Raw genomic sequence first — 57671 nt, forward strand, 5'->3', positions numbered from 1 at the left:
CCTGCGTTTGGCTCGCGGGGGGGCCAGGCGCTAGGGTTGTGTGGTGGGGGGTGGTGGGGGCGAGAGGGGGGCGCGCGATGCGACGAGGAGCGAGTATGGCGCGGAAGACGACCACGGCCGAGCGAAGCTGGATTCTCTACGATGTGGGCAATTCGGCGGTCGTGCTGCTTTCCACGGCGCTCATCCCCGTGTACTTCTGGGCGATCGCCACCGGCAGCGTGATGGCTGTCTCTTATACACAGCTAGAGGTGTATAAGAGAGCGGGCGACAAGCTCGCGGCCGATGAGCGGCAGGAGCATGCCGCAACAGAATTCTTCCCAGGTGCAGGGGGCGAGGGCTTCCAGGCGAGCGGCGAGGAAGGCGGCCGTGTCGGCAGGGGCGAGGCTGGGCAGGAAGTCGATCGCGAGCTCGTCGCCCGGGCGCGCGATCCGCGATAGGTTGAAGGCCGCGATGCCGCTCACCCCGTAGGCGCGGAAGGTGACCTCTCCTTCTTCGCGAAAGCTTCCGCAAGACAGGGCGCATTTGGCCCGCAGCTTATCCCATTGGCGCGGAGCCTTGGCGCAAGCCAGAGGACCAAGCACGGGAGAAGCCGGCACCGTGGGCACGCGGGAGGGCACGAGGCCCGAAGGCAGGCCACCACCCACGCAGATCGCGACCGCCCGGGCCACAAGAGCCGGACCGTGGGCACATTCCACCCGCCAGGCGTTCTGCTGAGGCGTAAGGCGCACCGCACGATGGTCGCACAGGAAACGGACTCCGGCGCGGCGGGCGGCCCAGAGCAGGGCGTCGACGACCGAGGCGGCCTTATTGGCCTGGGGATAGAGCCGGCCCTGGCCTTCCTCGCGCATGACGATGCCCGTGCTGCGAAGGAAATCGAGCGATTGGCCAGGCGGGCAAGCCTCGAAGGCCCGGGCCACGAAAGCGGCGTTGCGGTAGACAGACGCATCGGTACGGGCGTTGGCGATGTTGCAACGGCCGTCGCCCGTCACGCGTATCGTGCGGCCCGGTTCACGGCCCGCTTCGAGCACGACCACCTGCCTGTCGGCGCGGGCAGCCGCGATTGCGCAGGCCAGGCCCGAGGCGCCGGCGCCGATCACGACGACGTCACAGCGGTTGGATGTTGCGTGTCCCTTGGTCATGGCCCCACTATACCCCCGTGCGCGCACGCCGACGGGCGGGGCGGGCGCGCACGCAGAAAGCCCACGGGCGCACTGCGGCGTCCCCGCTCGGAATGCGCGCCTACCGCAGCTTCGCCCTCGCCCCGGCAAGATACCGGCCCCGCACGAAAGCGGGCCGCCCCGAGGGACGGCCCGCATACGGCATGCACTGCGCCGTGCGCTAGATTTCGGCCTTCCACAGACCGTGCTTGTTGCAGTACTCGTAGGCGGCAACTGGCTTGTCGCCTTCGGCAACCGCGAAGGTGGCTTCGGGCTTCTGGCCCGGAGCGAGCGGAGCCGTCTGGTAGCCCTTTTCGGTTTCCAGAACGATGAAGGTGATGTAGTGGTCCTCGGCCATGGGATGCTCGACCTCGCCGACAGCAACCTTCACCGTCGCGCCGTCCACGGTGACGACCGGGACGTGCTTTTCGGTGGCCGCATCGACCGTGTTGGGCTCGAGCAGGGCCATCTTCTCGCCGCAGCAGACCAGGGGCACGCCGCTGTCGAAGGGCTTTACCGCGATGTTGCCGCAATGCGCGCACTTGTAGAATTCCAGAGCCATGGGTCCTCCTTTTACCGGATGGCTAATGCTAGGAACACTGTAGCATTTTGGGGACGGCGCGCGACCGGCAAGTCGGCGTGCGCGAAAAAATTTTCGAACCCGTGCGCAGGCGCGGCGAAGGCGGGCTACTTCTTTGCGGAAGGGCCGGCGCCATCGCCGTCATCGGCGCCATCGGCCGACCCGCCCTCGCGCGCGCGTGAGTCAGAGAGGTGTGACCCCGTTGACTCATCCGGCGGCAGGGGGCTGCCCGTCTGCGGGAGCTTGGTTTTTGCCATCCACGCAAGCACGCAGGCACCCACCACGATAAGCGGCACCGAAAGCACCTGGCCCATCGTGACCCAATCGGTGCCGAAGAGGTAGCCGAGCTGCACATCGGGCTGGCGCACGAACTCGATGAGAAAGCGGAAAGCCCCGTACATCACGAGGAAGATGCCCAAGAAGGTGCCGCGCGGGCGAGGCGGGTACTTCCGCGACAGGGTAAAGAGCACGACGAAGATGACGACGCCCTCGAGCAGGGCTTCGAAGAGTTGGGAAGGCTGGCGGGGCATCGTGCCCGCCGCCCCACCGAAGACCACGCCCCAGGGCGCGTCGGTCACCGCACCCCACAGCTCGCCGTTGATGAAATTGGCGCAGCGGCCGAAGAAGAGGCCGATTGGGGCGGCGATGCAGCCCATGTCGGCCAGAGTCCCGTAGGGAATGCCCGTAATGCGAGCCGCCACCAGGCCCGACAGGAGGGCGCCGACCAAGCCGCCGTGAAAGCTCATGCCGCCCTGTTGCAGGGCAAGGATGTCGGCGGGATGGGCCAGGTAGTAGCCGTCGCCGTAGAAGAGGCAGTAGCCCAGGCGGGCGCCGACGATCACGCCGACGATCACACAGAGCAAGATGGTCATGAGGTCGTCATCGGTCACGCGAATCTTCCAGCGCTTGGAGACGCCCACGATGACGATAGCGGCGAAGATGAAGCCGAGGATGTAGGCGATGCCGTACCAGCGCACGGTGAGGGGGCCCAGGGTGAAGGCCACCGGGTCGAGGGAATGGTAGATTTCGTTGAGCATAGGGTCCTTCTGCGCCCGACGGGCGCGGTTATTCGGAATCGGACGTCCGCTTGCCGCCCATGCCGGCGCCCAGTTCGCGGGCTGCCACTTCTACGTCGGGGCGCAGGGCGGCGGGAATCGCGCACACGCTCGACACCTGCGCTCCGCACAGGGGGCACGTGAGCGTGAACAGGGCCAAATCGCGGCCGAGCACCATCATCGAATCGAAAGCGGCGAGTTCGAAATCGGTCGACCCGCACGCGGGGCACGTCACGATAGCCATAGCGAACCGACCTTCTTCCGTTGCGTTTCGGTTGCGGTTATCGGCTCAGATTGTAGCAGACGGCTGGACTGGGTGCGCCTAGCGAGCGGCGATCTTACCGTCGAAGTCGAGCGGGGCAAGCGCGGCGGCAACGGACCGGTCGAACCCCGGCGCGCACACGGCGCTCCACAGGCCGGGCAAGGCCTCTTGCGCCCGGTTGTAGAGGTTGGCAAACGACGCCGTGGACACCGTGCCCGTCCAGGGGTTGCGCCAAGGTGCGCGCGCTGCGTTGTCGAAGGCGCTGTGCGCGCTCGCGCGCACCCGGTGGGCGTGGGATTGGGCAACCGAATACGTTTCGCCCGTAGCATGCTCGAGCGCGGCGATCAAACCGACGCGAGCGCCCGCAGGGTCCCACAGGACGCGAGCAGTCAGGCGGAACATGCGCACGGCGCGGGCGTAGAGCTCGTTGGACGTGTCGATGCCGTAGACCTGGCGGATAGCCCAAGCCATTAGACGGCCCACCGAAGCCAAGGTCTCGTCTTCGCAGGCGAGCGCTTCGCGGTCGGGCCGGTAATCGACGATCGTGCAGCCGAGCTTCGAGAAGAGAACCGCCTCGTCGAGGTCGTGTTCGATTTCCCCGTGTACTTCGCTACCCGACGAGCGGGTAAGGCCCGGCACTCCGGCATCGCAGAGGGCGAATTCGGTCGCGTAGATGAAGGGGTGAGCCGTGGAATCGAGCGCGTAGTGGGCAAGGAAGCCCCTCAACCAGGCGCGCAGGATGCGGCCTTCCATGCCCTCAACGCCTTCGGCCCCCGCGCGCAGGGCAGCGATCAGATCGGCCGTGCGGTCCTGGTGCAGGATTGACCCCAAGCGCTTGATATCGGCTGGAGTGCCGGGACGCAGGGCCAAGTAGAAATAGGGGTCGGGACCCTGGCTCCCCAGGCAGAAGGCCCGCTCGCAGGCAGGATGCTCTCCGATCGCATCGCGGTGGGCGGCGTAGGCTTCCCGGGCGAACAGATGGTGGGTGATGATTGCAGGCATGGCGACCCCTCTCCTTGCGTATCCTCGTCAAGCGTAACGCGCCATCGGCAAAAACGGGAGCGCGGATACCGAAGTTTTGCCCTCTTTTTGCCCCGCGCGGATCCAGGCGCGACGCTCGTTCGCTAGGGTGTTGGGTGTGCGCGCAGAGGGCGCGCGATGCGACGAGGAGCGAGTATGGCGCGGAAGACGACCACGGCCGAGCGAAGCTGGATTCTCTACGATGTGGGCAATTCGGCGTTCGTGCTGCTTTCCACGGCGCTCATCCCCGTCTACTTCTCGTCGATCGCCACCGGCAGCGTGATGGTCGCCTGGGGCTACGCCGAAACGGTGGCCGCTCTGATCGTCGCCTTGCTCATGCCCTTTCTGGGCAGCCTGGCTGACATGCCGGGCATGAAGAAGAAGTTCCTCGCAGGCTGCGCGGGAACGGGCGCCTGCGCAGCCTGCGCCTTGGGCCTGCCCACCGACGCGACCGCCTTTTTGATCGTCTACGTGATCGCGGCCGTCCTGCTCAACGCCTCCACCGTGTTCTACGACGCCTTCCTCGTCGACGTGACCACGCCCGACCGCTTCGACGAAGTATCGAGCGCCGGCTACGCCTGGGGCTACGTGGGCAGCTGCGTCCCCTTCATCGCCTGCCTGGGCATCGCGCTCGGGCACGACGCGATTGGGCTGTCGATGCAGACCGCTATGCAAACGGTGTTCGCAATAACGGCCGCCTGGTGGTTTGCCTTCACGATTCCCGTCCTGCGCAACGCCCGACAGGTGCACAGCAAGCCGAGGCCCGCACGCATCGTGCGCGATTCGCTCGCCGGGCTTGCCGTCACCTGCAAGCGTCTATGGCAGTCGCCGCCCCTTCGCTCCTTCATGCTCGCCTACTTCTTCTACATCGACGGCGTCCACACCATCATCAAACTGTCGACCAGCTACGGCACCGACCTGGGCATCGACGGGACGCAACTGGTATTGGCCCTGCTCGCGACCCAGTTCGTGGCTTTCCCCGCCGCCATCGCCTACGGCAAGCTGGGCCGACGGTTCGGCACCAAGCAGATGCTGCTCGTGGGCGTGGTGGGCTACACCTGCATCGTGGCGTTCGCCGCCTTCTTCCTGCGCAGCGCAGCCGAGTTCTGGATGCTCGCGATTATGGTGGGCTTGTTCCAGGGCGGTATCCAAGCGTTATCGCGGTCGGAGTTCGGCAAGCTCGTGCCCAGCGACCACGCCAACGAGTACTTCGGGTTCTTCGATATCTTCGGAAAGTACGCCGCCGTCATGGGAACGTTTTTGGTCAGTGCGCTCACGCAAGCCACGGGCAATGGGAGCATCGGCGTCCTGTCGATCGCTATCTTGTTCGTCGTGGGCTTCTTCCTGCTGCGCACGGTCCCCGACCGCCCAACGGAAGGCTAGCGACTCGCGGCGGAGGCGGCAGAGCAGCGCCTCGCCCCGCCGCTGTCTCTTATACACCTCTAGATGTGTATAAGAGACAGCGCCTGAGCATATAGCCGGCCATGGCTACGGCGACCACCGCGAGTGACAGTCTGTCCCGACACGGCGATCTGCAGATGTGGCACGGAAGAGCGTTGAACGCGGAGGCGAGCAGGGCCTCGACGTCGGCCCTGTCTCTGATACACAGCTAGATGTGTAGAAGAGACAGGTGTAGGGGCGCGCCTAGTCAGACCTGTCGGTCGTGCGGCCGGGGCATGAGGTGACGCCCGCCCCGACCCGCACGAAGCGCCCCAAAGCGCGCTTCGACGCGGGGTTAGCGCGAGCCGGCACCCCCGCGCCCGCCCGCCCCGGCGTCCCGCCCTTCTTATGGTATGATGCGCGTGACAATTCACGAAAGAAGGAGTCACCATGGTCAACAAAGAAGATGTAGCCGCCGTGCTCGAACTCATCCGTCCCAGCCTGCAGGCCGACGGCGGCGACGTCACGCTCGTCGACGTCAAGGAAGACGGCGAAGTCGTCGTTCAGCTCACGGGCGCTTGCAACGGCTGCCCGCTCTCGTCGATGACGCTGGCAAACGGCATCGAGCGCATCCTGAAGGACCGCATCCCCGGCGTGACGCACGTCGTTCCGGCGTAACCATCCCACATCACACGACAAAACGGCGCTCGCTTCCATCGGGAGCGAGCGCCGTTTTTTATGCATTCAACCGTTTACACCCCAAGACGGACGCGCCCCAGGATGCGCTACACCCCGGGGAGTGGCACATCCTGGGACGCCCGTCTCCCCTCGAAAGCGGGCGCTTCTTGCGGAAGCCAAAACGCGAGGCAATCCCCTTCGTCCCACTAGGACGTCTTGCTCACCCAGTCCTTGCCTACGATGACGAGCAAGTCGGTGTTGAAGGAATAGTAGGCGCTCGCACCCGTGGCGCGGCCCTGCCCCATCGCCTGGACCGCCGCTTCCGCCGCCTGTTTGGTGTCGGAATTCTTGTACACGACGAGCGTTTCGGTATAGACCTGCTGCTGGGTGTTATCGGGCGTTGCCGGAATCTGAAAGCCCTTTGCGGAAAGCAGCTGGGCCGCCGCCGCTGCCGCGCCCGTCACGCCGCCGCCGTTCTTCACCGTAACCGTGTAACCGCTCGCATCGACGCTGTCGATAAGTTCCTGCTGGGCCTGTGCGGGGTCCTGCCCCTGGTCGATAAGCGACATGACCTGCTGAATCCCCGACTTCGACGTCGAGAAGACCCGTACGCCATCGCTGTCGGTATAGGACCCGGGCAGAGCCGCCGTGCGCACGTCGACACCGTCGTCGCCCGCAAACGGAGCAAGAAGGTTGTTCACGTCGCCGTAGGAAAGATCGGTCTGGAAATCGCCCGCAATCGAATCGAAGGTGGCGATACCCGACAGCCCGCCCTTGTCTTCGATACTCGACACAAGGCTCTGAAGGATTTGGGATTGCACCTGCGCTTGAACCGTCAGCGGGTCGCTGTAGTTCGATGCCATTGCCGCCGTGGCCGCCTGCGCACCGTCGAGCGTCTGCTCGCCCGCATCGAGGTAGATTGTGCCGGCGTTAGGGTCATCCACCGATTCGGGCAGGTTGACGCTTACGCCGCCGATCGCGTCGACGAAGGAAGCAAGCGACGTATTCTGGAACTTCACGAAATGGGCAATCGATACCCCGGTAAGGTCGGCCACCGTGCTGATAAGCTCGGCGTCACCGCCTTCCACCTGAGCCTGAGAAAGCGGGTGATTGGCGCCGTCGGAAAGGGTGACTTCGGTGTTCCACGGCACGGTGATGTAGGTGACCTGCCTGTTTTGAGGATCGACGCGCACCAAGACGAGCATCCGCGGACCCTGGGAGCGCTTGCCCTCTTCCGTGCTCTCGCCGGAAACGAGCACGTAATAGGGGTCGGTCGACGACGAGGGCGCCGAAAGCGCGCTCGTCACCGCAGCATCGTTGATCTTGACCTTGTTGTCGACCGACGACGAGAAGACGAACGAAGACACGAGCCATACCACGAGCACGGCGATGAGGACGACCCCAACGGTGAGGACGCGACGACGGCGGCGGCGCTTGCGGATATCGGCGACCACGTAGTCGGGCGTGCGGCGGCGGCGCGCGTAGTTGGCCTGCGATTCACGCGAGCGCGTCTGAGGCGTGACATGGGTCACCACGCCGCGATTCGCCTTGCTCTGGCGCCGCTGGTTGCCGAAATTCACATGGGTGTTCGAAGCGCGTTCGGAATTGCGCACGATGTGCGTACCGAGCTGCGATTCGTTCAGTTGGCGGGAAAGCTCTTCGGAAGCCCGCTTGTCGTTGCGCTTCATGACCACCTGTTAGATCGCATCTACCACGGTACGCTCGACCCGGGCGCCGATGCTCGCAAGCTTGCCCACGTAGTCTTCGTAGCCGCGGTCGATATGGTTGATCTTGCGCACGATGGTCTCGCCTTCGGCGGCAAGACCCGCCAGCACCAGGGCGCCGCCCGCACGCAGGTCGGTGGACACCACCGGCGCGCCCGACAGCTTGTCGACGCCGCGCACCACCGCATGATGGTCGTCGATCGTGATGTCGGCGCCCATGCGCGACAGTTCGGCGGCGAACATGAAGCGGTTCTCGAACACGTTTTCGGTGATGACGGAATTGCCTTCGGCCAGGGCGCAAAGGAGCATGAACTGGGCCTGGAGGTCGGTCGGGAAGCCGGGATGAGGCAGGGTCTGGATGTCGACGGCGCGAAGGGGGCGCGTGCGCTCGACGCTCACCCAATCGTTACCGGTCTCGACGTCGGCGCCCATAGCGCGCAGCTTGAGAATGGCCATGCGCAGGTGGGCGGGATTCACGCCCGTCACCGTGAGCGGCCCGCCGAGGAGGGCGCCGCCCGCCAGGAAGGTCCCCGCCTCGATGCGGTCGCCCACCGTGGTGTGGTCGCAGGGCTTCAGATCGTCGAGCGAAACGCCGTGCACGTGGACCACCGACGTGCCCGCGCCTTCAATCTGGGCGCCCATCTCGTTGAGCATGAGGGCCAAGTCGTGGATTTCGGGTTCGCATGCGGCGTTTTCGATCGTCGTGGACCCTTTGGCCGTCACGGCCGCCATCATCGTGTTTTCGGTGGCGCCCACGCTGGGGAATTCGAGGATGACGTCGCCGCCGTGCAAGCCGTTGGGGGTGGTCGCGATCAGGAAGCCGTGGTCGATCTGGAATTCCACGCCGAGCTGCTCGAGGCCCACCAGGTGCATGTCGATCTTGCGCGCGCCGATTTGGCAACCGCCGGGCATGGCCACGTGGGCGCGACCGAAGCGGCCGATCAAGGGGCCGAGGACCGAAATGCTCGCGCGCATCTTGCTCACGAGCTCGTAGGGGGTTTCCCACTTGTCAACGTTGGTAGTGTCGACCGTCAGCACATGGCCGTCGCGGGTCACCGTGCCGCCCAGGCGCTCGATGACCTTGCTCATCACCGTGATGTCGGAGATAAGGGGCACGTTGCGAATCACGCTCGGCCCGTGGCCCAGAATGGCAGCGGCGAGCAGTTTCAACGCCGAATTCTTGGCCCCCGACGCCTTGACCGTTCCGGTGAGATTGGGGGTCTGACGAGCGATGATAACTTCTTCTGACATGGGCCGCTCCTTGGATTTTCGTGCGTTTGTGGGACCATTGCCCGCGCAACGTGCGGGCGCATCTGCGTATCGCAGACGATTATACGCAAAGCGGCCCACCGCTTCCTGCTCTTGCAAAGAAAAGCAGAATGGTGGGCCGCTTGGGGTGCGCGCGCCCGAGGACGCGCGCCAGAGAACGAATTAGTCGCCCAGGGCGATGCGGGCGTAGTCGACGATCTTGATGTCGTCGCCGATTTCCTTGGCAACGCTCTTGATGTATTCGGCCACGGTGACGTCGCCATTCTTCACGAAGGCCTGGTCAACAAGGCAGTTCTCCTTGAAGAACTTCTTCATGCGGCCTTCGGCGATCTTGGTCTGGATGGCTTCGGGCTTGCCGGATTCGGCAGCCTGGGCCTTGTAGATGCCCATTTCATGCTCGATAACGTCGGCCGGGACCTTGGTCTCGTCGAGGGCAACGGGCGGAATGGCGGCAATCTGCATGGCGACGTCCTTGCCCATGGCCAGGAAACGCTCGTCAGTCGCGGTTTCGGGCTTGCCGAAGGTGAAGGCGGCGAGCACGCCGATCTTGCCGTTCATGTGGATGTAGGGAACGATGGCGCCGGTGCCTTCGATGGAAAGGCGCTGGAACTTGCCGATCTGCATGTTCTCGCCAATCACATGGATGGCTTCGGTGAGCTGATCCTGCACGGAAGAGCCGTTGAACTCGGAGGCGAGCAGGGCCTCGACGTCGGCCGGGTCGTTTTCGACGACGGCTTCGGTGAAGGAGTTCACGTAGCCTTCGAACTTGTCGGTAAGGGCCACGAAGTCGGTTTCGCACTTCACCTGGCACACGGCAGCGACGTCGCCCTTGACAACGGCGCCCACGCGGCCTTCGTTGGTGGCACGGCCGGCCTTCTTGGCGGCGGCGGCGAGACCGCGCTTGCGCAGAACGTCGACGGCACCGTCCATATCGCCGTCAGCTTCGGTCAGAGCCTTCTTGCATTCCATCATGCCCGCACCGGTCATCTCGCGGAGCTGCTTGACCATTGCGGCGGTAATCTGAGCCATGAGGGTCCTTTCGTTGGTCGGTAGTGAAAAAGCGGCATCGCGCTTGCGGTGCCGCTTCATTCCAAAATACGGTGGGCTGGCGCCTATTCGGCAGCCGGAGCGGCAGCTTCAGCTGCGGGAGCAGCTTCGGCGGCAGGGGCAGCTTCGCCTTCGGCGGCCATTTCCTCAGCGGTCACCGGGGCACCGAGTCCGTCGATGACGGCGGCGGCGATGAAGTTGGCGAAGAGCTTCACCGAGCGGATGGCGTCATCGTTGGCAGGGATGCCGAAATCGACGTCGTCCGGATCGCAGTTGGTGTCGATCGTGCCCACGACGGGGATGTGCAGGCGATGGGCCTCGTGAATCGAGATGATCTCACGGTTGGTGTCGATGACGAAGATTGCGTCGGGGAGCTTCTTCATGTTGCGGATGCCGTTGAGGTTGGTCTGCAGCTTGGTGAGCTCCTTGTGCAGCAGAATCTGCTCCTTCTTGGGGAGCTTTTCCATGCGGCCGTCGGTGTCCATGGCCTCGAGCTCTTCCATGCGCTGCACGCGGGAGCGGATGGTCACGAAGTTGGTGAGCATACCGCCGAGCCAGCGGGCGTTCACGTAGGGCATGCCGCAGCTGTTGGCAGCTTCGGCAACGGCTTCCTGGGCCTGCTTTTTGGTGCCCACGAAGAGAACCGTGCCGCCGTTGGCAGCCAGGTTGCGGACGAAGGTGTAGGCCTGATCGAGACCGACGAGGGTCTTCTTGAGGTCGATGATGTAGATGTCACCGCGATGGCCGAAGATATAGGGCTTCATCTTCGGGTTCCAGCGGCGGGTCTGGTGGCCGAAGTGCGCACCAGCGTCGAGCAGGGTCTGGATAGAGACCTTTTCCATGGTTACAGCTCCATTCGTTAATCCTCTGCACGCCTTCGCCCTCGAGTCCGCAACCCCGCGGGGCCACTGGCAGACGCGAGTCCAGCGCGCATGTGTAATAAGAAACTTGGTCATTCTAGCAGCGCGTGCGACCACCCGCAAGCGATTATGAACGCGCTGCACAAAGCCGCGCGAGCCGGCCGAGCGGGGCGGCGGCCCTCATTCAACCGAGGGCCGCGCCGCCGCAACCGTAGAGTTTCCTTCACAGCGCCCCGCGCCCGCCCGCATACCGCGTCCATCTCGTGTAGGGTGGGAGCATTCCCGCACAACTATATATCTCTTCGGAAAGGAGGCCCCGCGTGAGCCTTGGTCAACGCGCGAAACGCTACCTCGTCATGTTCGCCGGCATCTACTGCATCTCACTCGGCGTGGCCCTGCTCACCAAATCGAACCTGGGCACCTCGGCCATTTCGGTCATCCCCTACACGCTTTCGGTCCCGCTCTCCCAGCTCTCCTACGGCACCTGGGTCGCCCTCTTCAACGCAGCCCTCGTCGTGGCCCAAATCTTCATGGTGCGCGAGCGCAACTGGTTCGACCTGATCCAGCAGTTCGTGCTCTGCCTTTTCTTCGGCACCTTCGTCGACTTGGCCATGCTCACCCTTGCCGCCTGGGCGCCCCAGTCCTACGCCCTGCGCTTGGTCACCCTGATCGTAGGCGTCTGCGTGCTCGCCTTCGGCGCCTACCTCACGCTTATCAGCCATGTGGGCGTGATGGCCGGCGACGGGTTCACGCGCGCCCTTTCCGGCGTGCTCCACCGCGAATTCGGCACGGCCCGCGTGATGAGCGACTGCACGATGACGGCCACGGCCGTCCTGCTGAACGTCCTTCTGTTCGGCCAGCTCGTAACCGTGCGCGAAGGCACCGTGGTGAGCGCCGTGTGCACGGGGCTCGTGGTGGGGTTCTACAACAAGCACCTCAAGGCCTTCGAATACGCCCTGCTCCCCGGCAACCGTACTGAGGCCGAAGCGCGCAATGCCGCCGAAGCCGCTGTGCCCGCAGGCACCTTTGTCGTAACGATTGCGCGCGAATACGGCAGCGGTGGGCGCGAGATCGGGCAAGCCATCGCCGAGCGACTCGGCGTGCCCTTCTACGACGGCGAGATCATCGCCCGTATGACCGCCAAGGGCTTTTCGGGCGACGAAGTGGCCGCTTACGAAGAGCGCCTCCGCACGGGAAGCGCCCTCGAGGCCTTCTACCGCGCCTACGCCGGCGGCGAAGCAGTGCCCGAAGAGGACCTTCCGGAAGCCGAGCGTCTCTTCCACGCCCAAGAGCGCGTGATCCGCGAAATCGCCGCCGAAGGCGATTGCGTGATCGTGGGTCGCTTGGCCAACTGGATTCTGCACGACGAAGCCAACACGCTGAGCATCTTCGTACGCGGCGCCATCGACGACGAGGTGGCCCACGTAATCGCGCGCGACGGGATTCCGCGCGAGGCGGCACGGGCCATGATCGAAAAGGTGAACCGCGAGCGGGCCGAGCATTGCCGCTTCTGCACGGGAACCGCCTGGGACGACAGCCGCAACTACGACATCACGGTCAACAGCTCACGCTATGGAATCGAGCGCACCGGAGAGATTCTCGCAACGCTTGCGGAAGCGGCGCGCGCGTAGGGGGGGGCGGCTGCGATGGCCACAGATGCCGATCTTCCGCAGCGCACGCAAGCCGGGGGTGCAGGGGCGCGGTTGCGGACCCAGCTCTGCAACCGCGCCCCTGCGGCTAGGCCATATGGGATTCGAGCACGTCCATGAGCTGCTGCTTGGAATGCACGCCGAGCTTGGCATAGGCGTTCTTGGCATGGGTGCGCACGGTGTTTTCCGACACGAAGAGCTTTTTGGCGATGACGGCCTTGCTGCGCCCCGTGGCGATGAGGAGGGCCACCTCGATTTCCCGCTGGGTAAGATTGCGCTCGTCGGCCATCCAGGCGACGAGGCGCTCGCGCGGGGTGCGGGGTGCGGCGGCGGCCGATGCGACAGGCGCCGCTGCGGGAGCGGGCTCGCTTTGCACGCGGGGCGAAGACTTCCCTTCCGCATGATCTGCCGATGCAAGGACGGGAGCGGCGGCGAGCTCTTCTGCCTGCGGCGCTTCGCCTTTTTCGAGCGGCCTTTGGGATGCGGAAGCCTCCGCGGGAGCGTTCATTGCAGAAGCGGGCCCTTCGACAGGCGAGCCCCCTGCTTCCGCTTGCCGCCGTTCAGATGTCGGCGCGCCCTCTGCGATGCGTGCCGGCGAGGGCGGTTTCCCAGCTTGCGAAGTTCCTTCCGCAACGCCAAGCCTATCGTCGCTAAAGAAAGCGCGCGTGCGGGGAATGCCGTTCGAAAGGAGCAGGGCCACGCTCAGCGAAATGAGCAGGACCAACACGCCGATCGCGGTGTTGGTTGTCTGCGAGGAAGTGCCTACGATGCCGATCACGAACCGGCCCGCGTCGCGCGCCAGCACGCGGGCGGCCCAGGCGAACCCGAACACGGCGAAGGGATGGTAGCTCGAATGGCGCGAGGCATCTTGGGCCGTCACCCACAGGACGCCCAGCATGAGCGTGTCGGCGATGTTGATCACCGCTACCGCCAGCTCGTCGAGGTCGCCGGGGAACATCGTAAGAATGACCACGCCCACCGCGACGAGGCAGATTTCTATGCGCCAAAGCAGGGAAAAGCTGACTTGGCGGCGTTTGAAGGCCGACCACCAGATAAGGGCAAGCGACACCGCCACGACGCCCCACTGGTGCAGGGTGCGCAAAAGGGCGTCCATGACGACGGGCTGACCGGCCGGAAATCCGCGCGAGATGCCGAGCGCGAAGCTGAACACCACGAGGCCGCCGAACACATATATATAGGTAGTCGCAGGTTCGCGATCGTAGCAGGGAGTGCAGTGGGCGACGTCGGCAGGGACGGCAACAGCGCGCTGCCAGCAGAGGAAGGCGAGAGCCGGCATCGCAACGCTCACGAGCGCTCCGACTTCGTGCGGCCCGAAGGAAAGCGCCCAGCCTGCGACCGAGCCCAAGGAAAGCGAGGCGAACCCGTAGGGAACCGCCAGCCGCGTGTCGATGCGCACGTAGGCCACCGTCCACATGGCGCCGCCCAAGGCGCCGGCGATGCCCGCGGCCGCATCGAGGGGCAGCCGGCCCGCCACGCCCGGAGGCATCATGAAACCAGCGGCCGCACAGAGGGTCATAAGAACGACAGCGGCGAAGGCGATGACGCGCTCGGTCTGGGGGCTCGGGCGTTTGACGAAAGCGCAAAGGGCACCCACCAGGAAGGTGAACCCGTAGGAGAGCTGGTTGACTATCGTATCGAAGCCCAGGTCGCTCTGTACGTAGAGCCCGAAGAGATTGCACTGCAACCACACGCGGGTGGCCGCAAGGCCCAGGAAGCAGGCGAAGGCAGCGCCGCCGAAGGCGCGCTCGAGCGCCGACTCTGTGCGATTGTCCCTGAGCACCGTGCACCTCCCCCACTGACGCATCGGGCCTATTATACGCAAGCGAGCGCCCGGCCCAGACGCGGCCTGGGCAAGAGGCGCGAGCGAAGCGGACCGCCCCCCGCCGCGCACGCGGCAGGGGCGCCAGCAAAGCACCTCGCCGCGCAGGTAGAACGGCCCGGCACCAGGGGCTCCGGCGAAGCGCACGCGCTTCGCCGCCGGGCGGGCTCGCCGGCACGGAAGCGGGCGAGTTTTGACGTAAAAGCGCCTATTTCGCGGTATGCCGGCGCGCGCACGCCGAGCGGTCGCGGAGTACGTGCACAGATTCTCAACATCCGTCCATTAACAAGCCCTGGAAGCCGTCGCCGGCCCCCGCGGCGCCCTCCCGACCCGCGAATTAGGGACATTCGCGTCATTTCCCCGCCCCGAGCGTAGGGGGGCGTTCGGGTTTCGGCGGGAAGGGCCCGCGCGCGGAACGCTCGGCGCCCGCCCGTGGCTTCCCGATCAAGTTTTCGAACCAAAGCGCCTCCGAAACGCGGCGGAACGGCATGTTATTGGACGTTATTTTCGGTTACGTTGATTATTATTCTCGCTTTTTCGAGAAAGGGCTCGAAAACTTGATCGGCATGCCATAGGGACGCCGTTTTCGTTTCGCCGCGCAACCGCAGGGAAGGCAGCCCGCGCCAGGGGCGCAAGCCTGTCTCCTATACACCTCTGGGCCGAAAGCCACACCTGGGGGGCCGCCCAGCCGATGAAGAAGGGCGATACCTGCATGATCATGGTCCCGAAATCAGGCACTTTGAAGATCTGGCCGACGCGTCGATAGGCGAATTTTCAAGGATCCGGCGACCACCAGAATCAACACGCTTCCCCTCCACGCGGCCCTTCGCATCGCAAAAATCAGAAAGACGATCTGGTAGGGGCGGATGCCCTTCTTGCCGAACAGGTACATGACCTGTCTCTTATACACATACAGCTGTGTATACGAGACAGGGGATGCAGGCCGAAATCGGGTGAGACGCCCCGGTCAGGCCCCTCCTCACCCGCCCCACAGGCTAGAGTGAAGCCACATTCACGCCCGAGCGCCCACCGTTCGGGCCGAAAGGGAGGGACAACATGACCGCACAACACAAAGGATTCACCCGCAGGCAATTCACCGAGCTGATCGGCGGCGGTGCGCTCGCGCTCTTCGCCGGCGCCGCCATGGGATGCGCGCCGAAAGACAACGCCGCGCGCAACAGCAACGACAAGGTGTCTAAGACCGTCGATTGCGACGTGCTCGTCGTCGGCGGCGGCGGAGCGGGCGTCACGGCCGCCGGCAAGGCTGCCGAAGCAGGCGCCAACACCGTCCTCATCGAAAAGATGCCTTACCTGGCGGGCTCGAGCTCGCTCGCCCTGGGCACCTTCTACGGAGCCGGCACCCAGCTGCAGAAGGCTGCCGGCATCGACGATTCGCCCGAAAGCCTGCTCGCCTATTTCCTGAGCCGCAACGGCGACAAGCTCGATTACGACATGCAGAAGTTCTGCGCCGAGCACTTCGGCGAAACCATCGACTGGCTCACCGGCGAGCTCGGCGTGCCTTTCAAGGACAAAGTCTCCATCAAGGGCAAGGACACCGTGCCGCGCGGCCACAACTGCGCCACGAGCGCCTTCGACGCGCTGAACGCCGTAACCAAGTTCGCCCATGAGAAAGGCGTGACGTTCCACTTCAACATGGGCGCTCAGGAGCTCGTGATGAACGGCGACGAAGTAGCCGGCGTCATCGCCAAAGACGCGCAGGGCACGCTCGTGCAGTACAACGCCAAGCAGACCATCATGGCCAGCGGCGGCTTCTGCCGCAACCCCGACATGATCGACCAGTACATGCCCGACTATTCCGGCGTCTACACCGAAGTGGGCATGGGTCTTACCGGCGAGGGCCTGCGCATGGGCCTCGACAAGGGCGCCGCGTACGTGGGCCACGGTGGCACCAACGGTATCCTGGCCTGCCCGATCGACGCCGGCCAGTCAAAGCTCATCAGCGCCAAGGTGCTCTGGGTTGATTCGAACGGCCAGCGTTTCAACAACGAAGGCGGCCAGACCCACGAAATCTACTACCAGGTCGCCCATTTCCCCGACCAGAAGTTCTTCGCGATCTACGACCAGTCCCAGGTCGACGCCCTGCCCGACAAGCTGAAGGCCAGCCTCACCCGCGGCATCAGTCAGGGCTTTGCCGCCAAGGCCGACACGGTCGAAGACGCCTGCACGGCAATGGGCGTGAACGGCGACGCAGCCGCGGCCACGCTTGCCGCCTACAACGCCATGGCGGCAGCCGGCGTCGATACCCAGTTCAAGAAGAAGGCCGACAATCTCATTCCTCTCACCCAGGCGCCCTTCTACGTCATCCAAATGGGCGTGTGCACGCACGGCAGCTTCGGCGGCTACCATGTGAATACCGATTTCCAGGTGCTCGACAACGACGGCAAGGCGATTCCGCGCTTCTATTCCGCCGGCGAAGTGTGCTGCGGCACCTTCATCTACGACGACTACCCCGCAGGCGGGTGCGGCCTCAACTGGTCGTACACGTCAGGCCGTTTCGCAGGCGCCAACGCGGCAGCTGCGGCTCTGGCATAGAACCCCTCCCTGGGCGCTTCGGCGCCCGCACGGCAAGGCCCTCGCTCGCGCATCTGCAGCATGCGAGCGAGGGCCTTCCGCGTGCGCGGGCGCCGCAGACCGCCTTGCGGGTCCGCGGCGCCCAGCAGCTTTCAGCAAAAGGGGCCGATCGCGCACAGCGACCGGCCCCTTCGAGCATCTCGACCTCTTCGCGGGCCTAAGCGTAGAGCTCGCGTTCGATGAGCTCGTTGTCCATATCGATACCGTACCAGATCTTCTCGCCGGCGGCCGCCTGCTCGATCATCATGCCCAGGCCCGGAACCGTCGTGCATCCCTTGGCTTTGGCGTCGTTGATGAGCTGGGTCTCGCGCGGGAAGTAGATGGTGTCGGCTACCACCATGCCCTCCTTGATGAAATCGGCCGGCACGGGGGTTGCGGTCGAACCCTCGCCCATGCCCACCGGCGTCGAGTTGATGAGGATGTCGGACGCGGCGATGCAGTCTTTCAGCGCGTCCTTGTCAGCGCTGTCGTGCACGTTGATAGTGCAGCCGGTCTTTTCTGCCACGCGGGCGGCCAGGTCGCGGGTGCGCTCCCAGTTGGCGCCGCCCTTCATTTCGAATACGTCGATCGACGCGAAGCCGTCGAGGGCGCCCTGGGTGAGCACGGCCGAACCGGCGCCGCCGCACCCAACGAGCGTCACCTTGGCGCCCTTGTCGGCCACGCCGTGCTTGCGCAGGTTCTGCATGAAGCCCATGCCATCGGTGTTGTAGCCCTTGGTCTTGCCGTCCTTGCAATCGACCACGTTAACGGCGCCGATCAGGGCAGCCGCGTCGTCGAGCTCGTCGAGCAGGGGGACGATCGCCTGTTTGCAGGGCATCGTGACGTTCGAGCCGTCCCAGGTGTCCATGGCCTTCATGGCGCCGATGATGCCGGGCAGGTCTTCCTTCTGCACGTCGAACGTGAGGTAGACGGTGTCGATACCCGCGTTTTCAAACGAAAGGTTGTGGGTGGCCGGCGACAGCGAATGGTGCGTCGGGTTGCCCAGAAGGCTGATCAAGTGCGTGTGTCCGCTGATGCGTTGCGATTCTCCCATGGGTTCTCCTTTTTTGAACAGACCCTCCCCGGGTCGGGAACACGAAAAAACGAAGCCGCTTACGAAAGCACCTTGTGCAAGTCGGCCATGATGCGCTTGGCCTGGGGCACGGCCACCTGGCCGGGCGCCGAAGCGTCTTTCAAAGCGCAGAAGGTGAGCGCGCTGCCGAACTGCTCGCCCGCCAAGCGCGTGATTGACCCGTCGCGGCCCATGGCCATCGTGAGCAGCGGGCCCGCATCGTGGACGCGAGCCGCTTCGTCGGTGGCGGCGAGCAGGGCGAGGGCGTCGCGCGGGCAGGTGGCCATCACGGCGATCTTGGGGATGTCGGCGCCCAGGTCGCGCATATGGGTGAGCAAGGCCACCATCCAATCGACCGAAGGGGTACCTTTGAAGTTGTGATAGGAAACGACCGCGGCAACGCCGTGGGCATGGGCGCAGGCGACGAGCTCGCGCACCGCTTCGTCGCCGATCCAGGTCTCTACGTCGACCAGGTCGATGGCCCCGGCTTCGATAACGGCGCGGTTGAGCGCCACGTAGTCGGCCACGGGAAGCGTGCACTGGCCGCCCTGCGACGTCGAGCGAAAGGTGAACAACAGCGGATGATCGGGCAACTGGTCGGCGACCACGTGCGATTCGGCCGCCATCGTCGCGGGATCGCGCAGGGCGCGGCAGAAGTCGGCGCGCCATTCGAAGCAATCGACACCGGCGACTTTGCCCGCCTCGATCTGGGGCAGCACGGCGGCCGCGTCCGTGCCCATAAGCGAGACGATCGTCTTAGGGACGCCCGCTCCGATTTCCGTGCCCTTGATGGTAAGAGATGCCATGAGCATCACCCTTTCGAACGCACTGCGCGTGCCTCGCGCCGTGCGAGTGGCCGACCGCGATGCCTTCATTGTAGCCACTTTGCCGCCCCCGCAAAGGTGCGCGCGGTCGGCACGAAAAAGGCGGCGGAGAACGAAATGGTTCCCACGCCGCCGTACCAGCGATTTCTATAGGTTTGCCCTTGACGAGAGCGCCCGCCGATTCACTACCCTTCGATCTTATGGTATTGGCCCGGTTGGAGCTGGGGAATCGGCGTTTCGTCTAGCTCATCGAGGTTCTTGTCGTAGACATAGTGCTTGGTGCCGCCCGCGACCACACCGCCCAGCGCGATAACCGCGATGCAGTTGGGCACCGCCATGAGGGCGTTGGTGATGTCGGAGACGTTCCACACGAGCTCGCCACCCCCGATGCAGCCCCAGAAGACGAAAATCAGAAAGACGATCTGGTAGGGGCGGATGCCCTTCTTGCCGAACAGGTACATGACCGCTCGGTTGCCGTAGGTCGACCAACCGAGCATGGTCGAATAGGTGAAGAGCACCATGCCCACGGCCAACACGAGCGGGCCGAGCACGGGAATCGAGGCGAAGGCCCTGGTGGTAAGCTGAGCGGCCGCCGTGATGTCGCCGGAGAGGATGCCGGCCTGGATCGACGGGTCGGAAAGCATCGTCGACACGAGCATGACGCCGGTGATCGCGCAGATGATCACGGTATCCCAGAAGGTGCCGGTCATCGACACGAGCGCCTGGCGGGCCGGGTTCTTGGTGGTAGCGTTGGCGGCCACGAGCGGGGCGGAACCCAAGCCGGATTCGTTGGAGAACAGACCGCGTTTGAAGCCGTATTGCAGGGCGAGCGCGATGCCGCTGCCCACCGCGCCGCCAAAGGCAGCCTGGCCGGTGAAGGCGCAGGTGACGATCAGGGAGAGGGCTTCGCCCACGTACTGCCAGTTGAGCGCGATGATCACGATACAGCCCGCAGCGTAGAGGATGGCCATGACGGGCACGAGCTTTTCGGCCACGCGGGTGACCGACTTGATGCCGCCGATGATCACGATGCCCACAAGGATGACCAGAAAGACGCCGATCATCGCGTTGGCCGCCATCATCGTGGGCGTGCCCGTCTCGAGGTCGGGAATGTAGGAGGTGATAACGCCGGCGAGCGCGTTCGACTGCACCGAGGCGCCGATACCGAAGCTGGCGATGAAGGCGAAGGCGGCGAAGCAGATGGCGAGAACGCGACCGAACGTCTTGTGCTTCAACCCGCGCTGCAGGGCGTACATGGCGCCGCCGAGCATTTCGCCGTTCTGGTCCTTCACGCGGTACTTCACCGAAATATAGGTTTCGGCGTATTTGGTGGCCATACCGAAGACGCCCGTGACCCACATCCAGAAGATCGCGCCGGGGCCGCCGGCGAAGAGGCCCGTGGCCACGCCGACAATGTTGCCGGTGCCGATGGTGGCGGCAAGAGCGGTGGTCAGCGCACCGAACTGCGAAACGTCACCTTCGGCATCGCCGTCGGCGCGCGAGACGGACAGCTTGATGGCCGTGCCTACCTTGCGCTGGATGAAATGGGTGCGCACCGTGGAGTAGATGTGGGTGCCCAACAGGAGGGCGATCATCGCCCAGCCCCACACGAATGAGTCTATCTGCCCTACGACATCGGTAATGACTTCAACAATGTCCATAGCGCCTCCTCTCGCTCGGGAATGTGATGACCCATTCTAGGCATGGACGCGTTTCCAGCCCGTTAACGACCCGCTTGTGGTCTGCGAACGGTCGAACCGCAACGCGGGGAGCGAGATGCAAAGCGGTGCGGTGCGAGGGGGCGACTGGGGCTGCGGCATGTGCCCGACCCCCGGAATCGGGCACACCGGGGGGGTTGCACACCTGTGGCACACCCCCATCGGCGCTACTCCTTGGGCGCGGGGTCGCCTTCCACCAAGTCGATCAGCTCCTGATGCGAATGTACGCCGAGCTTGGAGTAAATATGCTTGATGTGGCTCTTCACCGTGTTGCGCGAGAGGGTGAAATGCTCCTGAATATAGGCCCCGTTGCGGCCGCGGGCGAGCATCACGAAAATCTCCTGCTCGCGTTTGGTGAGCCCCCATTCGCGGGCAAGCTGGGCGCAACGCTCCTCAAGTCCCACCGTTTCCAACGGGCCCTGCTGGGGCAGCTCAAGATGCTCCACCCCGAAAATCGTGTCGGTGAAGCTGAAATCCCGAAAATTCGTCCACAAGAAGGCGAACACGAAGAAGGCCACCGCCAGGGTGATCGCCTGAGCGACAGAGGGGTCGGCAAGCATCAGGTCGTTGGAACCATGGCCGATGATCGCCCCGATCGTGGTTCCCAGGGACTTCATGCAGAAGGACAGGCCGAAGACGGGCAAGAAGGCGAAGAAGTTGCGCTTGCCCACGCCCACAATAACCAGCCACACGAGAACGTTGAAGCAGTCGCTCGCCAAATGGATGAGCACATTGGGAGCAAGAAGGGCTTGGCCAAGCGAAATGACAAAGGAGGCCATAAGGAGGCCCGCCATAAAAAGGAGTACCGAAAACGAGAACAGGGTGTCTTCCTGGCGACGGTCGCGCACAAGCAACAGGTAAAAGATGAGGACGACGATAAGAAAGCCCTCGATACTTAAGGGTGCAGGAGCATGGTTGACCTCGTTGAAGGTGAGCGCATACCCGTTGCCCACGCTGAAGAGCAGGATGCAGTAGAACAGCGCATGGGAACTGCGAATAAAGGAACGCGGATTTTCGGCAGCCAACTGGCTGGCCGGAGCAGCGTTCCCCAATTCGGCAAGGGAACCGCGCGCTTTGAAATAGCCCCAAGCCGTTACGGCGGCGCTCGTGAGGGCCATGACGCACACGGCGCCCGCAAGGTCTAAGGAACTTCGCATCAGCGGCGCCAGCAGGTTGTCTATGAGCATGCCGAAGACCACCACGCCTGCCACCGAAACGGTATCGGGCAGCTTGAGCAGACAATAGGCGACGAACAGGATGGTGACGGCGCGCGTAACGGAACGAAGCACCAAACCCACCGTGAACAAGACCGGACTCGCAAGAAAGGAGCCCGCAAGCAAGAGGGGCACCATGCCCGCCAAGCAGACGAACGCAACCGCGAGCAGGACGCGGGCATCGAGCAAGCGCGGACGGAACTGGGCGGCGAGCGCAATCGCCAGGAAGGCCAAGCCGGTGATCAGCGTGGAAAGCTCGCGCGCGTACCCCCACATCGTGGCCACCGTGGCGTAGAGAAACGCGTTGGTGAGCGTACCTGACAGTTCGGAAACGGCCAATGCCAGTATGCAGCCCAGAGCCAGCGGCGTGGCAAGCGCCGACAAGCCCAACGCCTTGCGTGGTTGTGCTTCCATATCCCCTCCTGCCGAAAAATTATACGCGATGCCAGCCCTGACACACCGAACGATTCGTTGACCTGCACAAATGCCCCTCTCACCCCAGTGGGGTGGAAGAAGGTCGAGCACGATTGACGGGCGCAAGTCCCCAAAATGCCCCCAGTGGGGCGGGTACATGCCCGGCCCGTGAACCTATTGTGGAGAACAGATGAAGCGCTGGAGTCAGCGGCACGGCGACGCGACCACCCCCTCTGATCGCGGAAGACGGCACACTGCAGAAACGCCGCGCGCAGGGCCGCCCTCCTTCGCGCTTCTACCAGGAGGGAATCTTTTCTAGGAGGAACATCATGCAGGAACAATCTGGCATCACCCGCCGCGGCTTCCTTACGGGCGCTGCGGGCATGGGCGCGCTTGCGGCTCTGGGCCTTTCGGGCTGCGCCAAGCCCAAGGGCAACGCCGACCGCGCTGCCGACAAGGCAGCGGCGGCGGCTTCTGGCGCAGACGCGTCGAGCGACTGGCTGGGCAGCGCGCCTGAAATCGCGGATAGCGACATCAAGGACACCAAGACCGTCGACATCCTCGTCGTGGGCGCGGGCATGTCGGGCATCATGGCCGGCGCGACCCTCGCCGACCTGGGCGCCAACTTCATGATCGTCGACAAGGGCGGCGAACCGGCCGCCTCCCACTTCGACATCGGCGCCATCCACTCCCGTTGGCAGAAGGAGCAGGGCATCGACTTCGACGAAGGCCGTTGGCTGAACGAATGGGCCCGCTACGCGTCCTTCAAGAACGACCAGTCCGTTGCCCGCACCTGGGTCGAAAACTCCGGCGCGACCGTCGAATGGATCGTCGACACCTACAAGAGCATGGGCATCAACGCCGATGCGACCGTCGACGTGGAAAACGGCGGCGACGGCAAGGCTGGCGGCACCAACTACTTCATTCCGCCCGAATGCCACCACGTCATCAACGCCGGTGAATCTGACCCGCAGAAGCAGCGCATCAAGCACGTTGAGCAGATGACCGCCTTCATCGAGTCCAAGGGCGGCCAGGTCACCTACTCCACCGAGCTCGTCAAGCTGCTCCGCGACGGCGACGGCCCGGTGACCGGTGCGATTCTGAAGAACTCCGACGGCTATCTGAAGGTCAACACCAACAAGGGCGTCATCCTCGCCGCCGGCGGCTACGCAGCCAACCCGGCCATGCTCAAGGCCCGCGACCCCGAAACCGTCAAGTGCGTCACGAGCCTCAACTACAACCAGAACAACGACGGCACCGGCATCAAGGCCGCTGCCTGGGTGGGCGCCAAGCTCGACCCGGTCGGCGCCACGATGGTCTTCGACCGCGGCGTGGTCGCCCCGGGCGTCAACGCCGGCTACACCGACGAGGAAAAGGGTACATGGGCCACGAACGGCCAGTTCAACCTGGGCAGTCAGCCCTTCCTGTCCGTCGACCGCCACGGCGAGCGCATCTGCAACGAAAGCGCTAACTACGACGCTCGCTGCTTCGCCGCCGCCAGCCATCCGGGCGGCGTGTGGTGCCAGGTCTTCGACGTGAACGCCCCCGCCGACGTCCAGCGCTTCCGTACCCAGGGCTGCTCGGCCATGACTTGGCAGTCCCAGCTGAAGAACAAGACCGTCGACGAAGCCTACGACGAGAAGTACATCAGCAAGGGCCTCATGATGAAGGCCGACACGCTCGACGAGCTCGCCGACAAGCTGGGCTTCACCGGCGACGACAAAACCCAGTTCCTCGAAACCGTCGAAAACTACAACAAGCTCTACGATTCGGGCGTCGACTCGCAGTTCGGCAAGGAAGGCTACCGCCTTTCGGCCATCCGTCAGGCTCCCTTCTACGGCGCCTGGTACGGCGGCTCGCTGCTCACCACGATCGACGGTGTGCGCGTGAACAAGAACTGGCAGGTCATCGACGAAGACTGCAACCCCATCGAAGGCCTCTTCGCCGTGGGCACCAACTCCGGTAGCTACTACGCGGGCAACTACCCCGTCTACCTGGTGGGCAACTGCCTGGGCCGTCAGGTCACCTCGGGCCGTTACGCCGCTCGCTACCTGGCCGGCGATATCAAGAACGCCTAAGCAGACAACCCCTTTATTTCCGCAGGCGACGGTCCCTCCCCCGACCCTGCAGCGCCCCGCTCGAGCACGTCTCGGGCGGGGCGTTTTGGTAGTGGGCGAGCGGGCACCGGGCGTGAGGCAAAGGCGTCGGCGAACAACCCGCCCCTCGTAGGGAACGACGCGGTATTGAGACTCCCAGACAACAAAGGGCGTCTTGCCGGCGGCAGCAGCCGCAGACAAGACGCCCTTTTTGGCAGCAGAGAAAGCAACACGCCCATCACGTGTGCGATGGGCGTGTTAACGATGCCGCACGTGCGGCTAGCGACCCTTGATTTCCGGAATGGGGTCGGTGCACTCTTCATCGAGATGGCCCTCGTAGACGTAGTAGCGGGTCTCGCGCACTACGACGCCCGAAAGCAGCAGGACCATCACGATGTTGGGAATCACCATGAGGGCGTTGCCGATGTCGGACACCGTCCACACCACGTCGCCCACCCCCAGAGCACCCACGATGCCCACAAGCACGTAGAGCACCTGATAGGGGCGGATGGCCTTGCGGCCGAACAGGTAGGTGACGCAGCGGTTGCCGTAGTAGCTCCACCCCAGGATCGTGGAATAGGCGAAGCTCACCATGCCCAGCACCAGGATGGGCGTACCGATGTAGGGAATGCTCGCAAAGGCCGCACTCGCGAGTTGGGCCCCGGCGGTGATGGTGCCGTCCATGACGATCTGCGGGTTGGCGAGCAGGGTGGACACGAGCACCACACCGGTGAGGGCGCAGATGACCACCGTCGACCAGAAGGCGCCCGTCATAGCCACGAGCGACTGGCGAGCCGGGTTCTTGGTGGAAGCCGCCGCCGCCACGATCGGGGCGGTGCCCAAGCCGGCCTCGTTTGAAAACAGGCCGCGCGCGCAGCCGAACTGCAGGGCGACCATGATGCCGCTGCCCACGGCACCGCCGAAAGCCGCCTTCGACGTGAAGGCGCATTCGATGATTTCGGCGATGGCTTCGCCCAGATAGCCGGCGTTCATGCACAGGATGGCGAGGCAGCCAATCACGTAGACCACCGCCATGACCGGCACGAGCTTTTCGCACACGTTGGAAATGCTGCGCACGCCCCCGAAGATAACGAGCGCCACCGCCACGGCGATGACCAGGGCAATCGCCAGCGTGGGCACCGCCGGGAAACTCGACTTGATGATGCCCGTCATCGCGGCCGACTGCACGGCCGACCCGGTGCCGAGCGTGGCGATCACGGCGAACACGCAGAAGAGCACGGCGCCCAGATGGGCCCACCAGGGGGTCGAGCCATCGGAGCGCTTGAACGCGCGCTCCCAGGCGAACATGGCGCCGCCGAGCATTTCGCCGCTCTCGTCCTTAACGCGGTACTTCACCGAGGCGTAGACCTCGCAGTATTTGGTGGCCATGCCGAACACGCCCGTGATCCACATCCAGAAGACGGCGCCCGGACCGCCTGCTAAGATGGCCGTGGCAACACCCACGATCGAACCCGTCCCCACGGTCGCAGCAAGCGCGGTGGCAAGCGCCCCGAACTGGGAGACGTCGCCTTCGGAGCCTTCGTCTTTCGCGACCGAAAGTTTGATGGCGGTGCCGACCTTGCGCTGGATGAAGCCCGTGCGCACGGTGAGGAAGAGATGCGAGCCGAGCAGGAGCACGATCATGACCGGGCCCCATACCGCTGCGTTGATTTGGGTGAGTATATCGATAAAATCCATAGCTCGTTATTATACGGCAAGATACCAAGAGAAAGGCCAGGGCTCGGCGTGATCGCTGTTACCGATGTGCGGTTTTCCTACGACGGTACCCATCCTGCCCTCGACGGGGCCACCTTCGCCGCGCCGCGCGGTTCCTACACCTGCGTGGTGGGCGGAAACGGCAGCGGCAAGAGCACGCTCGCCCGCCATCTCAACGCCCTGTTGCTCCCCGATACCGGCACGGTGGCAATCGAAGGCCAGGTAACCGCGCCCGCCACCCTCGAGGCGGTTCGGCAGAAGGTGGCGCTCGTCTTCCAGAATCCCGAAGACCAACTCATAGCGCCCCTGGTGGAAGACGACGTGGCCTTCGGCCCCTGCAACGTGGGCGCGCCGGAAGACGAGGTGCGCGAGCGCGTGCGAAAGGCGCTCGCCGCCGTGGGGCTTACCGGTTTCGAGGGGCGGCAGATCGACGAGCTTTCGGGCGGGCAGAAGCAGCGCGTGGCGATCGCAGGCGCCTTGGCCATGCGCCCCGACGTCCTCGTGCTCGACGAGGCGTCGTCGATGCTCGACCCCGAAGGGCGCACCGAACTTGTCGCCCTCTGCCGCCGCCTCGCCGACGCCGGCACCACCGTGGTGAGCGTCACCCATTTCATGGACGAGGCCGCCCGCGCCGACCAGGTGATCGTGATGGAAGCGGGGCGCGTGGTACGCCAGGGGGCGCCTGCAAAGGTCTTCGACCGGAAGTTCGACGCGGCTGCCCTTTCGATCGAAGAACCCGCAGCCGCCCAGCTCTGCCGCGCCCTGGGCGCCCGGGGCATGATAGTGGACTGGACGCTCGATGAAGCGACCCTCGCCACCGCAATCGCCGAAGCGAACGGAACGGGCGCTCCAGACTCCGCGCGCCCCCACGAGGTCGCGCAAGCCGAACGCGCCGCCGCCCCTGCGACCGCCACCGACGTTACCGCTTCGCTGCTCGCCTTTTCCGACGTGGCCTTCTCCTACGATAGACCGCAAAAGACGCACGGCCGTCGCGGCAAGGCGAAGCCTGCGACCAGCCGCCGCATGGCCGTCGACAGCGTCACCTTGACCGTGGGCCCCGGCGAGATCGTGGGGCTTGTAGGCCGCACGGGCAGCGGCAAGAGCACGCTCGCCCGCCTCGCCGTGGGCCTTGCCCAGCCCGAGCGCGGAGCGGTGGCTGCCTTGGGCGCACCGCTCGCCGGACGTGCCGTGGCCGACATTGTGCGCAGCGGCGTGGGCGTGGCCTTCCAGCGGCCCGAACGGCAGATCTGCTGCCAGACCGTCTTCGACGACGTCGTCATGGGCCCGCGCAACCTAGGCGTTGCCGAAGGCGAACTCGAAGGCCGCTACACCCGCGCCATGGAGCGCATGAGGCTCGACGCGGACGCCCTGCGCGACGCCGATCCCTTCAAGCTTTCGGGAGGCCAGCAACGCCGCATCGCGCTTGCGGGCGTGCTGGCCATGGAACCCGCGGTCCTCGTCCTCGACGAGCCCGCCGCCGGGCTCGACCCCGCAAGCCGCGAGGGGATGCTCGACACGATTGACGCCCTGCGCGCAAGCGGTACCGCCATCCTGCTCATCTCGCATGCCATGGATGACTGCGCCCGCCTCTGCGACCGCATGGTCGTACTCGACGGCGGACGGGTGGTCGCGCAAGGGACGCCGGAAGCGATTTTCTCCAAGCCGGACACTCTGCGCGCCCACGGACTCGATCTCCCCGCCATCCAGCGGTTGGCCGACGAGGTGGCCCGCGCCGGCGTCGCCCTCGCCCACCCGGCCGCCCTGCGCACGATCGACCAGTTGGCCTGCGCCCTTACCAGCGCAGAGAAAACGCCCGCATGCGGGCACGGGGCCTCGCAAGCGGGCGCGTAGAGCAGGTGCACGAGGCGCGGGGCCTAGGCGAAGTCGTAGAGGTCCTTGGTGGCCTTCTGGAATTCCGCGTAGGCACGGCGAGCGATGCCCTCGTCGACCACCAGCTCAAAGGCGGACGGCTGCTCGTCTTCATCGAGTTCGGTGACCTCCATGATCACGATCTCGCCCGACGAGAGAGCCGGCGTGTCTTCGGTCACGGGGAAGAAGAACCCATAGCGGGCGCCGTCCATCAGCAGCAGGCCCAGAAATTCCAGATCGACCAGGTTGCCCTTCTCGTCTTGGAAGGTAAAGGTCTCGCCCTCTTCGACGGGCGGGGCAAAATTAGGGGCGCTTCCCGTTTTCACGTTGGGTCCTTTCATCGATGGGGCGCATGCGCGCCAGGAAAAAGAAAGCGCCCGCCGGGCGGCGGGCGCTCGTGTATGCCATTTTACTTGCTTTCGCCGCCGGGCTCGCCCTTGCCACCCTGTTTGTCGAACTTCTCTTTATCGACGATGCGAATCTCGGGCTCGTCGAGTACGGCCTGCTGCGCCTTGGCGGGGCGTCCGGCCTTCTTCTTGCGCTGGGCGGCGCGCTGGGCCTTGGCCTTCTGGGCGCCGGTAAGGACCGCGCCGTGACCGGCCGAGGCTCCCTTGGGCTTTTCCGTCGCCGTGTGGGCAACGGACGCAGGCTCGACGGCAGGCGCAGCCGCGTCAGCCGCGACCGCGGGCGCCTCCGCAGCAGCGGGAGTCGCGGCAATAGAGCCATGGGCGAAGGCGAAGCGGCCCACCTGGGTGCCGTACTTCTTCTCGAGCTTCTTGAATTTGGGCTCGTGGGTTTTCCACATCGCGAACAGGGGGCAGGCGATCGCGATCGACGAATAGGCGCCGGCGAGCAGGCCGATCACCATGGCGAAGGCGAAGTCTTTCAGGGTCTCGCTTCCGAAGAGCAGCATGGCGAACACGGGGATGATCGAGGTGAGCGTCGTGTTGATCGAACGGATGAAGACCTGGTTCATGGAATGGTTAGCCATGGTCATGAAGGTGCACTTCACGTTGCTGTGCTGCATGTTGTCGGAAATGCGGTGGAAGACGACCACCGTATCGTAGAGCGAGTATCCGAGAATCGTGAGCAGGGCGGCGATCGTATTGGGGTTCATCTCGCGACCCACCAGAGCGTAGATGCCCACGACCAGGATGATGTCATGCAGAAGGGCCACGATCGCGGTAATGCCCATCTTGTACTCGAAGCGGATGGCGATGTAGATGATGATGAGCACGAACGACGCGATGAGGGCGAAGAACATCGACTGCACGATGCTCGCACCCCAGTCGGGCCCAATGGTGCTCACCTGGAAGCTGTCGGTGGAAAGGCCCAGCTGGCCGGCCACCTGGGTGGCGGCGTAGTTGGCCGAAGCCGCGTCGGCGTTGGCGATGCGGACGATGAAGCCGTGCTCGCCGTTGCTTTCGGTGGTCTGCACCACGGGGTCGTTCTCGCCTTCGGCCTGGAAGGCATCGCGGATCTGGTCGGTGGTCACGGCGCCCGTGTCGTTGAAGGTGATGCTCGTGCCGCCCACGAATTCGATACCCAGGTTCAGGCCGCGCACGCCTATGACGGCGATGCAGAGCACCACCACGACGGCCGCGAGCGACAGGAAGACCTTGCGGTAGCCCAGGAAGTTGATGTCGTGCTTGAGGAAGCGACCCTTCAGACCGGCGGCAGCACGCGCGGCGGAGCGGCCCTCATCGCCGGCCTTGCGGGCGGCATAGGCTTCGGTGTCGGCGGCGTTGATGGCCTCGCCCGACACGGCGGTCTCGACGGTTTCGCCCTCGATTTCGGCAAGACGCCCGTAAACCTCGGCGGCATCTTCGCTGTCCTTCACGCCCCAGAAGCCGGGATGGCGCTTGATGGCGTGGGGGGCAAGCAGGCGGATGATGGGAGCCTTGAAGAGCAGCATCATCACGATGTCGCAGGCGATGCCGAGCGCCAGCGTGAGACCGAAGCCCTTGACCGAGCTCGTGGCCAGGAAGAAGAGGGTCAGGGCCGTGACCAAGGACACGAGGTCGGCGTCGATCGAGGTTTGGATGCCGTGGCGCACGCCGGTGATCGATGCGGCGCGCACGCTGCGCCCGAAGCGGATTTCCTCGCGGAAGCGCTCGAGCGTGAGGATCGACGAGTCGGCGGCCATGCCGATGGTGAGCACGATGCCCGCCACGCCGGCCAGCGACAGGCTGAAGAGGCCGAAGTGCGACAGGGTCGCGAGCAGGCCCAGATAGAAGACCGCGAAGACGGCCATGGCCGCGGCGGTGATCATGCCGAGCCCGCGGTAGAAGACGAGCAGGTAGATCATCACGAGCAGAAGGCCGATGAGGGCCACGATCACGCCGGAGGTCAGGGCGTCTTGGCCAAGCGTGGGGCCGACCGTCTGGGCCTGGCTGAAGCTGAAGCTCACGGGCAGAGAGCCGCTTTCGAGCACGGTCTTCAGGTTCTTGGCCTCGTCCTGGGTGTAGTTGCCGGTGATCTGCACGCGGCCGTCGGTGATTTCAGACTGCACGGCGGGGGCGGAATTCACTTCCCCGTCGAGGATGATGACGATCTTGCCGTGGGTGGGCGCGAGGTCCTTGCTCGCCTGGGCGAAGGCCTGGGTGCCCGCGTCGTCGAGCTCGATGTTGACGGCCCAGTAGGCACCGTCGCCGTTCTCGCGGTCGACGGTGACGTTCTTGATGTTGGCGCCGGTGACGATCGGCGTGTAGGTACCCTCTTCGACCGTGAGCGGACCGCCCGTGTTTTCGGCCGGCAGGCTGTTGCCGAAGGAGTCGGTCACCGTCGACGAGCCCTCGGTGAGGTCGCCCGTTTCGATCTTGTTCTTCACCGTTTCGTCGGTGAAGGAATCGAGGCGGGCGAACTCGAGCTTGCCCGTGCGGCCGATCGTGTCGAGGGCTTCCTGGGTGTCGGACAGGCCCGGGATCTGCACGAGAATCTGGTCGTTACCCTGGCGCTGGACGGTGGCTTCGGACGCGCCGAGCGCGTTGACGCGCGACTCGATGATGTCGCGGCTGTTGGCCATGTCGTCGTCGGAGACGTCGCCGCCGTTGGTGGAGTTGGCCTGCAGCACGACCGAAAGACCGCCCTGGATGTCGAGACCCTGGTTGATCTTCTCCTGCGGGGGCATGAACATCACGATCGAGCCGATAACCAGCAGCGTCGTGACGATGAGCAGCCACATGTTGCGGCGGTCGTTGCTCGAGGTGTGCGAGCGTTTCTTCTTCGTTTCAGCCATAGCGACCCTTCGTTGCCCGTGCAAGCCGGTGCTCGCACGACCGCCTCCGCGCACGGCGGCGGTTATCCTCGTTGGTTCGTAACCCATGCATTATGACACAAGAGCACCGTGCCCGCCTTTGCGCGCGCACGGTGCTGCACAGCGTACGGAAAAGGAGCGGAAACGGCGCGCCGACGTCGCAGAAGCGCATCGCCCGTACGGCCAAAGCGTCGTGGATTGGGGTCGCCCACGTCACCGGAAGGCCACGGAAACCGCCCGAGGCCTTCCGCAACCTTTTAATAGTCCTTGGCCGCCGGGGAATGCATCCACGCTTGGTAGAACTCTTCGTAGGCGTCGGCCAGAATGGCCTCGCGCGCCCGGGCCATAAGCTTGGTGAGGAAGTAGATGTTGTGCATCGACAAAAGGATGCCGCCGAGCATTTCGTTTTGCTTCACCAGATGGCGCAGGTAGGCCCGGGTGTACTGGGTGCATACGGGGCAGTCGCAGTCGTGGTCGAGCGGCGTGAAGTCGCGCGTGTATTTGGCGTTGCGCAGGTTCATGCGGCCGGTATGCGAGAAGGCCGTGCCCATGCGGCCCGTGCGGGTGGGCAGGACGCAGTCGAACATGTCGACGCCCTCGCGCACGGCGCGCACGAGCGTCGTGGGGTTGCCCACGCCCATCAGGTAGCGCGGGCGGTCGGCGGGCAGCGACCGAGCGGTGTCGCCCAGGGTCTCGAACATGACCTCGTGGTCTTCGCCGACCGAATAGCCGCCGATGCCGAAGCCGCCGAAACGGCGGCCGCCTGCGGCCAGGCTCGCCTGCTCGATATCCACCAGATGGCGCACGCTTTCCGCACGCAAGTCGCGGTGCATGCCGCCCTGTACGATGCCGAACAGGGTCTGGTCGGGGCGCGCGTGGGCGGCCAGGCAGCGGGCCGCCCATTCCCAGGACAGCTTGGTGCTCGCGGCCACGTCCTTCTTTTCGGCCGGGTAGCCGATGCACTGGTCGAGCTGCATGACGATGTCGGCGCCGATCTGCTCTTGGATCGCCATGTTGGTCTCAGGGGTCCAGCGATGCTTGCTGCCGTCGTAGTCGAGGGCCTGGAAGTTCACGCCCTGGGCGTCTTCCTTCATCATGTGGGCCAAGCTGAAGAGCTGGAAGCCGCCCGAATCGGTGAGCATGGGTCCGTCGTAGTTCATGAAGCGCGCAACGCCGCCGGCTTCGGCCACCACGTCGGCGCCGGGACGCATGTAGAGGTGGTAGGTGTTGGCGAGCACCACCTGGCTGCCCAGGCCGCGCAAGAGCTCGCCGGGGATTCCCTTGACCGTGGCGTGCGTGCCCACGGGCATGAACATGGGCGTGGAAAAGGTGCCGTGGGCGGTTTCGTAGGTGGTCGCGCGGGCGTTGCCGCTCGTCGCGTCGATTGTCAGGTCGAAGAGTGCCATCAGTCGTGGTCCTCCCATTGGGGTCGGGGCTTGCGGGAACGGTCGCCGGGGTGGGCGTAGCTCACGCCGGCCGGGTCGTCGTCCAAGGGCGAGCGGTTGGGACGCCCGGCGGCCGCGGCACGGCTTGGGCAGTCCGCCAGGCTCTGCGCGAAGGCCGCGAACTGGGCCAGGGTGCCGTGCTTGACCGACGCCACGTCGAAGCCGTTGTCGTTGATCAGGCAATCGGTCACCAGGTAGGCGTCCATGCCCGTATCGAGGCAAGCCAGGTCGTCGACGGTGTTGTTGCCCACCATGAGCACGCGGTCGGGCCGGGCGCCCGCTACGGCCAGGTTCTCGTAGTAGTAGGCAAGCTGGGGCTTGACCGCCGTTGAATTGTCGTAGCAGGTGATACGGGAAAAGAGGCTGCCGTCCACCTGGGCCCAGGCCAGGCGGGCGAGGACGCCCGCGCGCGGGAAGAGGGGCATCGTGGTCAGGTAGAGGGGATAGCCCTTGGCGGCCAGCAGGGCCACCGCCTCCTGGGCGGCCGGGTTGGGCACCACGCCCTTGCCGATCGTGGGGAATTCCTCGTCGTAGAAGCCCTGCAGGAAGTCGACGAGCATCCGCTTGTCCTTCAGCAGCACGGGACCGGCGATGGCGGCGTAAGCGTCGAAGAAGGCGTTCCAAAAGGCGGCCGCGTTGGTGATCGTCGAAGGATGGTCGCCCATGGCCAGGAACCCGGCGTCGAGCGCCTGGTTGAAGACGCCGGCGTTGATTCCCGCGCGGCGAGCGCGGGCGTCGAGCAGGCGGTAGTAGCGCTCGAGAAAGGTATGCGGGTCCAAATCGACCAGGGTGCCGTCCATATCGAAGAAGATCGCGTCGTAGGTGCGGCCGGGCTCGGCTTGGGTGCAGGCGGTCGCGGCGGCTTCGGGGTCGACGGCGTCGTAGCCCGTGCCCACCGCGCGCGCCATGCCGCTCGCCTCATCCGTCCGGTGCGCCATACGGACCACCCCGCGTTGACAAAACACACTGAGCCACCAGTCTAGCTCTACCGTCAACATACCAACCGCGAAACGAACCGCCCTCCCAACAATTCACATCGCCTGGGGCGCGCCTGCGGGCGGGATGATTTCGTTCATGCTCGTGTGTCCTCGTTCATTTGTTTCGCGTGCGTATCAGCAAAGAGTATACGGTATCGGCGAAAGCCCTGCGCCAGGCGCGCGAGCCGGGGCGCGGGACGCACTTGTGGCCGCCGTGCGCGCAAAGCGCCCGGCCCGCGCGGACTGCGGATTCTGCGCAATACGGGGCCGTTTGCTTTACGCCGGTTCGCGGGCCACGTAGTATGGGGCGCGGAAAGGAGGCCGTCGGCCATGAAAACCCTGCTTCACGCCTGCTGCGGGCCCTGCTCGCTCGAGCCCTACAAGCTGCTCGCCGCCCAGGGGCACGACCTGACCATCGCGTTCATGAACTCGAACATCCAGCCACGCGCGGAATACGACCACCGCTTGGCTACCCTGCGCGAGTGGGCGGACGCGAGCGGCATCCCCGTCGTCGAAGGCGTTTGGGACGCGTGCGCCTGGCGCGCCGAGGCGGGGCATATCACGGCCGAAGGCGGCCCCCGCGAGGACCGATGCCGCCATTGCTACCGCCTGCGCCTTACCGAGGCCGCAGCTTGGGCGGCCGCCCACGGGTTCGAAGGGCTTTCGACCACGCTCGCCGTGAGTCCTTACCAGCTCTTCGACATCTGCCACGAAGAGCTCGTCGCCGCCTGTCGGCCCTTCGGGCTTGTGCCCGTATGGCAGGATTTCCGCCCTTACTACCCCGAAGCGACGCGCGAGAGCAGGGATTTGGGCATGTACCGGCAGAACTACTGCGGATGCGTCTATTCCAAAGCCGAAGCCGAAGAGGAGCGGGCCGCACGCAAGCGCGCGCGTGCCGCCGAGCGGGCCCGCCGCGAAGCCGAGCTCGCCCCCCTGCGCGCCGCCGAAGAGGCCGCCCGCGCCCAGAAAAAGCGCGAGCGGGCCGCCTACGACGCCAAGCAGCGGGCCAAGAAAGCCGCCCGCAAGGCCGCCCGCGCCCAGCTCAAAGCCCAAGCGGCCGCTGCGGCGGGCGCAGACGGCGCAGCGCACGCAGGCTAGACAGGCGCTGAGCCCCACACCACGGCGCTCCATCGCCCGCCGCTTCGCTTCTCTACCCCCGCCGCCCGCAGGCGGCTTCCCAGAAAGGCAACCATGACCTACACCACCAGCGATTTCGACTACGACCTACCCGAAGACCGCATCGCCCAGGAGCCCTGGCCCGTGCGCGACGCGTGCAAGATGCTCGTAATGGACCGCGCGACCGGCGCCCTTGAAGATAAGATCTTCCGCGACATCATCGACTACATCGAGCCGGGCGACGTGCTGGTGGCCAACGAGACCCGCGTCATGCCCGCCCGCCTGCTGGGCCACAAGCACGAAACGGGCGGCGAAGCCGAAGTCTTCCTTTTGCGCGAGCACGACGCCGGCGGGGCGCCAACGAACACGAGCGCCCTGTGGGAAGTGCTTGTGCGGCCCGGCAAGCGCCTCAAGCCCGGCGCCCGCATCGATTTCACCGACAAGACCGACCCCCAAGGGCGCGTGGCCCTTTCCGCCGAAATCGTCGACTTCACGCCGGGCGGCAAAGGCGAGCGCCTGGCACGGCTGTCCACCGACACGCACAAAACGCTCGACGAGGCCCTGCATGCCGTGGGCCACACGCCGCTGCCGCCTTACATCAAGCACTACGCGGGCGACGAGGAAATGTACCAGACCGTCTATTCCAAGGAAGAGACGAGCGCCGCAGCCCCCACGGCCGGCCTGCACTTCACGCCCGAGCTGATCGAGCGCATCAAGGCCAAGGGCGCCTTCTGGGAGACCGTCGAGCTGCAGGTGGGGATCGACACCTTCCGCATCGTCGACGAGGAGGACCCCACCACCCACAAGATGCATACCGAAACCTACACGGTCCCGCAAGGAGTGGTGGATGCGATCGATAACGCCCATGCGCGCGGCAACAAGGTAATCGCCGTGGGCACGACGAGCACGCGCAGCCTCGAATCGGCCTGGGACGAAGCGGCGGACAGCCTGGTGGCGCGCAAGAACGACCATACGAGCCTCTTCTTGTTCCCCGGGAGCACCTTCCACGTGATCGACGGGCTCATCACCAACTTCCACGTGCCGCGCTCGACGCTCATGATGCTTGTGTCGGCCTTCAGCAGCCGCGACGCCATCATGGCGGCTTACCGACATGCGATCGACAACGGTTACCGCATGCTCTCTTTCGGCGACGCCATGTTCATCCACTAGTACGGCCAGGGGCGACAGCGTAGCGCCTCGCCCCGTCCCGCAGGACGAGCAACCCGGCAGCAGGGGCGCGAGCGAAGCGCACGCGCCCCGTCCCGCAGGTGGAACGCGACCCGCGACAGGGGCGACAGCGAAGCGCCTCGCCCCGTCCCGCAGGTTGACCCTGCCACCAGGCGGTCCTGTGCCGGGGCGGGCGCCCGTCGGCCTCTTCGGCCCGCGTCACGTCGACCGCATCGCGCAAACTGCCCCAGCTCATCGCGCACCGTCCCCGGAATCAAGGTCGGAAAGCTGCGCGAACATGCGCTGCGCGGCCACCTCGCCGTAACCGAACGCGGGGTTGGCCCAGTTGGCGAAGGGGTAGATCGAGATGCCCCCGCGCGGGTAGAACATGCCGCGGACCTCGATGTACTTGGGGTCCATGAGCGCGACCAGATCCTTCATGATCACGTTGGTCACATCTTCGTGGAAGTCGCCGTGGTTGCGGAAGCTGAACAGATAGAGCTTGAGACTCTTGCTTTCCACCATGCGGACGTGGGGAATGTAGTTGATGTAGAGCGTGGCGAAATCGGGCTGGCCGGTGATCGGGCACAGCGTGGTGAATTCGGGGCAGCGAAAGGTGACCATGTAATCGTGGTCTTGGTGCTTGTTCTCGAACGTTTCCAACAGGCTGGGATCGTAGTCGGTAGCGTAACGCGTCCCTTGGCTCCCCAGCTTGGTGAGCCCTTCGGCGGCGCGGTCGCGGCCGCCCTGCTCCTCTTCGGCCATATGCCATCCTTCCTTGAGGTGTCGTATTGCAACCGTTCACTATACCATGCGGCCGTACGGCGCCCGTGTTGCCAGCACGCCGACGAGCAACCGCATTCCTGCCGATTCGCGCCATCGCTTCTCCCTTCTCCCGTTCGGTTTGCGGTCCGACATGCTCAGACCATAGGGGATGGGACCGGCTTCGGGATATACCACAACAGTTGCGCCACGTGCGGAAATTTGCGGTGAGCGTTGCGCCTCGTATGCGCAGCTTCGCCCCGTACGCCTGCAGGCCAAATGCATCCGCATAAGAGTCCCCGCATTGCATATTCGCCCACAACGCATATAATTTGCGCACGGTATACACAGCCATGATAGAGGCGCGGTTCTCATCAGTACCCCGTGCGCAACCGGGAAGGGGCGCGGGCGAAAGGGTCGAACCGCCGAAGGGCGAAGGCCTCCCAACCTTCGCGCCTGGGGCGCGGCAGAACATGTCGCGCACTGTCGCTTTCGCGGAGAGCTATCACGACCGGTACGGGGTGCGCTCCGAACGGGTCATGGTAATCATGGCCCCGACTTCGACAAAGGAGCAATCTGTGGAATTCATCGGCACCTTCTGGTCGCTCGTGCCGCCCATCGTGGCCATCGCGCTCGCGCTCATCACCAAGGAGACCTACACGTCGCTGTTCATCGGCGTCGTGGTGGGGGCCCTCCTGCTCGCCGGCGGCAACCCGGTCGACACCCTCAACTACATCATTTCCGGCCAGATCGGCGACGGGGACGACGCCATGCCCGTGGGCTTCATCAACGCGATTTCCGATTCGTCCAACGCCGGCATCTTCGTCTTCCTCATCATCCTGGGCATCATGGTCGCCGTGATCAACCGGGCCGGCGGGTCGGCCGCCTTCGGGCGTTGGGCCGCCAGCCACATCAAGAGCCGCCGCGGCGCCATGCTCGCCACCTTCCTTCTGGGGTGCCTCATCTTCATCGACGACTACTTCAACTGCCTCACCGTGGGCGCCGTGATGCGCCCGATCACCGACGAGCAGAAGATCTCGCGCGCCAAGCTGTCCTACCTGATCGATGCCACGGCTGCGCCCGTCTGCATCATCGCCCCGGTATCGAGCTGGGCGGCCGCCGTGTCGGCCACCGCCGCCGACCTCGACAACGGCATGTCGGGCATCCAGCTGTTCATCTCCACGATTCCCTACAACTTCTATTCGCTGCTCACGATCACCTTCATCATCGCGATCTGCTTCATGGGCTTCGACTACGGTCCCATGGCCAAAGCCGAGTTCGAGGCCTACCGCAACGGCAACTTGGGCAAGCTCACCGACGAAGCGCGCCTGGAAAACGACCGCGCCCGCCTGTGGGACATGGTCCTGCCCATCATCCTGCTCATCGTCTTCTGCGTGATCGGCATGCTCTACGTGGGCGGCTTCTGGGACCCCGAAGCGGAAGGCTTTGGCGACCTGGCACTCGCCTTCGGTGACACCGACGCTTCGGTCGGCCTGCCCTGGGGCTCGCTTATCGCGCTCATCCTCTCCTTCATCTACCTGCTCGCCCGCCACACGATCACCTTCAAAGACGCCACCGACTGCATCGTCACGGGTTTCCGCGCCATGGTGCCCGCCATGCTCATCCTCACCTTCGCCCTCACGCTCAAGCTCGCCACCAACGCCCTGGGCGCCGACGTCTACGTCGCCGGGCTCATGCAGAATGCCGCCGCGGGCCTGTTCAACTTCCTGCCGGCGATCATCTACCTGGTGGCCTTGGGGCTCGCCTTCGCCACGGGCACGAGCTGGGGCACCTTCGGCATCCTGATCCCCATCGTCCTGCCCATCTTCTCCAACGACCCCACCCTGCTCACGATCGGCATCGCCGCCTGCCTGGCGGGCGCCGTCAACGGCGACCATTGCTCGCCCATTTCCGACACGACGATCATGGCTTCGGCCGGCTCCGACATCCACCACGTCGACCATGTGAGCACCCAGCTGCCCTACGCGCTCACCGTGGGCGCCATCTCCTGCGTGATGTTCCTCATCGCGGGCTTCGTGCAGAACTGGCTCATCTGCCTGCCGGTGGGCATCGTCCTCACGATCGGCACGCTGTTCGTCCTGCGCGCCACCGTGGGCAAGAAGTCCTACGAGGACCTGAAAGCCTACGAGGCCGGCAACTAAGTTGCCCGCGCACATCGCTCGCGCAAGCGCCCCCGCACCCTGCGGGGGCGCTTTTTTTTCGCGCCCGAGCCACCTCAAATCGTCAAGAACGAGGAAAGAGAGCGGGGCAATCCCGTCCCTGTGCAATACGAAGTACGCTGGAGGCGCCAAGCACCCCGGCCCAGGAAGCGTCATCATGCACCGGCGCACGTTCCACATCTCTCGCACCGACAGCCTTCCTGAAAAGCTAGAGGGCATCGCGGATGCCCAGACGGTGGCGCGTGCAAGGCAAGCGGGCGGCTGCGAGCAGAATGCCGGAGCCGCCCGCACTCCCTAGAGCTTCTCGAGCGGGGCCTCGCTATCGAAGGCCGCAGCACCCGATGCGGCCAATTCGGCCCGATACTCGCGGTCGATGGCGCCCGCACCCGAAGGCGGCGCCACCTCGAAGGGCACGGCCGGCGTCACCAGGCTCACCAGGGGCACGATCGCAAGCGACGCGAGCATGGCCACGGCACCCGCCACGATTGGCGACCCCAAAAAGGGCACGACCATGTTGCCCACGGTAAGGCCCACGCCGACGGCGAAGCTGGCCCACACGCTCGCCTTTGACACGCGGTTGCTGAACAGGCCCCAAAAGAGCGGGCCCAAGAAGGCACCGGCGAGAGCGCCCCACGAGATGCCCATGAGCTGGGCGATGAAGGTAATCGTCGAATGGTACTGCACAAGCGCGATCGCCGCCGATAGGGCCACAAAGACCACGACGAGGCCCCGCATCCAGGCAAGCGAGCGCGCCTCGGACATCTTTTTCACCACGTTGCCCTTGAGCAGGTCGAGCGTGAGCACCGACGAGCTCGTGAGCACCAGGCTCGACAGGGTCGACATGCTTGCCGAAAGGACGAGGACCACCACCAGGCCTACCAAGAGGTCGGGCAGGTTGGAAAGCATCGTGGGCACGATCGAGTCGAAGACGGGCGTGCCGTTGGGGGCGTAGGCGATTTGGTCGGCGTAGAGGCGGCCGAACCCGCCCAAAAAGTAGCTGCCGCCCGCCACGACGAACGCGAAGAGGGTCGAGATGATCGCACCCTGCTTCACGGCCGGGCCGCTCTTGATCGCGTAGAACTTCTGCACCATCTGCGGCAGGCCCCAGGTACCCAAACTGGTGAGGATTACAACGGCAATCAGGTTGGGCAAATCGGGTCCGAACATGCTCGTCAAGGCGCCCTGCAGGCTCGACCCTTCAACGGGCACCTGCGAAAGCGACACCATTGCCTGCGCGGCCCCGCCGTTGTCGGCGAGCACCGCCGCCACAACCGCCACGATGCCCGCAAGCATCACCAGACCCTGTAGGAAGTCGTTGACCACCGTGGCCATGTAGCCGCCAAGCACCACGTAGACGCAGGTCACTACCGCCATCGCGACGACGCAGGCCTCGTAGGGCACGTCGAATGCCATCGTGAACAGGCGCGAGAGCCCGTTGTAAACCGACGCGGTGTAGGGAATGAGGAAGACGAAGATGATGGCTGCCGCCGCGATGCGCAGGCCCCTGCTGCGGTAGCGCTTGCCGAAGAATTCGGGCATCGTGGCCGCCTTGAGGCGCTGGGTCATCTCGCGCGTGCGCGGGCCGAGCACCCACCAGGCGAGCAAACTGCCCACCACCGCGTTGCCGATCCCGATCCACGCAGCCGAAATGCCGAACTTCCAGCCAAACTGGCCGGCGTAGCCGACGAAAATGACCGCAGAAAAATAACTCGTGCCAAAGGCGAAGGCCGAGAGCCACGGCCCTACGTTGCGCCCGCCGAGCACGAAACCGTCAACGGTGGCGGCATGCCGCCGCGTATAGATGCCCACGCCGATCACGACGCAGAAGAAGGCGATGATCATCGCGAGTTTTTCCCACATGGACTACCCCTCTATCGAAACTTGAAGCTACACGGAGGCGCGCACAACGATCGCCCTCTCCGAGCGCATGCTCGGGCGGGGGCACCCTGTGCGCTACAGATATCGATAGGAATAAGAGGCGTGGGAAACGACGCTGCGGCCCGCGGCCTCATGGTCGCGTGCGAAAGAGCTGGTCTGTGCGTCGTCTAACATCATGCGGCCACTTTACCATACGAAAGTGACCACGCACGAAATCGACCGCATCGAAGGGGCAATTACGCCGCTTACGGCCCGCGCGGCGCCTCTCGCCGCAGGCGAGAGGGCAAGCCCCGTCGGCTCCTGCAGCCGCACACGCCCTGAGGCGCATCGATTAACGCACAATTCTCGAGCACATTGCACGAATAGGGCGAAAGAACGCCAGAATTGTGCGTTAATCGACGGAGCACGAAGAGCTTCGCCGGGCTCCCCGACCGATCCGCCGGGACCGCATCCCCCCGACTCACGCACGCACGGTCGATCGGCAGCAAGACGCTCTTGTCGGTCCACCCGCCCCGAAACAGCATGCTCCAACGAGAAGGGCGTGTTGCACGAACCGACCTCTGAGCGCGCCTGCCGCCCCTACGCAAAAAGGGGAGCCGGATTTCTCCGACTCCCCTTTGAGGGCGCGCATGCGGCTGCGCGCTATGGGCGTGCGACCTAGGCGATGACCGAAGCGACCATGGCGATAGCGGCAACGGCCATCGGGGCGGAAGCGATGAGGTTCTTGGCGAATACGTTCTTCATGATGAGGTCTCCTTCTCGTGCGTCTGTCTTCTCGTTTCTTGCGGAAGAGACTATAGGGCCCTGCACAAGCGCTTTCAATGCGGACAATAATCGGTTTTTATTGGTCATTTGGCAGCTCATGCATCAAACTGCCTTTTGCAATCACTTACAGTGCATAGAAACCTGCCCCATATGCTTCAATACACGGCAATATCCGCATGTAAAGGTTTTATGAAGGCCAAGCCTTCACGATTCCTTGACATTCCCGCCGTACGCAACAAGGCGGGCGCCGCCTCTCCGGCAACGCCCGCCTTCCATACGCGCTGTGCGCTTCGACGCCGTGCGCCTATTCGTAGCGCTCGTCGAACACGCGCTTGGTCTTCTTCTCGCTGCGCGGAAGCACGCCCAGCTCGACCACCTTCACGAGTGGCGTGAACCCGATGCGGCTCTTCACCTCGTGCGCCACGCGCTCGGCCACGTCGAGGAAGTCGTACTCGCCGGTCGTTTCCACGTAGATGCGCATCGTGTCGCGGCCTTCCAGATGCGAGATGTGAATCTGATACTCGCTCGACAGCTCGGGGAAGGACTGCAGGACCTCTTCGATCTGCTTGGGGAAGACGTTGACGCCCTTGATTTTCATCATGTCGTCCGAACGGCCCATCAGGGTGTCGATGCGCGGGAAGGGGCTGCCGCAGGCACACTCCCCCGGCAGGATGCGCGAGATGTCATGGGTGCGGAAACGGATGAGCGGCGCGCCTTCCTTGCGCAGGGTGGTGATGCAGATCTCGCCGTACTCACCGTCGGGCACGGGCTTCAGGGTCTCGGGGTCGAGGATCTCGAGGTAGATGAAGTCGTCCCAGTAGTGCATGCCGCAATCGCAATCGCAGCTGATGCCGATGCCCGGACCGTAGATTTCGGTAAGGCCGTAGATGTCGTAAATCTGAATGCCCAGCTCGTTCTTGATGCGGCTGCGCATCTTCTCGCCCCAGCGCTCGCTGCCAATCACGCCCTTGCGCAGGGCCAGCTTGTCGCGGATGCCCCGCTTTTCGATCTCTTCGGCGAGCAAGAGGGCGTACGACGACGTCGCGCAGAGCACCGTCGACTGCATGTCCTCCATGAACTTCAGCTGCTTTTCGGTGTTGCCCGGGCCCATGGGAATCGCCATGGCGCCGAGCTTTTCCACGCCCGCCTGGAAACCGATGCCCGCCGTCCACAGGCCGTAGCCGGGGGTGATCTGCACGCGGTCGCGCGGGGTTACGCCCGCCATCTCGAAGCAGCGCGCGAACATGGTCGCCCAGTCGTCGACGTCCTTTTGGGTATAGGGAATGATGACCGGCGTGCCCGTCGTGCCCGACGAGCTGTGCATGCGCACGATCTTCTCTTCGGGCACCGCCGCGATGCCGAGCGGATAGGCCTCGCGCAGGTCGGCCTTTTCGGTAAAGGGCAGCTGCTCGAAATCGGCCTGGGTGCGCACGTCTGCCAGGTCGACGTCGGCGTACTTCTTGGCGTAGAAGAGCGAACGGCCCTTCAGCGTTTTGAACTGCTCGCGAATCGCCGCAAGCTGCTCGGGCTTCATGTCCACGGTTATCCCCGCTTTCTCTCGCAGCTGCGCCGCCCGAACGGCGCAGCTCACAGTTAGCTGATCGGTTGGGCGCCGGCGCGCGCGAAGGCCTCTTCGATTGCCGCGCGGTTCATGGCCACGAAAGCGGGCTTCACGCAGGCTTCCATCGCGCGCTCGAGCTCTTCGGCCCCAATGGCATCGCGCAGGCCGAACGAAACCCCGTGCGAAGCCGCCACGGCCGAAGCCAGCATGACGAGGTTGGCCACCTTGCGGCTGCCCACCGCATCGCAGATGGCGGCCTCGTCGACCGCCAGGAAATGCGGCGCCGCGTCGGCCAGGTACGCGAGCAGGGGCTCCGCTTCGTAGAGCGCGCCCGAAAGGGTGGTTTCCACCGAGGGAATGGCCGTCTGCGCGCACACGAGCAGGCCGTCGGGAGCCAGGTAGGGCAAGGCCCGCACTGCTTCGCCCGCCTCGAGCGCGATGACGCAGTCGGCCGTACCGCGCGCGATGAGGGGCGCATGCACCTCTTCGCCCGCGTCGCCCATGCGCACGTGCGACGTGACGTTGCCGCCGCGCTGGGCCATGCCGATCGTTTCGGCCGTGCGCACCTTCCATCCGCGCGCCTGGGCCGCAGCAGCCAGAATCTTGGCGGCAAGGACCGACCCCTGCCCGCCGATGCCGGCAATCAACACGTTGAGCATCCTACTCACCTGCCTTGCCCGCGAAGGGAACGCGACCCTCGGTGCGCACCGCCGCCGAAATCGCGTCGTGGGGGCATACGTCGACGCAGAGCCCGCAGCCATAGCAGGTGGACGCGTCGACGATCATCTTCGACCCGTCGGCCGCCATGGTCATGGCCGGGCACCCGATCGACGCCACGCAGACCCGGCAGCCCACGCAGGCGTCGTCATCGACGACGGCGCGGGGCTCGGGCCGCACCATCTGGGTGCAGGGCGAGCGGAAGATGAGGGCCGAAGGCCCTTCGAAGTCGACGGCGCGGCGGGCCGCCGCCAAGCTCTCCTCCAGATAGAGGGGGTTGGCATGCTCGATGCAGGTTACCCCGAGCCCCTCGAGCACCGCTTCGATGCGGATGGGATCGGATTCGGGCCCCATGAGCGTGCGGCCGATGCCCGGATGAGGCTGACCGCCCGTCATCGCCGTCGTCGAGTTGTCGAGCACGACGATGGTGATGTCATGCCGGTTGTAGACCGCATTGGCCACGCCCGTCATACCGCTCGCGAAGAAGGTCGAATCGCCGATGAAGGCGACCGACTTGGTGCCCGGTTCGGCCACGGCCACGCCTTGCGCCATCGTGATGCCGGCGCCCATGCACAGGCAGGTGTCGACCGCTTCAAGCGGCTTGGCGTTGCCCAAGGTGTAGCAGCCGATGTCGCCGCAGAGCACGTTCTTCTTGCCGCGCAGGGCACGCTTGACCGCATAGAAGGCCCCGCGATGGGGGCAGCCGGCGCAGAGCACGGGCGGGCGGGCCGGAGCGGTTGGCGCGGCCGCATCGGGTGCGGGCGCTTGGGGCAGGACGTCGGTTACACCCAAGAAGCGGGCGATGCGACGCAGGCAGTCTTCCACCGAGTTCTCGCCACGATCGAGCGTCGACCCGTCGAGCTTGCCATGCACGCGGAAGGGAAGCTGGTCGCGTCCCGCCAACATGAGCAGGTCGTCTTCGAGCACGTGGTCGAGCTCTTCGAAGACGAGGATGTCGGTCTTGCCGGCCGCGAAGGCGCGGGCGCGACGGGCCGGGAAGGGGAAGGGGGTCCCCACCTGCAGGAAGTCGAAGGCGGGCAGCTGGGCGCCGCGCGCGATGAGCATATCGATGGCCTCGCGCGCGTAGGCGCCGCTCACGCCGCCGCAGACGATGCCGAGCGACGCCGCGCCCGCATCGGCCGGGGCGCACCCTTCGCTCGTATAGGCGTAGAGGGGGTTGAAGAAGCCGGTTGCCTCTTCGCTCGCGATTTCATGCAAGCGCTGGTTGATTTCGCCGTGAGCCGCATACGACCGACGGGGGAAGATGACCCACTTGGGATCCTTTTCGAAACCGCCTTCGGGCACGGGGCGCGCCTGGGTGTGGGCGGGCACGTCGAAGAAGGTGCTCGCATGGTTCACGCGCGTCGTGGGGCGCACGATGACCGGCGTGTGCCACGTTTCCGACACTTCGAAGGCGTGCCGCATCATGTCGGCGCCCGATTCGGGATTCCACGGGTCGAGCACGGGAACCTTGGCGAAGTTGGCGAACCGGCGCGTATCCTGTTCGGTCTGGCTGGAAATGGGACCCGGGTCGTCGGCCACGAAGAGGACGAGCCCGCCCCGCACGCCCACGTAGTTGGCCGAAAGCAGGGCGTCGGCCGCCACGTTCAGGCCCATCTGCTTGCAGGTAAACAGGCCGCGCGCGCCGCAGGCAGACGCGCCCACCAGCAGCTCGAGGGCGGCCTTTTCGTTGTCCGACCATTCCACGTAGACATCGCGGGCCACGCCTTTGGCATGCAGCTTGGCTACCGTTTCCACCACTTCGCTCGAAGGGGTGCCCGGATAGCCCGCCACCACGTTCACGCCCGCTTCGAGGGCGGCCCAGGCGAAGGCCTCGTTGCCCATAAGCAGAGTGCTAGGCATCGGCCATATCCTTCTTGAAGGCGCGCATCTGGTCGCGGTAGGCTTCGTTGCCCGTGCCGAGCATCTGCAGGGCCAGGATGGCGGCGTTCTTGGCGCCGTTGATGGCCACGCAGGCCACAGGCACGCCCGAAGGCATCTGCACCATCGAAAGCAGGGAGTCGAGCCCGCCCAGGTCGCTCGTCTTCATGGGGACGGCGATCACGGGCAGCGGCGTATAGGCGGCCACTACGCCGCCCAGGTGCGCGGCCTTGCCGGCGGCGGCGATAATCACGCGCATACCGCGGCCTTCGGCGCCCTCCGCCCACGCGTGCACTTCGAGCGGCTTGCGGTGAGCCGACGCGATCTTCACTTCATAGGGGATGCCGAAGGCATCAAGTTGGTCCATGCAGGCCTGCATGTTGGGCAGGTCGCTCTTCGAACCCATGATGATGCCGACCAACGGCGTAGCTTCGTCTGCCATGAAAACGCTCCTTTGATTACGCCCCAAGAGGGCCTTAGCATGCCGTCCATTCTACCACCCGCGCACTGCAGCAGGGTGGAGTGCGCGGAATGCGCACGGGGCGCCGGGCGACGCGGGCGCAACGCAAAAGGGGCGCACGGCCAACCGGCCATGCGCCCCAAGGGGTGTGCGTTGCGGGCTATTGGGAAGATCCGTCGTCTGACGCGGGTTTCGCAGCCTCGTCGGGCGAGGGAGCCGGGGATGCGGCGGGCGCGGGCTGTGCGACCGGAGCCACTGGAGCTGCCGGAGCTGCCGACGACGTGGGCGCTTGGGGAGCAGGCTGCTGCGCGCCGGGCTCTAGCTCTGATACACATCTTAGAGGGGGTTGGCATGCTCGATGCAGGTTACCCCGAGCCCCTCGAGCACCGCTTCGATGCGGATGGGATCGGATTCGGGCCCCATGAGCGTGCGGCCGATGCCCGGATGAGGCTGACCGCCCGTCCCTCCTACCGATATCTACCCTCTGTCCCTCCACGTCGCTCTTCCGTTATCTGAAGCTGTCTCTTATACACATCTAGATGGGTATAAGAGACAGGCCACGCGGGCTGCTGGGTTGCGGCCGCCTGCTGCTGGGCCTGCCAAGCCGCCTGGGCAGCAGCCTGAGCCTGCGCCTGCTCGATTTCGAAGGGCAGCGGGTCGTAGGGGCCGCCCCACTTGGCCACTTCGAAATCCTGCGTCCAGTAGCCCATCGCGCGGAAGACGAGGGCCACGACGAACATCTGCCCCACCACGGCGAAATAGCACACAGCCATGAACAGGAAGGCGCCCATGCCGAGCGCGGGCAAGATCGACTGCAGGAAGGCGAGGAAGGCCGCATCGCCTGCGCCGTAGCCATACCCGTAGCCATAGCCGTACGCCAGGTCATCGTAGGAGCTGCTCATCATGTTCATGAAGGCGGGACCGCCGGTTGCGATGCCCACGAAAATCGACAGGCATATGACCACGAAGACCGCGCAGAACACCACGATACCGATGACGAGCCCCACCAAGAGGGCCATGAGCAGGATGCGCACGATGCCCGACGCGTTGCGCTTGACCATCTTCCAGAGAACCGGAATCTGGAAGGCGGGAGAGAAACGATCGTAGATGACCGAGCGGGCCGTGCCCGCGAGCGCGAAGAAGACGACCGCGATCGTTACGACGAAGGCGAGCACGCCCATGACGAAACCGAGCGCGTCGAAGCCCGCGGTCGCCCCCGGCATCATGCGGCCGTTCGCGTAGGCGCCCGCTGCGCCGCCGGCGGCGGCACCGGCAAGACCCATGAGCAAGCTCGACAACGCCCAGGCGATCGCGGAGTAGATGAAGAGGGCCGCGAACACGAACCAGCCACGCCGGTAGAGCTTACCGTCTTCGTTGCCGAAGATATGGGCGGGCAGGGGCGATTTCACGCCCCAGGCGATGTCGCGCGCCCAGCCGCCCAGATAGCCGTAGGCCACGATGGGGCCGAAGATGGGAATGAAATCGAGCAGCGCAAGCAGACAGAGCTTGCCGAACCAGCCCGGAGAGTTCTTGATGTCGTTCCATGCGCGCGCATAGTAGCCTTGCTGCATGACGACCTCCTTTCGGTGGGATCAGGCCTCTGCGAGGCCTCGCGACGCATGCGCGGGTCTGAGCAGGCCGATAAATCCATCGTTTCGTAATTGTCTCCCGATTATAAGCGAGGGACTGAAAGCGACCTGAAAGATTGGATAACGGAACCCCACTGCAGAGCTTACGTAAGAGATATAAGAGGGAACACTACGAAAACAGGCCAGAAGCTTAAAGCTTCTGGCCTGCAAAGACTCGTGGTGGTCGGAAAGGGACTTGAACCCCTGACACGGGGATTTTCAATCCCCTGCTCTACCAACTGAGCTATCCGACCACTCGGATGCGTTGTGTAAACGCGAGATAGAAATATACGCGCATTCGGCCTATGCGTCAAGAACATTTTTGCGCCGAGTAAGGGAGCGTCTCCTCGGGCGCCCCGAACCGGCTCCGCCGGACGGTTCCGCCGCCCCCTAGTTGATGAGCAGCAGCTCGATCTGCTCCTTGGTCTGCAGGCCCTCGGCCCGGTCGCGCATCTTGCCGTGGTCGAACACGATAAGCGTGGGGATGTTGTACACGCGGTACTTGCGCGCGTATTCGGGCACCTCGTCGATGTTGACCTTGCCGATCTTGATCTTCTGGGGCTGCTCGCGCTCGATGCGGTCGAGCACCTTGCGCTGCTTGCGGCAGGGGCCGCACCACGGCGCCCAGAAATCGAGCAGGACGATTCCGTCGAAATCGAGCACTTCCCGTTTGAAATTCTTCGTGGTGATCTGCACCGTCGACATGAACTTCCCTTCACACGTGCGCCGGCGAGCGGCGCGGACCTTCGTTTCGTCGCTCTAGGATACGCTATTCCGCGTAGAGCGGGCTTTCCACCTGACTATGCGCGCGCAGCGCATCGTTGACTACGGCCTCCGCCGCAAGGCGCAGCGCAGAAAGGTTGGTCTTGGCGTCTTCGGAAAGGCCCTCGTCCTCCACGCTATCGCACAGGGCCACGTTCACGCGAGCGTCGCAGAGAGCGCCCAGGTCGTCCTGCTTGGCGGCCATGGCCTTGGCGGCCACCGCCGCGTCTTCGCCCAGCAAGGCGCCGAAGGCGCGCGACACGTACCGCGCTTTCTTGCATTCCTTGCGCACATGATGGGTTTCTTCGGCGTCGGCGTAATCAAGTTCGTCCAGGCGCGCCGTGGTATCGATGAGCATAAGGTCGAAGGCGCTGCGCACCGTTTCGGGGGCCAAGCCGTTGCGCTCGGTGCTCCCCTTCCAGCGAATCGCGCGCAGGCGCTCGAGTATATGCGCCATGAGCTTTTCGGTCTTATCGCTCGAAAGGAAGGCGATAACCGCATCGCGTTCGGCATCGCGATTGGCCTCGACGGCGGCGCACAGATCGAGCGCCGGGGCATCGAGCCCGCGCAGCTCGCCGGCAAAGACATCGAGCTCGCGCAGGCGCGAGAGCGTGCGCACCACCGACCGCAAGTCCCGCTGAAGGCGCTTGGAAAACGACGCTTTCATGAAGGGCTCGGCGAAGGCGAGGAGGCTCCGCAGGGTGCGGATGCTCACGCGCAGCTTGTGGCAGGTTTCGGGCTCATCGGGGTCGGCGAGAAATTCCTGGGTGCGGCGCTCGAGCTCGTCGGCCCCTTCGGCAAAGCGGCGGTCCATGAAGCAGAGCGTCTTCCACAGGCGCGATTCGGGGCCCTGGGCGAACCAGAGCAGGCGGGCCGGCACCCCCTGTTCTTCATCGGCCAGGCGCAGGGCGGCCATGGCGCCGGTGGCGAAGGAAATCGCCGACCCGCTCACGCGCTGGCAGACCTCCTCGACGAAGGGGTTGTGCCCCACGGCGAAGACCACGTCGGCATCGCAGGCGCGCAGGCGTTGGCGGAAGGCGTCGATGTCCTGCTCCCACAGGCAGTTCTCGATCCGCACCTCCCCTTCGAGACGCACGCCCGCCTCATCCAGGGCATCGACAAGGGCATCGGCCGTCTGCACGGTGCGTTCGGCGGGACTCGTCCACACCTGGGCCGTTTCCGCCCCGTCCACCTGAAGAAGGGACAGCATGGCCGGGAGGCGCGCGTCAAGGGCACGACGCCCGGCGGGCGTGAGCGTGCGCGTTTCGTCGGCGCGCTCCTCGGTGCGCGCCTGAGCCTTTCCATGGCGAACCAGAACCAACATGCGTGTCATCGCGAGCTCCCTTCTGTCAAATGATGGCACCAGCATAGCACGCGGGTTTCCGCTGGTGGGGCCAACACGAAGAAGGGAGCCCCGCAGGGCTCCCTTCTCAAGCGACCGATTCGCACCGGTTAGTATTCGGCGCCTTCGATATCGGCGTCGGTCACCTTGCCGGCAAAGGTGCGATAGACCAGGAAGTGGTAGAAGAGCACGAGCGGAAGGCCGATGCACAGAATCACGGTCATCGCGCCCAAGCCCACATCGCTGCCGGCGGCGGAGGCGATTGTCACCGAATGCGCCGGGTCGACGGCGGGCACGATATTGGGGAACAGGGACGTGGCGGTAAGCGCCACGAGGCCCAGGCAGATCACCGCAGCGGCCAGGAAGTTGGGCAGATCGCCCGCCTCACCCTTGCGACCGAAGGCCATTTCGGCCAGGAAGGCGATCACCACGAGCGCCGCGCACACGCCGGGCACGACCAGAGGCAGATCGCCGGCCATCGTGGAAGGCACCTGCACGAAGTAGCACACGGTCGCGAGCACGAACAGGACGACTACCGCGATCTGAGCCTTGCCGCGCAGGTCGACCGCACGGTCATGCAGGTCGCCGGGCAGGGTCTTCACGGCCGTCCAGGCGCAACCCAGAGACACGAACTGGGCCAGCCCCACCAAGCCGCACAGAAGCGCGAAGGGGTTGAGCAGGGCGAAGAAGCTCCCCATGTAGTCGCCGTTGGCATCGAGCGGAAGCCCGGCGAGCACGTTGCCCACGGCCACGCCCAACAGGAGGGCCGGCAGGAAGCTACCCACGACGAAGAGGCCATCGCAGAGCTTCTTGGGAGCCAGGTCGCGAGAATAGAACTCGAGCCCGATCACGCGGAAGATCAACCCGAACAGGACGAGCATGATCGCCAGGTAGAAGCCCGAGAAGGTGGTCGCATAGGCGGGGCCGAAAGCGGCGAACAGGGCGCCGCCGGCCGTGAGCAGCCATACTTCGTTGCCGTCCCACACGGGCCCGACCTCATAGCGCAGGATCGCCTGCTCGCGCTCGTTTTTGGCGAGGAAAGGATAGGCCACGCCCACGCCCAGGTCGAACCCGTCGAGCACGAAGTAGCCGCAAATCACGACGAAAATGATGATGAACCAGAAAATCGCAAGTGCGGACATGGCTACTTCACCTCCTTTGCGGCAGCCGCGCCTTCAGCAGCGGCCGTCGCCTCCCCAGCGGCCTTGGCGCCGCCGGCCAGCTTATCGGCGATCGAGCCCACGCTCGTTCCCGTGCGGTCGGCTTCCGTGGGGCCCTGCTTGGCCAGATGGAAGAAGAGGCGCAGGAACACGATGAAGATGGCGAGGTAGACCACGACGAACAGGACCAACGAGATGACCAGCTCGGTGGGATCGACGGCCTGCGAATAGGCGTCGACCGTGCGCAGCTGGTGGTAGACGATCCAGGGCTGACGGCCGAATTCGGCGACCATCCATCCGGTCTGGATAGCGATGATCGGGAAGATCGGGGCGAAGAGCAGGGCCTTCAGCAAGCCCTTGCTGGGCTCTTTGCCCTTCTTGGCCTTCACGCTCGCGATAATCGCGAGCAGAACCCACAGGCAGATGAGGCCGTAGGCAAGAATCATCAGGTGGTAGGTCTGGAAGACGAGGCCCACCGAGGGGATGTCATCGGAATCGAAGCTGTTCAGACCCTGGATCTCATAGGTGGGATCGCCTGAAATGAGGATGCTCGTCATGCCGGGAATGGGCACTTCGATCGCCTTGACCTCCTGGGTGGCTTCATCGACGAAGCCGATGATCGTCATGCCAGCGGGACCGTCGGCGTACTGGGCCTCCATCGCGGCAAGCTTTTCGGGCTGTTGCTGGGCGACTTCGACGGCCTGCTGGTGACCGGCCGGCATCATGGCGATGGCCGCCACGAGCGCGACGATCGTGCCGATGCGCAGGGCCTTCTTGCCGAATTCCTTCTTGTCATGCAGCATGTGGTAGGCGCCGATTGCCACGGCTACCAGGGCGCCCATGATGATGAGGGCGACGACCACGTGGAAGTAGCGCGGCAGGGTCGAATAGTTGAGCGCAGCGGTGAAGAAGTCAGTCATGACCGCCTTGGAACCGGTCGCCGTTTGCTCGACGGTGAAACCGGCCGGGGTCTGCATCCAAGAGTTCGCGATGATGATCCACAGCGCAGACAGAAGGGATCCGCCCCAGGCCAGCCACGAGCTGGCCAGGTAGAACTTGGGGGACACTTTGTTCTTGCCCAGAAGCACCACACCGAGGAAGGTGCTTTCCAGGAAGAAGGCGAACAGGGCCTCGGCGGCAAGGGGCGCGCCGAAGATGTCGCCAACGAAACGGGAGTAGTCGGCCCAGTTGGTGCCGAACGAGAACTCCATCGTGATGCCCGTGGCCACGCCGACGGCGAAGCACAGGGTGAATACCTTCGACCAGAAGGTCGCGGCCGCAATGTCTTCGGCCGCCTTGCTCTTGTACGCACGCGTCTGTTCGATCGCCATGATCAAGCCCGTGCCGATGCTCATCGGCACGAACAAGAAGTGGTAGCAGGCGATGAAGCCGAACTGGATGCGCGCTAGAGTCGCTGGATCCATACCAATCTCCTTCTCCTCCAGAGAGCGCATGTGGCAGGACCATAATTGCTACAATGCGGCTCTCATTACTCACATTCGAGATTAGTGAAGCTCTCGTGAGATGTCAAACACTTTTCCTGCATAACCTGGTCAAATTGTACAACGACCGGTGTAAGCGGCATGCAAAAAAAGCGCGCCGCCGAAGCGACGCGCTCTCTTACGTACCATATGTGGCGGAATGCGAAAGGCAAGCGGGAGCGGCACATGCGCCCCCTGCCCCGCGCGCGGATCCGCGGGCGCCCTACCGTACGCCGGCGCAGTGCACCGACCCGTAGACGCTCCCATCGCCGAAGAGCAGCTCGTGCTCTTCTCCGGTAAGCTTGGCACGGGCCTGGTCGCGCAGCTTGTTCACGCCGATGAAGAACTGGCGCATCATGGCCACCATCAGATAGCGGCCCTTGGGCGTGAGCGTGAGCTCGTAGGCGTCATCGGTCGCAAAGGCGCCCGAAGCGCGCATGAAGGCCATTTCAAGCGGCAGGCCGGCCTCCACCGACACGCCGAAGTGCTCTTTGAAGGCCTGCTTGTCAAGGCGCAGGCCGAACAGGTTCATCATGAAGCGGTAGCGCATGCGCGAATGCAGGTCGAAGGCCGTGCAGCTCGTTGCCGACATGCGCCCGTGCTCGATGTAGTCGTTGTAGTCCTTCACCGAGAAGGTGTTCACGTAGAGGTGCTGGCCCAGGTAGGTGATGCCGCCCGACCCGATCGCCGGGTACTCTTCGTAGTCGACCACGTACTCGTCGATCATGTCGGAATTGGAGTTGTCGAAGGTCCAGGCGCTGCTCATCGTGAAACCGTTGTCGGTGAGCACCTGCGAGATGATGTCGTAGTAGCGCTTCTCGCGGCTGTAATCGACGCGTCCCACCGTGGCTGCGAGCGACTTTTCCACCGACGGCGAAGCCATGAGCGGGTAGAAGGTTGTCTGGCTCACGCCGCTTTCGAGGATGTAGGCCAAATCGGTCGCCAGGATGTCTTCGGTCTGGGCCGGGAAATTGAAAATCATGTCGGCGTTCATCGACTTGAAGTGGGGCGTCGCGAGCTTCAGGCGCTCGAGAATCGTATCGGCATCGCCGTACTTTTCCAGACGACCCATCTGCTTGAGCAAGCCGTTGTCGAAGGACTGCACGCCCACCGAAAGGCGCTGCACACGCCCCTCGAGCTTTTCCAGATAGGGCTCGGTGAGATGGTTGGGGTTGGTCTCGCTCGACACCTCTTTGATCGAAAAGGTCTCGCGAGCCAGATCGATCGTCTTGCAGAGCTCTTCGATCATGATGGTCGGCGTGCCGCCGCCCACATAGAGGCTGTCGAAGTCGTAGCCCATTTCGGCCAGCATGAGCATCTCGCGACGCAGGTTCTGGTAGTAGGGGCGCGCGCGTTCCTCGCTATAGGGAAAACGGTTGAACGAACAGTAGGGACACAGGCGCTGGCAGAAGGGCACATGCATGTAGAGCATGTAGCGCTTGCCCGGCTCGGGTCCCGGAAGGCGATCGCCTTCGAACGGTTCAAGGTTCAGATAGCGGTCGGTGCAGGAACGCACCACGCTCGACAACAGTCTTTCACTCAGCATATACCGGTTTACTCCCACGAGCTCCGCCCGTGCGCGGCCTTCAAGCCGATGTCGGTGCGGAACTGCTTTCCTTCGAAATCGATGCGGTCGCACGCCTCGTAGGCACGAGCGCGCGCTTCTTCAAACGTAGAGCCCAATGCTACTACGTTGAGCACGCGGCCGCCCGCAGTGACCAAATCTCCATGAGCGTAGCGCTTGGTGCCCGCGTGGAAGACCGTCACGCCCGGCAGCTCTTCGGCCGCTTCGATGCCGGTAATCTTCTTGCCCTTTTCGTAGGCCGTGGGATAGCCCTGGCTGGCGAGTACCACGCAGACGGCCCATTCGTCGCGCCACGCCAGGCGCACGTCTTCGGGCTTGCCTTCGGCCACCGCCACCATGATGTCGACCAGGTCGGCGTCGAGGCGGGGCAGGATGACCTGGGTTTCGGGGTCGCCGAAGCGGGCGTTGAACTCAAGCACTTTGGGACCGGCCGGGGTGAGCATGAAGCCGCCGTAGAGCACGCCGCGGTAGTCATGGGCGAAGGGCTCGCTGGCCGTGGCCGCAGCGGCGGTTTCCATAACCTCGATCATCGCGGCGAGCTCGTCTTCCGTGACGATCGGTACCGGAGAATAGACACCCATACCACCCGTGTTGGGGCCTTTGTCGCCGTCGAAGGCGCGCTTGTGATCCTGGGCCGTGGCCATGCAGAAGGCGCGCCCACCGGTGACGAAGGCGAGCAGGGAGCATTCGGGACCTGTAAGACATTCCTCGATAACGACGCGGCTACCGGCCGTGCCGAAGGCGCCTTCGAAGCAGCTGTTCACGGCATCGACGGCCTCTTCGACGGTTTGGGCCACGATTACGCCCTTGCCGGCGGCCAGGCCGTCGGCCTTGACCACGATGGGTGCGCCCATATCGCGCACATACTGCACGGCGGGCGCGGCTTCGGTGAAGGTCCCGTAGGCGGCGGTGGGGATGCCGTTGTCTTGCATGAAGCGCTTGCTGTAGGTTTTGCTGCCCTCGAGCTGGGCGCCTTGGGCATCGGGCCCGAAGACGAGCACGCCTGCCGCCCGCAGGGTGTCGGCCACGCCGGCCACGAGCGGGGCTTCGGGGCCGATCACCACAAGGTCGACCGCGTGCGCGCGCACGAAGGCGAGCACCTCTTCCCCCTTGGTCGCATCGACGCCCTCAACGTTTTCGGCGATTGCCGCCGTGCCGCCGTTTCCCGGGAGCACGTAGAGCTTCTCGCAGCGCGGCGATTTCGCAAGCGCCCACGCGATCGCATGCTCGCGTCCGCCGCTGCCCAGTACCGCAATGATCATGTCCGTCTCCTTTCAGGCGCGCCTGCGCCAAGAAAACGGGCCCGCACAAAGGCAGGCCCGTCATACCGCACAAAAGGTACTACTTGCTCGACCAGCCGCGGAAGATGGTCTGGTCGCGGTCGGGGCCCACGGCAACGATGCTCATGGGCACACCGCAGAGCTCTTCGAGGTAGGTCACGTAGCGCTGGGCGTTGGCCGGCAGCTCTTCGAAGCTGCGGCAGCCCGTGATGTCCTGGCCGTACCAGCCGGGCAGCTCTTCGTAGACCGGTTCGACGTGCTTGGGATAGAGCACGCTCTGCTGCATGGGGAAATAGTCGTAGGTCGTGCCGTCGGCCTTGTAGGCCACGCAAACCTTGATCGTGTCGAAGGCGGAAAGCACGTCGAGCTTGGTAAGGGCCATGTCGGTGAGGCTGTTCACGTCGGTGGCGTAGCGGGCGATCACCGCGTCGAACCAGCCGGTACGGCGCTTGCGACCGGTAGTGACCCCGTATTCCCCGCCGATCTGGCAGAGCTTCTCGCCCGTCTCGTCGAAGAGCTCCGTGGGGAACGGGCCGCTGCCCACGCGGGTGATGTAGGCCTTGGAGATGCCGATGACCTTGTCGACCTTCTTGGGGCCCACGCCCGACCCGATGCAGGCGCCGCCGGCGCAGCACGACGAGCTCGTGACGAAGGGGTAGGTGCCGTGGTCGATGTCGAGCAGGGTAGCCTGGGCGCCCTCGAACAGGATGTTCTTGCCGTCGGCGTAGGCGCGGTTGAGCAGATGGGCGGTTTCGGCCATGTGCGGGCGGATGATCTCGGCGTAGGGAAGGTACTCCTCGCAGATCTGGTCGACCGTGTAGCCGGGCATGCCGTAGATCTTGGTGAGGATCTCGTTCTTTTCAGCCAGGGCCGTTTCGAGCTTCTGACGGAAGATCTTCTCGTCGAGCAGGTCCTGCACGCGGATGCCGATGCGGGAGAACTTGTCCTGGTAGCAGGGGCCGATGCCGCGACGGGTGGTGCCGATCTTGTTCTTGCCCAGGCGCTTTTCGGAAGCGCCGTCGAGGTCGATGTGGTAGGGCATGATGATGTGGGCGTCGCAGGAGATGACCAGACGCTCGCAGGAGATGCCCTGGGCTTCGAGCTTGGCCATTTCATCGACGAGCACGCGCGGGTCGATCACCACGCCGTTGCCGATGACGGGCGTGATCGTGTCGTACATGATGCCCGAGGGGATAAGGTGCAAGGCGAGCTTCTTGTCGCCGTGAATCACCGTATGGCCGGCGTTGTTGCCGCCCTGGTAGCGTACGACGTAATCGAAGTCCTGCGCAATGAGGTCGGTGATCTTGCCCTTGCCTTCATCGCCCCACTGGGCGCCGACGAGCACGGTACTGGGCATATGAGCCATCCTTTCATCGCCCGCAGCGCTCGCGCGCAAGGGGCAGATTTCTTTGAAACGCGCAGATTATAGTACTACAGCTTGACCACGTTGGTACCTGTGCCAGCATCGCGCAGAAGCCTTACAACTTCCCGGTGGCAGGTGAAGACGATCACCTGGCGCGTGCGCGCGAGGTCGGCCAGGGCCCGGGCGGCGCCCGTGCGGCGGTCGTCGTCGAAGTTCACCAGAATGTCGTCGCAGACGACCGGCACGCTCCGACCCACGTTGGCCGCCTCCTGCAAGAGGGCGATGCGCAGGGCAAGGTAGAGCTGCTGGCGCGTGCCCGTCGACAGGTAGAGGGGGTCGCGCACGGCGCCCCGATCGTCGGCCACTTCCAAATGCCCGTCGCCGCCGATGCGCACCGACGTCCAGGCGCCAGCGGTCATCTGGGCGAGCAAGGCAGACGCACGCCGGTAGACCGCTGGCTGGCTCTGGCCCTCCCATGCCGAAATCGCGCGTGCGAGCAGGCGCTTTTCCAGGAGCAGGCGCGCGTAGTCCTGCAGGGAATCGGCCAGGCGCGTCGTGAGCATAGCGTGCTCGAGCTTGGCGTCGTCGAAGGCGCGCGCATGCCGGGCCTGGGCGAGGATCTGGCCCAATTCGCCGTAGCGGGTGTTGATGCTCTCGATCGTGCGCAGCTGGTCGTCGCGCTGTTCGGTAAGGCGCGCGATCCGGGCGTCGATTGCGGCCAGGGGCGTATCGGCTGTCTCTTATCCACATCTAGATGTGTATAAGAGACAGCCCGTTACTCCCATTCGAGCTTTGTATGCTGTGTCTTATGAAAAGTCGGTGGGGTATAAGGGACAGGGACCGCACCTCTCCCCACTCGTCGAGGAGGGCACGCGCCCGGCGGAGGCTGC

At 64.7% G+C, this 57671-nt stretch carries 46 protein-coding genes, 1 tRNA gene and 1 riboswitch (1 of these 48 only partly in view); of the genes, 9 read left to right on the top strand and 38 right to left on the bottom strand.

Going from position 1 to position 57671, the window contains the following annotated elements; translation table 11 throughout:
• Positions 1 to 242 precede the first annotated feature (242 nt).
• The 5 genes from BN3270_RS00760 to BN3270_RS00780 all read right to left on the bottom strand — a co-directional run bounded on the left by BN3270_RS00760 (position 243) and on the right by BN3270_RS00780 (position 4056).
• Positions 243 to 1139 (bottom strand): FAD-dependent oxidoreductase, encoded by an 897-nt coding sequence (locus tag BN3270_RS00760; RefSeq protein WP_148335431.1) that lies wholly within the window; start codon positions 1137 to 1139, stop codon positions 243 to 245.
• Positions 1140 to 1338: 199 nt separating this feature from the next.
• On the bottom strand, positions 1339 to 1719 hold the full coding sequence (locus tag BN3270_RS00765) for a desulfoferrodoxin family protein (protein ID WP_058985217.1): 381 nt from the start codon (positions 1717 to 1719) through the stop codon (positions 1339 to 1341).
• Positions 1720 to 1844: 125 nt separating this feature from the next.
• The gene (lgt, locus tag BN3270_RS00770; RefSeq protein ID WP_082673236.1) at positions 1845 to 2774 is read right to left on the bottom strand and encodes a prolipoprotein diacylglyceryl transferase; all 930 of its coding nucleotides are present in this window, start codon (positions 2772 to 2774) and stop codon (positions 1845 to 1847) included.
• A 28-nt stretch (positions 2775 to 2802) separates the two neighbouring features.
• Positions 2803 to 3036 (bottom strand): hypothetical protein, encoded by a 234-nt coding sequence (locus BN3270_RS00775; protein WP_058985218.1) that lies wholly within the window; start codon positions 3034 to 3036, stop codon positions 2803 to 2805.
• A gap of 78 nt (positions 3037 to 3114) precedes the next feature.
• Complete coding sequence (locus tag BN3270_RS00780) at positions 3115 to 4056, bottom strand: zinc dependent phospholipase C family protein (protein ID WP_058985219.1); 942 nt, start codon at positions 4054 to 4056, stop codon at positions 3115 to 3117.
• Positions 4057 to 4230: 174 nt separating this feature from the next.
• On the opposite strand from BN3270_RS00780, the gene BN3270_RS00785 reads away from it, so the two are divergent.
• Together BN3270_RS00785 and BN3270_RS00790 are read left to right on the top strand one after the other, a co-directional pair.
• Positions 4231 to 5457 carry an MFS transporter gene (locus tag BN3270_RS00785; RefSeq protein WP_058985220.1) on the top strand — a complete coding sequence of 409 codons (1227 nt, stop codon included), beginning with the start codon at positions 4231 to 4233 and terminating at the stop codon, positions 5455 to 5457.
• Between the two features lie 447 nt (positions 5458 to 5904).
• Complete coding sequence (locus BN3270_RS00790) at positions 5905 to 6132, top strand: NifU family protein (RefSeq protein WP_058985221.1); 228 nt, start codon at positions 5905 to 5907, stop codon at positions 6130 to 6132.
• 206 nt (positions 6133 to 6338) lie between these two features.
• Here the strand turns inward: BN3270_RS00790 and BN3270_RS00795 are convergent, their stop codons facing one another.
• The 4 genes from BN3270_RS00795 to rpsB form a co-directional block, all read right to left on the bottom strand.
• A complete protein-coding gene (locus BN3270_RS00795; RefSeq protein WP_058985222.1) occupies positions 6339 to 7820 on the bottom strand; it encodes an LCP family protein in 1482 nt (493 codons plus the stop codon).
• A 9-nt stretch (positions 7821 to 7829) separates the two neighbouring features.
• Positions 7830 to 9107, bottom strand: coding sequence for a UDP-N-acetylglucosamine 1-carboxyvinyltransferase (murA, locus tag BN3270_RS00800; RefSeq protein WP_058985225.1), 1278 nt, complete (start codon positions 9105 to 9107; stop codon positions 7830 to 7832).
• 180 nt (positions 9108 to 9287) lie between these two features.
• Positions 9288 to 10154, bottom strand: a complete 867-nt coding sequence (gene tsf, locus BN3270_RS00805; protein ID WP_058985227.1) for a translation elongation factor Ts — start codon at positions 10152 to 10154, stop codon at positions 9288 to 9290.
• 83 nt (positions 10155 to 10237) lie between these two features.
• Positions 10238 to 11014 carry a 30S ribosomal protein S2 gene (gene rpsB / locus BN3270_RS00810; protein WP_058985229.1) on the bottom strand — a complete coding sequence of 259 codons (777 nt, stop codon included), beginning with the start codon at positions 11012 to 11014 and terminating at the stop codon, positions 10238 to 10240.
• A 338-nt stretch (positions 11015 to 11352) separates the two neighbouring features.
• On the opposite strand from rpsB, the gene BN3270_RS00815 reads away from it, so the two are divergent.
• A complete protein-coding gene (locus BN3270_RS00815; RefSeq protein ID WP_058985231.1) occupies positions 11353 to 12663 on the top strand; it encodes a cytidylate kinase family protein in 1311 nt (436 codons plus the stop codon).
• Positions 12664 to 12769: 106 nt separating this feature from the next.
• Here BN3270_RS00815 and BN3270_RS00820 read toward each other — a convergent pair whose 3' ends face one another.
• A complete protein-coding gene (locus BN3270_RS00820; RefSeq protein ID WP_058985234.1) occupies positions 12770 to 14482 on the bottom strand; it encodes a helix-turn-helix transcriptional regulator in 1713 nt (570 codons plus the stop codon).
• Positions 14483 to 15251: 769 nt separating this feature from the next.
• Positions 15252 to 15413, bottom strand: coding sequence for a hypothetical protein (locus BN3270_RS09560; RefSeq protein WP_271711857.1), 162 nt, complete (start codon positions 15411 to 15413; stop codon positions 15252 to 15254).
• 164 nt (positions 15414 to 15577) lie between these two features.
• Here BN3270_RS09560 and BN3270_RS00825 point away from each other — a divergent pair, with 164 nt between their 5' ends.
• Positions 15578 to 17074 carry an FAD-dependent oxidoreductase gene (locus tag BN3270_RS00825; RefSeq protein ID WP_058985236.1) on the top strand — a complete coding sequence of 499 codons (1497 nt, stop codon included), beginning with the start codon at positions 15578 to 15580 and terminating at the stop codon, positions 17072 to 17074.
• A 196-nt stretch (positions 17075 to 17270) separates the two neighbouring features.
• Here BN3270_RS00825 and BN3270_RS00830 read toward each other — a convergent pair whose 3' ends face one another.
• The 4 genes from BN3270_RS00830 to BN3270_RS00845 all read right to left on the bottom strand — a co-directional run bounded on the left by BN3270_RS00830 (position 17271) and on the right by BN3270_RS00845 (position 22334).
• A complete protein-coding gene (locus tag BN3270_RS00830) occupies positions 17271 to 18146 on the bottom strand; it encodes a shikimate dehydrogenase family protein (RefSeq protein WP_058985239.1) in 876 nt (291 codons plus the stop codon).
• A 59-nt stretch (positions 18147 to 18205) separates the two neighbouring features.
• Positions 18206 to 18970, bottom strand: a complete 765-nt coding sequence (gene aroD / locus BN3270_RS00835) for a type I 3-dehydroquinate dehydratase (protein WP_058985242.1) — start codon at positions 18968 to 18970, stop codon at positions 18206 to 18208.
• A 203-nt stretch (positions 18971 to 19173) separates the two neighbouring features.
• Positions 19174 to 20649, bottom strand: a complete 1476-nt coding sequence (locus BN3270_RS00840) for an alanine/glycine:cation symporter family protein (protein WP_058985243.1) — start codon at positions 20647 to 20649, stop codon at positions 19174 to 19176.
• Between the two features lie 224 nt (positions 20650 to 20873).
• On the bottom strand, positions 20874 to 22334 hold the full coding sequence (locus BN3270_RS00845; RefSeq protein ID WP_058985245.1) for a response regulator transcription factor: 1461 nt from the start codon (positions 22332 to 22334) through the stop codon (positions 20874 to 20876).
• A 329-nt stretch (positions 22335 to 22663) separates the two neighbouring features.
• Between BN3270_RS00845 and BN3270_RS00850 the strand changes: the two genes are divergently transcribed.
• The gene (locus BN3270_RS00850) at positions 22664 to 24412 is read left to right on the top strand and encodes an FAD-dependent oxidoreductase (RefSeq protein WP_058985248.1); all 1749 of its coding nucleotides are present in this window, start codon (positions 22664 to 22666) and stop codon (positions 24410 to 24412) included.
• 297 nt (positions 24413 to 24709) lie between these two features.
• On the opposite strand, the gene BN3270_RS00855 is transcribed toward BN3270_RS00850, so the two are convergent.
• Positions 24710 to 26128, bottom strand: coding sequence for an alanine/glycine:cation symporter family protein (locus BN3270_RS00855; protein WP_058985249.1), 1419 nt, complete (start codon positions 26126 to 26128; stop codon positions 24710 to 24712).
• Positions 26129 to 26176: 48 nt separating this feature from the next.
• Here BN3270_RS00855 and BN3270_RS09375 point away from each other — a divergent pair, with 48 nt between their 5' ends.
• Entirely contained in the window at positions 26177 to 27997 is a 1821-nt protein-coding gene (locus BN3270_RS09375) for an ABC transporter ATP-binding protein (protein WP_058985251.1), read from the top strand.
• Positions 27998 to 28020: 23 nt separating this feature from the next.
• On the opposite strand, the gene BN3270_RS00865 is transcribed toward BN3270_RS09375, so the two are convergent.
• The 4 genes from BN3270_RS00865 to BN3270_RS00880 all read right to left on the bottom strand — a co-directional run bounded on the left by BN3270_RS00865 (position 28021) and on the right by BN3270_RS00880 (position 33654).
• Positions 28021 to 28341, bottom strand: a complete 321-nt coding sequence (locus BN3270_RS00865) for a DUF1292 domain-containing protein (protein WP_271711858.1) — start codon at positions 28339 to 28341, stop codon at positions 28021 to 28023.
• Positions 28342 to 28424: 83 nt separating this feature from the next.
• Positions 28425 to 31253 (bottom strand): protein translocase subunit SecDF, encoded by a 2829-nt coding sequence (locus BN3270_RS00870; protein ID WP_058985254.1) that lies wholly within the window; start codon positions 31251 to 31253, stop codon positions 28425 to 28427.
• 275 nt (positions 31254 to 31528) lie between these two features.
• Entirely contained in the window at positions 31529 to 32677 is a 1149-nt protein-coding gene (gene tgt / locus BN3270_RS00875; protein ID WP_058985256.1) for a tRNA guanosine(34) transglycosylase Tgt, read from the bottom strand.
• Positions 32677 to 33654 carry an HAD family hydrolase gene (locus BN3270_RS00880; protein ID WP_167551305.1) on the bottom strand — a complete coding sequence of 326 codons (978 nt, stop codon included), beginning with the start codon at positions 33652 to 33654 and terminating at the stop codon, positions 32677 to 32679. The genes tgt and BN3270_RS00880 overlap by 1 nt, the downstream gene beginning before the upstream one ends.
• Before the next feature lie 369 nt (positions 33655 to 34023).
• Here BN3270_RS00880 and BN3270_RS00885 point away from each other — a divergent pair, with 369 nt between their 5' ends.
• Together BN3270_RS00885 and queA are read left to right on the top strand one after the other, a co-directional pair.
• Positions 34024 to 34791, top strand: coding sequence for an epoxyqueuosine reductase QueH (locus tag BN3270_RS00885; protein ID WP_058985260.1), 768 nt, complete (start codon positions 34024 to 34026; stop codon positions 34789 to 34791).
• A 93-nt stretch (positions 34792 to 34884) separates the two neighbouring features.
• Positions 34885 to 35979, top strand: coding sequence for a tRNA preQ1(34) S-adenosylmethionine ribosyltransferase-isomerase QueA (gene queA, locus BN3270_RS00890; RefSeq protein ID WP_058985262.1), 1095 nt, complete (start codon positions 34885 to 34887; stop codon positions 35977 to 35979).
• Positions 35980 to 36228: 249 nt separating this feature from the next.
• On the opposite strand, the gene queF is transcribed toward queA, so the two are convergent.
• Positions 36229 to 36741, bottom strand: a complete 513-nt coding sequence (gene queF / locus BN3270_RS00895; protein ID WP_058985264.1) for a preQ(1) synthase — start codon at positions 36739 to 36741, stop codon at positions 36229 to 36231.
• 346 nt (positions 36742 to 37087) lie between these two features.
• Positions 37088 to 37251: riboswitch (Lysine riboswitch) on the top strand.
• 65 nt (positions 37252 to 37316) lie between these two features.
• On the opposite strand from queF, the gene BN3270_RS00900 reads away from it, so the two are divergent.
• A complete protein-coding gene (locus BN3270_RS00900; RefSeq protein WP_058985267.1) occupies positions 37317 to 38900 on the top strand; it encodes a Na+/H+ antiporter NhaC family protein in 1584 nt (527 codons plus the stop codon).
• Positions 38901 to 39212: 312 nt separating this feature from the next.
• Here BN3270_RS00900 and BN3270_RS00905 read toward each other — a convergent pair whose 3' ends face one another.
• The 17 genes from BN3270_RS00905 to BN3270_RS00980 form a co-directional block, all read right to left on the bottom strand.
• Positions 39213 to 40778, bottom strand: a complete 1566-nt coding sequence (locus tag BN3270_RS00905) for a sodium:solute symporter family protein (RefSeq protein ID WP_058985269.1) — start codon at positions 40776 to 40778, stop codon at positions 39213 to 39215.
• A 675-nt stretch (positions 40779 to 41453) separates the two neighbouring features.
• Positions 41454 to 41660 (bottom strand): hypothetical protein, encoded by a 207-nt coding sequence (locus tag BN3270_RS09380; protein ID WP_271711859.1) that lies wholly within the window; start codon positions 41658 to 41660, stop codon positions 41454 to 41456.
• Positions 41661 to 41865: 205 nt separating this feature from the next.
• Positions 41866 to 43095, bottom strand: a complete 1230-nt coding sequence (locus BN3270_RS00910) for a phenylacetate--CoA ligase family protein (RefSeq protein ID WP_082673240.1) — start codon at positions 43093 to 43095, stop codon at positions 41866 to 41868.
• A 59-nt stretch (positions 43096 to 43154) separates the two neighbouring features.
• The gene (locus BN3270_RS00915) at positions 43155 to 43781 is read right to left on the bottom strand and encodes a 2-oxoacid:acceptor oxidoreductase family protein (RefSeq protein ID WP_058985273.1); all 627 of its coding nucleotides are present in this window, start codon (positions 43779 to 43781) and stop codon (positions 43155 to 43157) included.
• A 1-nt stretch (position 43782) separates the two neighbouring features.
• Positions 43783 to 45702 carry a thiamine pyrophosphate-dependent enzyme gene (locus BN3270_RS00920; protein WP_058985275.1) on the bottom strand — a complete coding sequence of 640 codons (1920 nt, stop codon included), beginning with the start codon at positions 45700 to 45702 and terminating at the stop codon, positions 43783 to 43785.
• Positions 45695 to 46162, bottom strand: a complete 468-nt coding sequence (gene purE / locus BN3270_RS00925; protein ID WP_058985276.1) for a 5-(carboxyamino)imidazole ribonucleotide mutase — start codon at positions 46160 to 46162, stop codon at positions 45695 to 45697. Before purE ends, BN3270_RS00920 begins: the two co-directional genes overlap by 8 nt.
• A 485-nt stretch (positions 46163 to 46647) precedes the next feature.
• Complete coding sequence (locus tag BN3270_RS00930) at positions 46648 to 47751, bottom strand: DUF4013 domain-containing protein (RefSeq protein ID WP_058985278.1); 1104 nt, start codon at positions 47749 to 47751, stop codon at positions 46648 to 46650.
• Between the two features lie 235 nt (positions 47752 to 47986).
• Positions 47987 to 48062, bottom strand: a tRNA-Phe gene (locus BN3270_RS00935).
• Between the two features lie 136 nt (positions 48063 to 48198).
• The gene (trxA, locus tag BN3270_RS00940) at positions 48199 to 48513 is read right to left on the bottom strand and encodes a thioredoxin (RefSeq protein WP_058985280.1); all 315 of its coding nucleotides are present in this window, start codon (positions 48511 to 48513) and stop codon (positions 48199 to 48201) included.
• 64 nt (positions 48514 to 48577) lie between these two features.
• Entirely contained in the window at positions 48578 to 49903 is a 1326-nt protein-coding gene (locus BN3270_RS00945; protein ID WP_058985282.1) for a CHAD domain-containing protein, read from the bottom strand.
• Positions 49904 to 50022: 119 nt separating this feature from the next.
• Complete coding sequence (gene cydB / locus BN3270_RS00950; protein ID WP_058985284.1) at positions 50023 to 51054, bottom strand: cytochrome d ubiquinol oxidase subunit II; 1032 nt, start codon at positions 51052 to 51054, stop codon at positions 50023 to 50025.
• A gap of 2 nt (positions 51055 to 51056) precedes the next feature.
• Entirely contained in the window at positions 51057 to 52496 is a 1440-nt protein-coding gene (locus BN3270_RS00955; protein WP_082673242.1) for a cytochrome ubiquinol oxidase subunit I, read from the bottom strand.
• Between the two features lie 280 nt (positions 52497 to 52776).
• Positions 52777 to 54099, bottom strand: coding sequence for a coproporphyrinogen III oxidase family protein (locus BN3270_RS00960; protein ID WP_058985285.1), 1323 nt, complete (start codon positions 54097 to 54099; stop codon positions 52777 to 52779).
• Between the two features lie 8 nt (positions 54100 to 54107).
• Positions 54108 to 55400 carry a phosphoribosylamine--glycine ligase gene (purD, locus tag BN3270_RS00965; RefSeq protein WP_058985287.1) on the bottom strand — a complete coding sequence of 431 codons (1293 nt, stop codon included), beginning with the start codon at positions 55398 to 55400 and terminating at the stop codon, positions 54108 to 54110.
• Positions 55401 to 55479: 79 nt separating this feature from the next.
• Positions 55480 to 56775 carry an adenylosuccinate synthase gene (locus BN3270_RS00970; protein ID WP_058985289.1) on the bottom strand — a complete coding sequence of 432 codons (1296 nt, stop codon included), beginning with the start codon at positions 56773 to 56775 and terminating at the stop codon, positions 55480 to 55482.
• Between the two features lie 74 nt (positions 56776 to 56849).
• A complete protein-coding gene (locus tag BN3270_RS00975) occupies positions 56850 to 57410 on the bottom strand; it encodes an ATP-binding protein (protein ID WP_058985290.1) in 561 nt (186 codons plus the stop codon).
• Positions 57411 to 57531: 121 nt separating this feature from the next.
• Positions 57532 to 57671: the final stretch of an ATP-binding protein gene (locus tag BN3270_RS00980; RefSeq protein WP_167551306.1), read on the bottom strand. It continues 1363 nt past the right edge of the window; only the last 140 of its 1503 coding nucleotides appear in the window; its start codon lies off the right edge, out of view; it ends in the stop codon at positions 57532 to 57534.

Origin of the sequence: Hugonella massiliensis (assembly GCA_001486445.1) — a bacterium.
Taxonomy (GTDB): domain Bacteria; phylum Actinomycetota; class Coriobacteriia; order Coriobacteriales; family Eggerthellaceae; genus Hugonella; species Hugonella massiliensis.

What these genes read in the sequence shown, in the direction of transcription:
- BN3270_RS00760 (WP_148335431.1), bottom strand. Translation starts at nt 1,139, where the DNA reads ATGACCAAGGGACACGCAACATCCAACCGCTGTGACGTCGTCGTGATC.
- BN3270_RS00765 (WP_058985217.1), bottom strand. Translation starts at nt 1,719, where the DNA reads ATGGCTCTGGAATTCTACAAGTGCGCGCATTGCGGCAACATCGCGGTA.
- lgt (WP_082673236.1), bottom strand. Translation starts at nt 2,774, where the DNA reads ATGCTCAACGAAATCTACCATTCCCTCGACCCGGTGGCCTTCACCCTG.
- BN3270_RS00775 (WP_058985218.1), bottom strand. Translation starts at nt 3,036, where the DNA reads ATGGCTATCGTGACGTGCCCCGCGTGCGGGTCGACCGATTTCGAACTC.
- BN3270_RS00780 (WP_058985219.1), bottom strand. Translation starts at nt 4,056, where the DNA reads ATGCCTGCAATCATCACCCACCATCTGTTCGCCCGGGAAGCCTACGCC.
- BN3270_RS00785 (WP_058985220.1), top strand. Translation starts at nt 4,231, where the DNA reads ATGGCGCGGAAGACGACCACGGCCGAGCGAAGCTGGATTCTCTACGAT.
- BN3270_RS00790 (WP_058985221.1), top strand. Translation starts at nt 5,905, where the DNA reads ATGGTCAACAAAGAAGATGTAGCCGCCGTGCTCGAACTCATCCGTCCC.
- BN3270_RS00795 (WP_058985222.1), bottom strand. Translation starts at nt 7,820, where the DNA reads ATGAAGCGCAACGACAAGCGGGCTTCCGAAGAGCTTTCCCGCCAACTG.
- murA (WP_058985225.1), bottom strand. Translation starts at nt 9,107, where the DNA reads ATGTCAGAAGAAGTTATCATCGCTCGTCAGACCCCCAATCTCACCGGA.
- tsf (WP_058985227.1), bottom strand. Translation starts at nt 10,154, where the DNA reads ATGGCTCAGATTACCGCCGCAATGGTCAAGCAGCTCCGCGAGATGACC.
- rpsB (WP_058985229.1), bottom strand. Translation starts at nt 11,014, where the DNA reads ATGGAAAAGGTCTCTATCCAGACCCTGCTCGACGCTGGTGCGCACTTC.
- BN3270_RS09560 (WP_271711857.1), bottom strand. Translation starts at nt 15,413, where the DNA reads ATGTACCTGTTCGGCAAGAAGGGCATCCGCCCCTACCAGATCGTCTTT.
- BN3270_RS00825 (WP_058985236.1), top strand. Translation starts at nt 15,578, where the DNA reads ATGACCGCACAACACAAAGGATTCACCCGCAGGCAATTCACCGAGCTG.
- BN3270_RS00830 (WP_058985239.1), bottom strand. Translation starts at nt 18,146, where the DNA reads ATGGGAGAATCGCAACGCATCAGCGGACACACGCACTTGATCAGCCTT.
- aroD (WP_058985242.1), bottom strand. Translation starts at nt 18,970, where the DNA reads ATGGCATCTCTTACCATCAAGGGCACGGAAATCGGAGCGGGCGTCCCT.
- BN3270_RS00840 (WP_058985243.1), bottom strand. Translation starts at nt 20,649, where the DNA reads ATGGACATTGTTGAAGTCATTACCGATGTCGTAGGGCAGATAGACTCA.
- BN3270_RS00845 (WP_058985245.1), bottom strand. Translation starts at nt 22,334, where the DNA reads ATGGAAGCACAACCACGCAAGGCGTTGGGCTTGTCGGCGCTTGCCACG.
- BN3270_RS00850 (WP_058985248.1), top strand. Translation starts at nt 22,664, where the DNA reads ATGCAGGAACAATCTGGCATCACCCGCCGCGGCTTCCTTACGGGCGCT.
- BN3270_RS00855 (WP_058985249.1), bottom strand. Translation starts at nt 26,128, where the DNA reads ATGGATTTTATCGATATACTCACCCAAATCAACGCAGCGGTATGGGGC.
- BN3270_RS00870 (WP_058985254.1), bottom strand. Translation starts at nt 31,253, where the DNA reads ATGGCTGAAACGAAGAAGAAACGCTCGCACACCTCGAGCAACGACCGC.
- tgt (WP_058985256.1), bottom strand. Translation starts at nt 32,677, where the DNA reads ATGGCACTCTTCGACCTGACAATCGACGCGACGAGCGGCAACGCCCGC.
- BN3270_RS00880 (WP_167551305.1), bottom strand. Translation starts at nt 33,654, where the DNA reads ATGGCGCACCGGACGGATGAGGCGAGCGGCATGGCGCGCGCGGTGGGC.
- BN3270_RS00885 (WP_058985260.1), top strand. Translation starts at nt 34,024, where the DNA reads ATGAAAACCCTGCTTCACGCCTGCTGCGGGCCCTGCTCGCTCGAGCCC.
- queA (WP_058985262.1), top strand. Translation starts at nt 34,885, where the DNA reads ATGACCTACACCACCAGCGATTTCGACTACGACCTACCCGAAGACCGC.
- queF (WP_058985264.1), bottom strand. Translation starts at nt 36,741, where the DNA reads ATGGCCGAAGAGGAGCAGGGCGGCCGCGACCGCGCCGCCGAAGGGCTC.
- BN3270_RS00905 (WP_058985269.1), bottom strand. Translation starts at nt 40,778, where the DNA reads ATGTGGGAAAAACTCGCGATGATCATCGCCTTCTTCTGCGTCGTGATC.
- BN3270_RS09380 (WP_271711859.1), bottom strand. Translation starts at nt 41,660, where the DNA reads ATGAGCTGCCAAATGACCAATAAAAACCGATTATTGTCCGCATTGAAA.
- BN3270_RS00910 (WP_082673240.1), bottom strand. Translation starts at nt 43,095, where the DNA reads ATGAAGCCCGAGCAGCTTGCGGCGATTCGCGAGCAGTTCAAAACGCTG.
- BN3270_RS00915 (WP_058985273.1), bottom strand. Translation starts at nt 43,781, where the DNA reads ATGCTCAACGTGTTGATTGCCGGCATCGGCGGGCAGGGGTCGGTCCTT.
- BN3270_RS00920 (WP_058985275.1), bottom strand. Translation starts at nt 45,702, where the DNA reads ATGCCTAGCACTCTGCTTATGGGCAACGAGGCCTTCGCCTGGGCCGCC.
- purE (WP_058985276.1), bottom strand. Translation starts at nt 46,162, where the DNA reads ATGGCAGACGAAGCTACGCCGTTGGTCGGCATCATCATGGGTTCGAAG.
- BN3270_RS00930 (WP_058985278.1), bottom strand. Translation starts at nt 47,751, where the DNA reads ATGCAGCAAGGCTACTATGCGCGCGCATGGAACGACATCAAGAACTCT.
- trxA (WP_058985280.1), bottom strand. Translation starts at nt 48,513, where the DNA reads ATGTCGACGGTGCAGATCACCACGAAGAATTTCAAACGGGAAGTGCTC.
- BN3270_RS00945 (WP_058985282.1), bottom strand. Translation starts at nt 49,903, where the DNA reads ATGACACGCATGTTGGTTCTGGTTCGCCATGGAAAGGCTCAGGCGCGC.
- cydB (WP_058985284.1), bottom strand. Translation starts at nt 51,054, where the DNA reads ATGTCCGCACTTGCGATTTTCTGGTTCATCATCATTTTCGTCGTGATT.
- BN3270_RS00955 (WP_082673242.1), bottom strand. Translation starts at nt 52,496, where the DNA reads ATGGATCCAGCGACTCTAGCGCGCATCCAGTTCGGCTTCATCGCCTGC.
- BN3270_RS00960 (WP_058985285.1), bottom strand. Translation starts at nt 54,099, where the DNA reads ATGCTGAGTGAAAGACTGTTGTCGAGCGTGGTGCGTTCCTGCACCGAC.
- purD (WP_058985287.1), bottom strand. Translation starts at nt 55,400, where the DNA reads ATGATCATTGCGGTACTGGGCAGCGGCGGACGCGAGCATGCGATCGCG.
- BN3270_RS00970 (WP_058985289.1), bottom strand. Translation starts at nt 56,775, where the DNA reads ATGCCCAGTACCGTGCTCGTCGGCGCCCAGTGGGGCGATGAAGGCAAG.